Here is a 55,126-nt window from a genome sequence, read left to right on the forward strand (position 1 = left end):
TCAATTGGTCCATTCTCCGAGGATACACACACAGCTAAAGGCCATGGTGATTTTCCAAGTAACCTATACTTATGCGGCATTATGATAGGTAATTTACTAGCTACAAGAGATAAGGCGTTACAAAGACTTACACTAGAAGGATTATCAATGAACTGACAAGATGCAATTAGTTCCGTCCAATAAGGATGAAATTGTTTTAATTTTCCTATTGAAGCAGGAGGGGATTTTCGGTTCTCATTAAAAAAAATAATTGGAAAAAGAAGCTTGTTTCTAGAGGAAATCGAAAATGAGACACATCTCTTTGGCCTGAAAACAGATAGTTCTCTGTCAAGAGCATATCGAATGCTTTCTTTCTTTATTGAACCCAATCTTTCCTTTGCATCATTGAAAGAATGTCCAAAATCACGGGGAAGTAGATATGGCATATTAAAAAATGATTCTAAGTATTTTTTAATAAGCCAGTGATGGAATATATCCATATTATCAAAAATAATTTGTTGCGATTTAGTTTCAGAAGGCCAATGCTTTTCAGCAAGGTCATATGCCCAAGTTGTTGATCTCTTACTAGTAAGGCGTAGCAATAGCCGCCAAACTCCTAAATTTTCAATAATGTTATGATGGTTGAGAAAATGCTCAACTTCTTCACGGAATACATCTTCATTTTCGGGTTCATATACATCGGCTAAACGATCGTGCACATGTGATGGTGGCAATGTTAACAATGACAATGCCTTTCTTGTAAGTGCGAGAAAACAACGAGGTTGTTTGCGTAGTGAACCATCTTCTAAAAGAGATAAAGCAATTCGTGAACCTGCATGTACAATATGAGAAAGTGTATCATTGGGATTGTCATTCATTGTCGCACATATTCCTGTGAGACTATCACGCAGCCATTGCCTCTCGGCATAGCATTTCCCTGCAGCGAATAATAAAACATTCTGCCAGAAGGGAATTCCTGCAATAGCATTAACTCTTTCGACAACAATATCATCTTTACCTTCCAGCAGTGCCTCTGCGGCCATAAACTCTTGTAATGATCTAATTTCAAATCCAACACGGCCGCTTTGTGATGGAACAAGAAAAACAAGTCGATCTGTTGCACAATTAGTGATTTCATCTGCGAGTTTATTTCTTTCTTCAACAGAATGCCCTTCAATGCTAAGCCTTCCTCGGACAATGTTTTTAAAATCCTCAATAGTCAAAGTTGCATCTGTGTGTTGAGTCTTTTCGCTTTCAATTTGTAAGAGCAGTCCTGTATAGAAATGTATAGTATCGATATCTGCTTCATAATCTTGAAGTAGTTGCGATAGAGACTGAACACCTCTTTCCATTTCTCTTCTATAAATAACCTTGTAATATTGGTGGAACAATTTGTATCTCTCTTGAGGAGGTTTAGCAATCTGGGCTAACAAACGCGCCATTATTGTAACTTGGAGAGGGCTACCCATAAGACGGGCTGATGCATCAATTTTAACAGCTTCTTGTAGCCTATCCATTATTTCCTTTTTCCTTTGCGGAAAGTGATGGTATGTTAACTCAACTAAATTTTTTCCATAATGAAGTGCACGAGCAATGGATAATGGGGCTAACCATGAGTGTTCGTACCGAGTGGGTGAAAATTCATCATTGTATCCTTGTGGTCTTGTTGTTGCTAATATCAATACATCTGCTTCACATGTGGACACATCAACTAGAAAATCTCTTATTGAGTCAAGAATTTGTTTTCGATTGCTAGAAGGAGGGACTTCATCTAGTCCATCGAAGATTAGCAACCAAGGATGTTCTTTCAACCAAATCCTGAGAACATTGACTGTAACCTGATATTGTGTTCTTTCTTTGATGGTTGAGGCGATGTAAGAAAGGACAGAAGTTACTTCATTATTATTAGTAGTGGCAAGAGTTTTAGCAAAATTGGCTAGCTCGATACGAAAGGGGAAGCGTTTTGCACAAGTTATATCAATGCATTGAACCTTACATTGTGCGATTATTGAATTGATAGCACTTACAACATCTTTATCTAAGCAGCTTCTATTATTGAGAAGATTCACTCTATGTATCTGGCAAAGAAATTGAGTTAATGTTGATTTTCCTTGACCGGGACCACCGACTAAAACATATCGCCCTTCTTCAAATGACACTAAGGATGTTATTGTGTTAGGAATGTAAAATGAGAAAATTTCTCCAGGTTTAAAGCAAATTGATTCTTTCTGTAAAATGTAGGATAAAAAGCCAGGTGGTAATTGGCTTGTCTGAGCATCTTCAATTGGTGCTTCTGATCTTCTTTCAAAAAAAGTAGGAAGATCTATAAACACTTGTTCCAGAGGTATTCTGTTTTCGGGACTGTGCCCTGCCTGTTCAAGTTTTGAATAATGATCATCTAACAGTTCTTTTTGAAGAAAATTCAGCATTACCTTTATAAAATCTGGTAGCAAACCTTCCGCGACTGCAGCAAGCTTAGATAGCACATCACCAGGAGTCGTCCATAGCGCATAGGCGCATCTTACATCCTTGTTATTATCTAAATAACCACAGAGTTGGTCATAATCCCACACCCTAAAATCTTTCAAACCAAGTCTTTTTTTATACAAATTGATAAGGGCAACTGCTTTATCCTTGCCACCCTTGTCTTGCACAGGAGAAAGTACTAAGTTGGTTACTAGAATGTAATATTCGGGTTTCTTTCTCTTGGATTCAGAGGCAGCGAAAGAATCCAGTTCTTTTTTTAACTCATTAAGTAACCATTTGGTATCAATTGATAGGTTCCCCTTTGGTCGTTGACAAAACTTAGCTTGAACAACAGTATAACCGTTCCAAATTTGTGTACTTGAAGGAAATTTCGAAGTGCACCCATGAAAAGTAGCTTCGCGACCTCCATCAGGGCCATCTCCGAAAACAACCAAGCCAGGCCCTAAAATCTTGTAAGAAAGAGCCTGAATCATTTGTTCAAAAGATCGAGGTGATAGCTCCTTAAAATCATAGTTCCCCATTTTTGAAACTCCTTGAAAAGTTTTTTCCTTCATCAGTTATTGGTTGTATTTTGGAAACGGTATATTATTAAAGTGTGCATTTAATCATAGATTAACTCTCCGGATCTTTGTTGTTACTGGACTTCCAACATCTTATATTCAGTATCCAATGAGGATCATTCTTTTCTCCACCGTTTAACAACATCCTGAAAAGTAACATCCTTCCATGCTTTTTTCCACTCCTCTAACACTTTTGTGCTTTGCGAGTGTGGTTCGGGATTAGGTAAGGACATCTGAACAACAGAAGGGAGTAAAACAGCATCACCTACAACAACACATTCGCCAGGTGCCAAATTAGGTAGAATATCTACAATAGAATTCGAGTTGTCTGGAAAAAGTCTTCTGACATAGTTCTGATCAGCATTGTTGGTAAGCCGCAATGCAATGAAATTATTACATTGCGCGAATATTGTTTCAGAAACTTCCGAAGGTCGCTGACTGACAATCATGAGACTCATTCCATACTTTCTGCCTTCTTTAGCGATTCGCTCAATAGACTTGCGAGATGCCCTGTATGCAACGTCATTGTTTTGTGGAACATAGTTATGTGCTTCTTCACATACAATCATTACAGGTATATCGTTGAGAGCGTTATTTTCATGGCGCAACTTGGAATAATGAAAACAGAAATCGAAAATCAAGCGAGAAACTAAACTGACTGTAATGCTGAGCACTTCAAAAGGTATTCCGCTCAAGTCCACAATCGTAACATTGGCTTTTGTAAGATAACCCATGAATTGTTGTATTATCTCATGAAAATCACCAGTTTTATATGGTTCTTTTTCATTTTTCTCAGGATGAAGCAGAAAACGAAGCCTTTTGTCAGAGAGCTTTGTTTCCAAACGGGAAACAAACCGGTTGAATTCACCATTGAAGGTCCCGTTTGTAGCTTTATCGTCCTTTGATGTTGAAGGTTGGACGAATTCACAAACTTTGTCAAAATAAAGCGTTCTGTCTTTGACAAGGGATTTATCTGCAAGTTTAGGGCAGTTCTCATTTGTACAACGTCCATTAACTTCACGATTCATGTTATCGATAAATCGATAAACTTCTTCAATTGAAAAATAGACAGGTGTATCATAAGTAATATCCTTGATTGTCGGATTGTGTTTTTCTTTGTTCAGAATGACCGCAAGCTTAAACTGACTTACCTGATTATGAGAATTCGCCTCATTGCTTTCTATGAACATACTCTCCAATTCTTCTGAATTCATGAGCCAATAAGGTAAAGCAAGAGAATCAATATCCAGTCTGTTCAGTGTGAAAGACTGCTCTTTTTCCAGATTAAAAGCTGCTGAATATTCATCATGAATATCGAAAATCACGATATGCGAGTTGTTTTGTTTTCCTTTGTTGGTGTTTTTCTGATCGGCGATACCAACAACATCGTGGATTATCTTTGTCACAGCACATGATTTGCCGGAACCAGTAGAACCAACAATTGCAATATGTTTGCTAAAAAATCTGTCTCCGTTTATTTTGTATTCAATACTTTTGTTCAACGAAAGGTTTCCTAGCGGAAAATCATAGCTTACATCTGAAGAAAACAAAATGTCGAGCGTTTTCTGATCTGGTAGGTATACGTATTCGGTCGGTACAGGAAGGAGCATGCTTCCTCTTTCGAATCCATTATTATCTCCGATGATTGTGCCTATAGCTTGGCACGTTATCTGGAATTGCCATTTTGGATTATCCTCTTTGTCTAGAGAGTTAGTCCCTTTAATGTTGTTGATTACGGCAATAGTGAAGTCCCTGTTACCCTGGGCAATTTTCAGATAACGACCAACTTGGAGACTGTTTTTGTTTTGCTCGAATATAGCAAGACTATCCACTGTAATATCGATTGACTCAGATGAGCATGATAGAACCTGTCCAATTTTAATCATATCCATCACAGACTCCTAACATGTATTTGATTTCTTTTATTGAGTATGTATCTAACACTTCTACATTTACATCTTTAGTGTTTAGCTCTATGGAATCGCTGTGCCCCAGAATGAATAAATCATCTGATTTATGCCTATCGAGGATTGACACATTGGTCCCCCACTGCAAAATGCGGAGATCGAACTCCCGTTGTATTACACCGGCTGATTTTTTAATCTTCAGAGGTTCTCTAAAAAACCTGTTCTCGTCAAAATCAATTTTAATATCACCATCATTGGTAATTATCTTTTTTTGGTGAAGCCTTTTTTGAATTTCCCAGAAAACCTTATCAGCTGCCCTTAGGCAAAAAAGGGGAGTTTGTGTATGTGCTTGTTTAAAATGGTATTTCCCTAAATAGTCACTGATGAGTAAAACAAATTCAGTGTCAAAATCATCAAATGATTCGCAGTTTACAAGAAAATAGCGCAATCGCGTATTAATGTTAAGATTCTGCTTCATTTGCTTTCTACGTTCTTTAAGAAGTTTTTCTCGAGAATCAAGCGCTAAGGTCCATCTGGATATTGCTGTTTTCTTAACTGCTATCAAACGATCAACTAGTTGTTTTTTGCTTACTTTGCGTTCCTTTGGATTGTGTTTACAGCTGATATTGGCAATCAATTCAAGTGCGTTCGGATATGCAAGAGTATCGATATCATCCTTCGGAATACCTGCACTGATAATAGCAGCGTGTACATCGCTTACAAGCTTGTCATAAGTCTGTCCAGCATGTAAAGTAAACACTTTTCTAAACTTAGTAACATTTACTTTGCCTTTAAGTTTCTTTATCAGTGGAGCAAGTTTAGCATCTTTAGACATGAGAGCAGCATTTAGTTCATTAACACCACATTTACTTGGTGCATTTGTTTCTGACAGATCGGGGAAATGAGCAAAGAGAATGTATTTTACATCTGCATTTGGATTTTGAGTGAAAGAGTCCATCATTTGAAGCAACGGCTTAAATATGGCACTCGGTGTGAATTTTTCGACGGCTTCATGATACTTGCATTGAATGGCCTTTATACCAGTCGGTGTTGATACATCAATATCTTCGATGATACCTTCGACGGTAACAATTGTGCTATCCGACGAGTTAAGGATCTCAAGAATGGTTTTGTTGAACTGATAAAGAAAACCCTTGATCGTATAATCTGCTGATCTCCTGTTTACGGTCAAATGCTGCTCCTTTAAATGAAACTAGAGGCAAAATTAATAATCATAAGTTATGCCTCATTTAATACAATCGATAAACAATATATTCACATAGAATTCAGACATCATCCCACCTTTTTTAGATCACGACTTAATTTTATTCGGATTCGGGAACTCGTCAATCACCTTTTCGGGTGAGACCGGAATACTGAGCAATAGGAAAATAAGCGGCGATACGCTCCCTGACTTCAACAGGAAATTGATGCCTGAAATGCTCATTTTTTGCCTGTTTTCAGACAGCACCTTGATAGCACCTGAATGAGACCTAACTTAGACCTAACTGTTACCTAAAAGTTTTTAGGTAGAATTTACGGTATTTTCCGCGCAAAACCGCTGATTTTGAAATTCAGCCCGAATGCATAGGCACGCGGAATGCGAAAATATCAAAGAAGTATTGAAAACAACAGGTGCAGATGGAGAGAATGGTACAGATTTCGGTCAGATCCTTTTGATTAATCCTGTACCGCAGACTATCATTAAAGCATGAAGACACACGCGCGGTCTGATCAGAGTTCAGCCTGGAATTCACATCATTGATAAAACAATGAAAGATTACACAAAAGAGGATCTTGAGGAAGCTGCCCGGGCCATCACATCGCTGCTGGAGCAGAAAAGGGGTCGCGTCTCGCCAATTGTCATTCCACTACTCCTTTAGGTTGAACAGGCTTTTTGGAGATGGGTTCTATCATCATTTACGCCTTCATGCCGAAATTGATCGCCTTCCGATGGGGACAAGTCGTGGCTTAGGCAGGAAGGTATTTGGGGACGACATGTCCCCATCTTCTGCTAAGTATAATGTCTAACACTGTTACTACCCTGCCATGACCACCTGTTCCACGAACTTCTAAACGATCTGGAATGAATTCCCTATCAGCTTGAAATCCTTGGTGTCTTCCTTTTCCAGCTTTGATCGGATCAGCTCAAAATTCCGGATTGTTTCCTCGGGAAACAGCTTTTCGCCACAGTGCAGGCATACTTCAGCCTTTACTCTTACTATGGCAGTGTTCTTTCCACCGCGAAGCAGTTTTTCCACTTCCTTTTCCATCACTTCACCCTTGCAGACAGGGCATTTCTTAAAGGGGATCATTTTTTCCTCTTGGATATGGAGTATCATCCGGGTAATTTTCAATGATTTCCCCGTTCATGACTGAACAGAAAATTTCATCATATGACAATCCGTCGTTCTGAGCTTCCTCATCAGAATGGTCCGTAATCCGGATCTTTTTATCCTTGAGAGCGCTGATAACCGTATTAATGTCAAACATGATTCATATTATCAACAAAATCAGTGGGAATTTCAAGGTGCCTCCTGGATTTATTGGATTATATACTTTGCAAAAACCGGTTTAATGCTGTCCATCAAATTCCGCAGATTAGACCAGGGGATTTTATTTTCGTGTTGGAGGCGGCCGACAACGATGGAAGGATGAACACCTATTTTCTTTGCAAAAACCATGACCTTGTTTCTGGTAAAAAGAGGTGAAGCTGTACCCAGAAATTCCTGATAGCGTTCTTCAGGTATCAAGTGGCTTGAGGCAAAGGCATTGGCTTTTGCCTCAATTTCATCAGGGGTTTGATGATAAATATCAACATCAGTTCTAGTTTCTTTTTTCAAAATATGGGCGATTTCATGCAATAGTGTGAACCAGAAATTATCTCTGCGATCCAGTCTCAAAGTCATGGCAATAGGAAGCTGCCCGGCGACTTGCCTGCCATGCTGTCTCCTGTCACTGTTGATACGGCAGCATCGGAGGGAACAGCTCCTCAGCCCCTGAAAAGAACTGCAAACCGCGGAGGACAACGTATCCGCTTTCACCGGCTCGGAGATCAAGCTTCCACACCCTGCCGCCTGTCGGGGGGAAAACAATCACTGCATCAGCTGAGTCAAGGTCAGTCTCAATGATCCGGGAGAACCCGGCAGCCTTTTTCACGGCTAAAAGTGCCGCTTTTGCGATATGGTACTCTCCGCTGTGCTGGGAATGAATCACGATCCGGCTCAGATCCACGCCTTTGGGAAAGGAAATCTGCAAAGATACCCAGCCAGTTCCGGTTTTTGCCGAGTGCCACATGGCAGATGAATCGTAAGTCACAGTACCGTCCTTCCTGTTCGGACAGATCAAACCTATCTGGAGATTTGAAACCTTGCTCTCGTATTCTTCTCCTGAGTCGGTGGAAATCGTCCACCAGCCATCAGGCTGGCCCGGTATTTTCATGGGCCAGATAGGTACGATCCGTTCTGCCAGTTTGTAGTCCTTTGGCAGATCCGTTTTCCGGTCGAAACTGAGCCTGGGGAATATCCTCCTGCAGAGCGCCAGTGCGCGGACATCTTCAGGGATCAGTTCCCCTGGTGTCAGGCTTGCGGCAAACTGATTCGTATGGTGCTTGAGGTTGTATGACATGATCGAGTTGTTCGAATTCATGTCATATCCGTATTCATCCACATGGGGCAGGCCGAATGAGTGGCCAAGCTCGTGCTGCAGTGTGGACTGGAAATTGGGCGCTCTGTCCAGGGAGAAGGAAGAGAGGACCAGGACGCCGCCGCCCCTGTTGAGTCCGCCGTTGAGCGGGCAGCCACAGCCTACGGGGAAATCTTCGGTCTGATTCATCACCACGACAAGCAGGATATAGGGGCAGTTGTAGCGGGTAAAATTCAGCTCTGCCAGCAGTTCGCTGACAGCCAGGGCGACTAAGCCTTCAGGCCGCTCCCGGTAAAATGACAGTTTCCGCATGGCCCGGTAAACAAGGGGTTTGCGTTCGGCGATGGCGAAAGTGTCCTGATTCCTGAGCATCTCGCAGTATCTCTTTTGCGACCAGATGAGATGCCGCATGAGCCGGTCGGCCTGTTCGTCAGTGGGCGCAGGCTCATCCTTTGGGACAAAGAAAACAGGGAGAATCTTGACTGTTTCCGGAAGCACAGCCTCCCGTGCCTGCCCGGACGCGGCGATCAGGCAGACCGCCAGAACGAAACAGATAACCAGTCTGCTCAACATGATGGCATCCGCCTCCTGCAGACATTCTATCCCTATTTTTGAGCTTGAGCAATCGGATTGGATCGAAGGGTATCCAGGGCCCGATTCTTTTGATTATTCCTTCACTGCAGTCTATCATTAAAACATGAAGACATACTCTCTGTCCGGGCAGAGCGCTACCTGGAATTTCAGATCATTGATAAAGCCATGAAAGATTACACGATAAATGCTTAGAGAATCCCGGAAAGGAATTCAGGATCTGATATGACAGAAGGCAAACGGAAGTTTACCGGGTTCGTGGCCCTGTTCCGGGGAATCAATGTCGGGAAGACGAAGCGCGTGGAAATGGCCAGGCTCAAGTCCATGTTCGAGTCCATCGGCTGTGCGGACGTCTCGACCTACATCAATTCCGGCAATGTGATTTTCGCATCAGACGGGAAAGCGGAAAACATCGGAAATGTTATCGCAGCTGCACTTGAAAAGGAATTTGGATTCTACGCAGAGATCCTGATCAAAACAAGAATAGAGATGAAAAAGATAGCTGACGCCATTCCGGCTGGCTGGCGGAACGATTCCGCTCAGAGGACTGATGTGGCCTATCTGTTTCCGGAAATCGACTCAGAGGAAATCCTCTCTGAACTGCCGGTGAACATGGAATTCATCGACATGCGCTACGTGAAAGGCGCGCTGTTCTGGAACGTCAGGCGGGAGAATTACAACAAAAGCCGGCTGAACAGGCTGATCGGCCACAGATCGTATCAGCTGATGACAGTGCGGAACGTGAATACCGCACGGTTTCTGGCAGGTTGCAGCCCTGACAAACAGTAGACAACCTCAATTCATTTCAATGTCTTAAAAGTTTTTGTCAAATGTATAGACCCGGTACGGATTTCGGGTTTCGGATTTTAGCTCAGCTCCTTGTGGGATTCAGACAGAGCCTCGATGATGCCGATGTGCTGCGGGCATTTGCTCTCGCACTGGCCGCAGGATACGCATTTGTCAGCCCTCTGCTCCGGAGTAAGCAGCATTGTATAGGAGATAGTGCCGCCCCTTTTGTCGTCAAAGATATGGCGATTGTTGAAAAATTCCAGGATGCGCGGGATCTGCACTCCTGCAGGGCAGGGCATGCAGTATCCGCACTTTGTACAGTTCACCCTGATCCGGGCTTTGTATGTTTTTCTGGCGAGCTCGATTATCGCCAGGTCTTCCTTGCTTAACTCTTCCTGCCCGGCAGAGCCCGCAACCCTCAGGTTTTCTTCCACCTGCTCCATGGCATTCATGCCGCTCAAAAGGCCTGATATTTCCGGATGATTCCAGACCCAGCGCAGCGCCCATTCCACAGGGCTCCAGCTTTTACCTGATCTCGTGAAAGCTTCCAGCACCTCCTTAGGTGCCCTGGCCAGGCTGCCGCCCCGCACGGGTTCCATGGCCACCACTCCCATGCCGGCCCCTGCAGCCAGCTTCAGGCCCTCTGTCCCTGCCTGGTAGGTGGAATCCATGTAATTATACTGGAGGTAGCAGAAGCTCCAGTTATACTGATCAACTATGGTTTTAAAGGCAGACAGCTCGTCGTGAAAGGAAAAGCCTGCTGCCCTGATCTTGCCGTCACTGATGGCTTTGTCCAGAAAATCCCCTACTCCGAGATCCCGCACCTTTGCCCATCTCAAGTCGCTCAAGGCATGCAGCAGGTAGAGATCTATATGGTCTGTCTGCAGCTTATCCAGCTGCTCATGCAGCAGCCTGCCGAAATCCTTTTTATCGCGCACTTCCCAGACCGGGAGCTTGGTGGCCAGCAGAATTTTGTCGCGCAGCCCGTTCTTTTTCACTACGCGCCCCATGAAAGGCTCGCTTTTACCCATGTGATAGGAATATCCTGAATCGAGCCAGTTGATTCCATTGTCTATTCCGTGAAGGATCAGCTTCTCAGCCAGAATCTCGTCGATTTTTCCGTAATCATTATCAATCATCGGCAGGCGCATCATTCCAAAGCCGAGATTGGATAGTTCCAGGCCTGTCTTTCCTAAACTGCGGTATTGCATTTTGGCTCCTTTTAGATGGCTCAATCAGGTAATATTATAGCAGGCACTCGCCCTTATTTCTCGACTTTGGCAAATTTTCCAAAATGATCTGCTGAATCCCTTGTGGGGTGGCCATCCATGGCTGTAACAAAATCCGACGGATTTTTCAACAGCCATGGAAGGACAGAATCCGCCACAAATCAAGTTCACCGCAGAGTTTTTGGCTGCACACCATAAAAATTTGCCAACTCAAGTTGTTTGTTAAAACGCTGTGAAATTTGTATAATGCAGAGACCGCAACGAGTATGGAGGATGTGTGAAAATAAAGCTGACAGTGGTTGCACTCCTGTTCATCAGCAGCCTGGCCTTCGGCTGGGGACATCAATCGCATGTCAGGATCACTGACTTAGCGCTAAAAAATCTGGCAGCAGAATCTCCAGGTCTCTGGAAGAATCATGAGAAAATATCCTTGATGGCCGCCCGTGTGGACGGAGTCAAGGATTACAGGTCTGATGAGGCAGCCAGGCATTTCCTGGACTTTGAGAATTATCCTGAACTGGCTGTCGGACTGCCGTCTGAATCGGATTTTGAACGTCTCCATGACCTCAACTTCATCGACAGGAACGGAAATCTGCCCTATGCAATTGAAGAAGAATATTCCCTGCTTGTTAAATCCATCAGGAGCAAGGATTTCCGGTCTGCAGTCGATAATCTGGCATTTCTCTCGCATTATTGCGAAGATCTTTACCAGCCGCTGCACCTGACCAGGGAATATGACGGCAGGGGAAGGCAGCATGGCCTGCATTCGAAGTTCGAGTCAGCTTTCGCGGATGAACTCTGGCCTGACGTGGAGAAAATGAAGCCTGAACCCCAGATTCTAATTTCAAATCTGCACCAGACTCTTTATGAAATCATCAAAAAGAACAGAACTTATCTTGAAGACATCTTCCAAAGCGAAGGCAAGCCGAGACGGGTGAATGATTTCGGGCGGCAGGACCGTAAGCTGCGCGAGATTTCCGAAGGACTGCTCCAAGATGCGATCGGATTCGTCTCTTCCATGATCATGACTGCCTGCAGGGAAGCCGGAGCAGGATTCCCTGATACGCTGGAATGTTCATCTGGATTGTAGACTGTTTTCCATGTAATCGCTTGGGCACAGCAAGAGGTTGGTAAGTTTGTAAGTTGGTAAGTTGGTAAGTTTGTAAGTTTTAGTACAGTGTAAAAGTCTGCTAGTAAATCCCCCTGGTATGCTCAACTGTGGCCACAAGTAAGATCTGCAAGGCCACAAAAACAAGCTGGGACCTGCTGTCTATTTTCTGGAACGCCTTCTGCGCCATCATGACAAACGGCCTGGAATAGAAAATGAAAAACAGGGGACCTGCAGCCATCAGGATCATCACTGTCTGCAGCACAGAAATTCTCACAGGCAGGGCACAGAGAAAAAGGATCACACCTGATGCAAAGGCAAGATTGTCTCCAGATCCGTTCAGGCGATTGAATTCATCCTGAGAAGCGCAGCTTGAAAGCCGCCTCAAAAAGAGAAAACCTGTCAGCGTGGCTGAGAGCAGGTAGGCGAGATTGTAATACAGTTCAGTCATGTCAGTCCTCCTTGGTTGTTGAAAAACAGCCATCTGCATCGTTGTGTAGAAGCTCTTGCAAATTTATTTGTTAGAGCCTCTCATGCCTAGCATCCGGCTATTTTTGAACAGCCAGACAGAAAATCGATTGGTGAATTACTTGCTGCTAGGGCTCTCGTTCAGCATTCGCATTCTTCCAATGGGCCAATAAATCAGAAGACCCTTACCGCGCACGTTCCGCTCAGGCAGGAAGCCCCAGTAACGGCTGTCATTGCTGTTGTTGCGGTTGTCGCCAAGCACGAAAAGCTTGCCGCTCGGGACTGTAATCTTAGGGTAGTCTGCTTTCATTTCAGCTTTCAGATAAGGTTCTTTAACTGAAATACCGTTCCTGATCAGGGTGTGGTTCCTGATTTCGATCTCATCTCCAGGCAGGCCGATCACGCGCTTGACCCAGGGCTTTCCGTCCACAGGAGATTTGAAGATCACAATATCGCCCCGCTTGACCGGTCCTGTGTGGTAAGCAAGCTTGTTGCCGAACAGGCGGTCGCCGATCTGAAGAGTGTTTTCCATCGAGCCGCTTGGAATTACATACCCCTGGACGCAGGTGGACCATAGAATCAGCGTGAAAACCAAAGGAGCAATCACGAAATTAAGTGAAGTGCCGATTGCGGTTGCAATCCGATCCTTTTTTGAAAACGAGTTTTTGCTCTCTACAGGAGAACTCATCAAAAAAAGGAGCATCTTTCTGATCGACCGGCCTGGCAGATCAGAAATCCTGCCCCAGGCTGCCTGGATTGATTTAAATAGAGAGTTCATAAACTGCCTCCAAAATATTGTGAACAAGGTAAAGCAATCTATATACCAAGAGTTAATATCAGAAGTAACACTGCAGTTGAGCTGTTTTGATGATTAAAGAAAAGCTGCACCTGGAAAATAGTTTCCAGTCCAGTTCATTATTTATTGAACCATGGAAGATTAGCTTTTTTTGCAGGAAACTGATAGAAATATTTTATAGAATGTTGGAGGATTTATGAAAATTCAGTTGATTTTTCCACTGTGCTGTCTGCTGCTCACAGGTTGCGGAGAAGTAAAGACCGATGTTCCGGCACCTGAGGTTATCACTGAGAAAGCCCTGCCTGCACCCGGCACAACTGCTGATCAAGCCTTGGCGACCGGTGAGGTGGAATGGCTGCAGGATTTAGAAGCTGTCAAAGCAAAGGCCGGCCAGCAAGGCAAAGTCATTCTCGCCGATTTTTCCGGCTCAGACTGGTGCCACTGGTGCATGAAGCTGGACGAGGAAGTGTTTTCCAAGCCTGAATTCAAGCAATTTGCAGGGCAGAATCTGGTGCTTTTCCTGGTGGATTTTCCCAACAGGAAACAGCTTCCCCCTGAAACCGCTGCCCAGAACAGAAAACTTGCCGACAAATATGGAGTCCAGGGATACCCTACAGTGCTGCTGCTGGACGCAGGCGGGAATTTACTGGCCACCACCGGTTACAAGGAAGGAGGTGCTGCGGCCTATGTCGAGCACCTCAAGGGTCTATTGAAAAAATGACTATTCCCCACGCAGCAGACTGTCAGCCTCGTCGACTGTGATTTCACCGGCTCTGAGGCGTTCGAGCACTAATTTGGGGTCTGCCTGGTCAGGCTTGCCTTCCAGCTTGCGGAACATCATTTCCATCCTCTGCCTGACTGTGGGGTAAGAGAGTTTCAGTTCCCGCTGCACCTGTTTCAGGTTTCCCCTGGATTTCAGAAAAATGTCGAACAGTCCTCTGAGTTCCTCGTCCAGCCTGCAGACCGGACAAGGAATAAACTGGCCTGAAACCTCTGTGCCGCACTCAGGACACTTGAGCCTGACGATCTGCAGGTCTGATTCACAGGCCGGGCAGGCATGCGGAAGGATCTTGTCGTTCATACCGCTGCTCCGTCTGAGGTTTTCCCTGCTGATTCCGCGGTTTTTTTCAGGCACACATTTCCTGACATCGTTTTCAGGCGGATTTTGGCGGTCGGATTTTCTCCGATTATTCCGTTGAGCTTGCGGAACGGAAAATCAGCTGAACTGATGTTTACTTTCGCGAAATGATCCACCTCGATTTTTCCTGCCATTGTGGATAAATTCAGATCAGCAGAAGTCTTATCAGAGAGCATGCAAGAAACGTCCCCGTTCATTGTGACTCCTGAAAGCTCGCTGTTCCAGTTATCTGTCAGATTCAACCTGATATTTCCGTTCATTGTTTTAGCAGTCAATTTGCCGGAAATGGAAGAAACCTCGATGTTTCCGTTCATGGTTTTCAGGTTGGCTTCGAAGGGAGAGGATTTGACTGTGATGTTCCCCAGCACAATTTTAATTCCAAGCTGAGATATGTTTTCCGGTACTTTGAGGGAAACTGATCCGTCCCTGCATTTAACAACATTGGCATTTCCCTTCTGGAAAATCCTGGGCCTGGCATCACTTGAAGAGATGCAGCACTTACTGCCTGCATATGCTTCAATCCGCACTTCCTCTGTGTCATGTCTGTCACTGATTACGAGCAGTTTGGATCCAGGCTGGAGTTCAAATTCTGCAGTGGAATCGATTTCCGTGAATTCATCCGGATTAAAAGCGAATTCCTGGTCCTGGAAGGCGTTGCTGATTGCAGGCCCGATCTCTGCAAGGCTGTCCCTGATCATGGGACCGATTCCAGAGAGATTTTCCCTGATCGAGGTGAAGACTGAGCTCAGTCCATTGCCAGCAGGGTCGCTGGACTCGCTCCGTTTTTTAGCCCCTTCCCTGAGTGCATTCAGAAGCCGTTCAGCTTCATCCACATTAATTACCCCGTCTTTTACCAGCTGCAGTACTTCTTTTTGCTCATCATTCATGAATTTCCTCCGGAATTATCAAAATATAAAAAGAAAATACCAAAATAGAAAAATAAAATCAACAAATGACAATCAAAACTTACCAGTGACCGATCTGAAAAAGGGGTTTTCAGAGACCAGATCCCCAACTTTGGTCAGAGGTGAGGTGGAGAAATCACCTTTTTATTTTGTATAACCTTGAAAAAAAATTATAATGTTTTAGGATTGAAAATGACATGCTTATCAACGGGCGGTATCAAATCCAGGAACCTCTTGGAGAGAGAGGATTAGGCGAGGTATACCATGTGCAAACCCGCAAATAGTGAGCTTGTAAAATGCAGAAAAGCTTTGAATCCACTCTGGATTCTGCTGATTCTCTTCATGGTGACCGGTGGGGAAAAACTGCTCGGCAATGCTTCTCAGCCGAAGCAGACCATAGCAGGGCTGGCATCACCGGCAACCCGAAATATTACCTGGAATGCAGGCAGCAGATCCCTGGAATTCAGTAATGGCGTAAAAATGGAATTCGTGTGGATTCCTGCCGGAAGCTTTACGATGGGAAGCCAGTATAATACTGAAAAGCCTCCTCACACCGTAATCATCACAAAAGGTTTTTATCTCGATAAATATGAAGTAACCCAGGCCCAGTGGCAGTCAGTGATGGGCAATAATCCCAGTTGTTTCAGGGGCGATCAGAGACCGGTTGATATGGTATCCTGGGATGACAGCCAGGTATTCATCAGGAAACTGAGCCAGTTAACCGGAAAGAAATTCCGGTTACCCACAGAAGCCGAATGGGAGTACGCCTGCAGAGCCGGAACAGAGACCAAGTATTACTGGGGGGATCAGGCTGACGGGAATTGCATGTGGTATGATGATGCCGGCGGCATGACGACACAGGATGTGGGTGGAAAGCAGCCTAATGCCTGGGGATTGTATGACATGTGCGGGAATCTCTGGGAATGGTGCAATGACTGGTATGGTGGAAATTTTTACCTGAACTCTCCAGCGGAAGACCCACAGGGACCGACGAGTGGCACCTGGCGGGTTTTGAGGGGAGGCTCGTGGCACAGTGAAGACTATATGTGCCGCTCAGCGAATCGTATCCCCCACAATCCTGTCGGCAGAAGCCACGGTGTCGGTATTAGATTGGTTTACAGCCCGTAAGACTTCGAGTTACACTCATGCACTGCGCTTCTTTGAATTAAAGAAAAAAGCCTCTCCCTGTTTTGACGGAAAGGCTGATTTTAATATCTGGCGGGCTGTCCGGCAAAATGGACAGCCCTTTCTTCTTATAGAGTATGGGAGCTTTTAAAAAACGAGATGATTTTCCGCTTTGACCTTGTAAGAAATTTCCACATTCAGGCTGATCATGCCTTCGGAAAGCTGCCATTCGTCCATGCCCAGGATCTTCGGGACATTGGCCTGCATATTGGCCTCGATCTGAGCCGAATGTGCCTTGATGTTAGCCTGAGCCTGGGCAGTTGCTTCGGATTCAGTGTTATACCAGGCGTAATCACGGTTGTTTTCATTCCTGATATCGATTTCTTTTTTGAGGTAATATTTTCCGGGATATGCCATTGCATTAGCCAGGCTGCCGGCTTCGGAGCTCCAGCATTCCACCACCAGGATCGGCCTGTACTGCACCTTCCAGTCTGCGCGATCTTTGGATGTGGTGGATTTCATGCTCTTCAGAGAGGTGGCATAACTGACTGAATACTGCAGATCAGTATCATTGGCATTCAAGAGAATCATGGCTTCTGTAACTGCTGCTTCGACCGCTGCGTCTGTATTGGCTTTGGCTGCTTCCAGGGCTTTTTCTTCGGAGGGGTAAAGGCCCTGCAGGTAAACATAATTGGTGGTTTTATCAGGATTGGACTTCAGCCAGACAGTCACTTTCACGATGCTGTTGATGGTGCCGAGTGAGTTTACTTTTTCCCTGGCGCCGGTTGGCTGGAAGCTGGTGGAATAATCGACTTTGTAGTCCATGGCGGTTTTGTCGATTTTCAGGATCATTTCAGCCTCGTTGAGTGCGAGTTCCACTGCGATGTCAGTATTCTTCTTGGCATTTTCCAGGGCTGCATCCAGATTGTCGAAAGTACCCTGCAGATAAGTATAATGGGTTTTATGCAGAGGATTCACTTTTTCCCACACATTCACCCCTACGACACTTGTAAGAGTGGCTGCGTAAGCAGATCCAGCCATCAAAATCACCCCCAGAAGCACTGCCATCATCCTGTTTGTCCTGTACATCTTTCCTCCTCGATTTGTTTTATTGAAGCTGTTAAGGAACCGAGTGCAGCGAGGTTTCTGTTACAGCTTCATATCTTGAAGTTATTATTACCAGGGAGGGTTTGTAATTCCAGTTACAAAATCCTGCAATAAAACAAATGCCGGTCATTCCTCTTGAAAAATCACCAGATATCCGCAGTTTTGATCGAAAAAATATCCCTGCTCTTCCAAGGCTGACTTGATGAAACGATCCTGTCTCTTATCCAGAATTCTGCGCAGCCTGGAAATGTTCATCCGCAGATTTGCAGCGTCGCTTGCATTCTCGTAATTCCGGCCCCAGACGCTCTGAAAGATTTCCCTGGGTGATATTATTTTGCCTGGTTTCTGTGCCAGGTTGAAGAGCAAGGATACCAGGATGTTTTTTTTGAAGAACGGGATTTTATTTCCATCGACCCGCAGTATTTTGGCAGCGAAATCGATAAAGATCTCAGACTCTGCGGTTTCAACTTGATTCGCAAAATCTTCTGCAGCTGAAACGATTCTTTTTCCCTGCGGAGAAAGCACGGTTAATTTAGAACCGGCTTTCAGGAAAGCGCTTTTATACCACTGGAATTCAGGCGAGAGCCTTGCACTGATCTGTTCCGGCAGCCTGGCAAATTCCAGTTCGAACAATTTGGCAGATTCCTCTGATTCTCCGGTTCTGCCAAGCTGGACCAGAGTGCGGGATTGAAAGAAAAGCGCTTTGGAATACAGTTCCGGATCATTGCCTCTGGCGAAATCACTGATTTTAGTGAAAATGTCCAAAGCCCTGCTCAATTTTCCACAGGACACTAAATGCTGACCATATTCCTGCTCGGCGTAAGCTCTGGAAAGTGGATGATTGATTTGCTCGAAGAGTTCCAGCGACTTCTTAAAGCCTGATTCCGCTTTGGGAAAGTTCCTGAGACGTGAATAGATTCTGCCCAGGTCGCAGTAAATCAAAGCTACAGTACGGCTGATCCCGTATTTCTCGGCCAGTTCCAGGGCTTTCAGTTTGAGAGTCAGGGCTTTGTGAAAGTCACCTTCCAGAAAAGAGATTTCAGCTTCCAGATAAAAAGAGTAGGTGTACAGATATTTGTCCGTCATTTTTTCAGTGAGAGTCTTCAATTCAGTCAGGCAGAGCAGGCAATTTTTGAAGTCGCGTCTGTCCAGGTACAGTTCGCTTAGAAGGCACAGGGCTGTAGCAAGTTGAGGAGTTGACAAGCATTTCCGGTAAATATCCACGGACGACAGGCAACAGGAAAATGCCTGGTCCGGCTTTCCGAAGATCACAAGTTGCGTGGAAAAGTTTAACAGGATTCTCGCTTTCAACAGATGAAATGAGTTTCTGGCTGCGATTTCCACGGCTTTTTGAAAACAGGCTTCCGCTTTTTCTGGATTATTCATCAAAACAGCACAAGTGGCTAAATTGGCATGGATTTCGGCTGAAAGCCATTCCCCCGGATTATGTTTCCCGGCTTTGGAATAACTTGCAAAGGCATCCAGAGGTTTACCTTTTTTCAGGGCGATCTTCCCGGCCAGAAACAGTTCTGTCGCCTGATCCGTGATTTCTGAAATCAGTTTATCTGCTTCGTCAAGCTTGTTCCAGTAAATGAGGAGCGAGATTTTTTCTTTCAGAAGATCCTGCCGCCTGTGCTGACCGCATTTACTCAGCAGATCCTCGAGCAGTGTGAAATAACTGTCCGCTTCTTCAGCCAGGAACAGAAAGTTCCTGCTGAAATCCAGCAAAACTTCCACTGCTCTGACAATTTTCCTGGCTTTCAGATAGTGATAGCAGGATTCCCTTACATCCGAGAGTTCAATTGACTTTTTCTGGCTCAGCCTGTCTGCGATTTCAAGCTGAAGCTTGAGTTCCAGTCCGGGTTTTAGTCGTGCTGCGACATAGTCCTTGATCAGACCATGGATGAAATACGCACCGCTGGCGTCTGTTTCAATAATGTAATGCTTACGCAGAAACCGCAATTGTTCCGCTTCAGGTTTGCCCGGGTAATTCATTTTAAGGGGAAGCCTTGCCAGCGAGAGGATGTAGACCAGATGCAGCTGCTCCTGATTCAAGTCCTGGAAAATCTGATTTAAAAGGAATTCACCGATTTTATCATAAAATTCGGAAGCAGGATTAAGGAGGTTTTCGAGAGAATGGCCGCCCGTCAAAAGAATCCCCATGAACAGTTTGATGGATAAAGGATGGCCGTCCAAATTCGAGCTGACAGCCGAAATTGTTTCAGGGGGGAGAGAGAGGTCGTGCACTTTGAGTATCTGCTGGATGAAAATGTCTGACTGGGCTGTTTTCAGACCTGAAAGCTGCATTTCAAAGACATCCACCAGTTCCAGGGGAGAGAGTGAAATTTTTTTCCTGGTTACCAGGACCAGTCTGCCTTGAGATAAAGTACTGAGGGCTTTGCGGACGATCCAGGCAGATGGTTCTTCGAGCAGATGAAAATCATCCAGAAACAGGCAGAGACGCTGTGCTTCGATGAGATCGAACAGATAGTCCGACTGTGCTGTGATATTTTGGGATTTGCCTGCCAGTTTGCGTATTTCTTCCTGAATTTCAGTGAAGAATTCCAATCTGGAGCATTCGCTTTTGCAGGTGTAGAAAAGGACCCGGTCCTTGAAATCAGTCTGATTGAGCTGGAATGCGAGATGCATGGCCAGGGCGGATTTGCCGATCCCCCCGATCCCGCCGATGACAATGATTTTCTGGGTTGCGGCAATGCCTGTCAATCTGTTCAGTTCAGTTTCGCGCCCCAGAAAAATTACCTGAGCAGGAGTAATTTGACGCAGCATGGAATCATTATATAGAAGATCTGTTTCTGAGTCGAGGGACAAGAATGGTCAATCGTCGGTCTCAGGATACATTGGTTTCTTGTGTCTCACGATATGGCCTTCGATCAGATAGATCACGTCTTCCGCAATATTGGTGGCTGAATCCGCGATGCGTTCAAGCTGTCTGCTGACTGAGAGATAGCTCAGCATCAGTTCCACCTGCTCAGGATTAATCCTGATTGCTTCGCTGATTTTAGCATACATTTCACGGTTGATGTCGTCCACTTCATTGTCGGAACCTCTGACTTCTCTAGCGGAATGGGCATCGTGCCTCATCAGGGCGTCCAGGCTCTCGCTCAGCATTCCCAGAGCCTTGGTTCGCATCTGCGAGTAATTGAAGGGTACCAGCACTGGCGGAAATTTAGAGAGATACAGGGTACGTTCCGCAATGTTCACGGCCAGGTCCCCGATGCGCTCGATGTCATGATTGATTTTGAGCACTGCCACGATGAAGCGCAAGTCCGTAGCTACAGGCTGGTAAAGAGCCAGAAGCTTAAGACACTCTTCTTCTATCTCCACTTCAGTGCGATCAATTTTTTTGTCTCCCTCGATGACTTTTTGAGCGAGTTCCGGATCAAGCTCCTCCACCGAACGTACAGCTTTCTGCACCGCGTCTTTGACGACTCCGGTGAGAGCCAAGATTTTGTCCTTCAGTTTTTCCACTTCGTGATGCAGATGGTTAGACATGTGCCTCCCTTTTCTATTCTATCCGTATCGTCCGGATACATATTCCTCAGTCCTTCTGTCATGCGGGTTTTCAAAGATCGCTGTAGTATCACCGAATTCGACCAGATCTCCCAGCAGCATGAAGGCTGTCTCGCTCGATACCCGCGCAGCCTGCTGCATGTTGTGCGTAACTATGATGATCGTGTACTTTTTCGCCAGCTCCCTCATCAGGTCTTCGATATGGCCTGTAGAGATAGGGTCGAGCGCCGAGCACGGTTCATCCATCAGAAGAACTGCAGGTTCCACAGCCAGAAGTCTCGAGATGCAGAGCCTCTGCTGCTGTTCAGGCGAGAGCGAAAGGGCAGGGGAGTCCAGTTTGTCCTTCAATTCTTTCCAGAGCATGGTGGCTGACAGGCTCTTTTCCACTGTTTCCAGGAGTTTTCCCCGCTCGAATTCTCCGTGTACCCTGGGGCCGTATGCCACATTTTCAAAAACCGACATAGGGAAAGGATTCGGCCGTTGGAAGACCATTCCCACCTGGCGGCGCAGCATGGTCATGCTCATTTCAGGTGAATAGATGTCTTTGCCGTCCAGCAGAATCCTCCCGCTGACTGTCACATGTTTAATCAATTCATTCAGCCTGTTGAAACAGCGCAGCAGCGTAGATTTCCCGCAGCCGGAAGGTCCGATGATAGCCGTGATTGTCTTTGGACGGATGAAAATTTCCACATTTCTCAAGGCCTGGAATTTTCCATAATAAAGATTCAGATCCAGAGCCTGTATTTTATAGTCCATCATCATCACCCGAACTGCCCGATCAGATATTCGTTAGTCCGCTGTTTTTCCGGTCTGGTGAAAAGCTTGTGTGTCTCACTGATTTCCACCAGTTCCCCCATTAAAAAGAAGGCTGTGCGGTCGGAAGCCCGGGCCGCCTGCTTAGTATTGTTCGTCACCAGGATGATCGTATGCTTTTCCCTGAGTGTTTCTAGGGCATCCTCGATCCTGGCGGTGGCGATCGGATCCAGCGCAGAGCAGGGTTCGTCAAAGAGCAGCACATCCGGCTGCAGAGCCAGCATTCTGGCCATGGACATGCGCTGTTGCTGGCCGCCTGAGAGGTTGAAGGCCGGCTGGTCCAGCCTGTCCTTCACTTCTTCCCAGAGAAAGGCTTCGCGGAGGGCATTTTCGATTCTTTGATTCTGACTGTCACCTGTTATACCCGAAAGCTTCAATCCGAAAGCCAGGTTTTCGCGGATCGTCCAGGGCAGGGCCACAGGCACTGCATAGACCATTCCCACCCTGCGGCGCAGTTCTGCCACATCTGTGTCTGAGTCGTAAATATCTTTGCCATCCAGCAGGATTTTTCCCGAATACGTAAAGCCGGGATTCAAGTCGTTCAGCCTGTTCAGCGCTCGCAGAAAGGATGTCTTGCCGCTCCCGGCAGGTCCGATGATTGCCAGGCGCTCATTTTCGTAAATATCAAGATTAAGATTTGAAAGAGCTGTTTTGCCGTTGAAGCTGACTGAAAAGTTCCGCACCTGGATTTTGATTTTATTCATCGCTCTTTTACTCCGAATCTTCGCATCAGCATGTATGCAGCCAGATTCAACCCGAGAATCGTCAGAATCAGCACAGACGCAGTGGCATAGGCGTTAGGCATCGAAATGCCTTCCCTGGAGAGGATATAGAAATGCAGGGCCAGAGTCCGAGAAGAATCCATCACAGACTGGGGCATCTTGAGCGCCGAACCTGCGGTCAGCATCACGGCAGCGGTTTCGCTGATGCTGCGGCCGAGCGAAAGTACTATGCCTGTGCAGATCCCGGGCAGAGCAGAACGCAGCACCACATTGGTCACCATCTGCCAGCGGGTACTCCCAAGGCCGTAACTTACCTCGCGATAGGAGTATGGAACAGACCTGATGGCTTCCTCGCTGGTACGGATGATGGTCGGCAGCACCATGATTGCAAGAGTGAGGGCTCCGGACAGCACCGAGAGGCCCATCCCCAGGGTAATTACGAAAAAAACGAAACCGAAGAGCCCGAAGATGATGGAAGGAATGCCGGCCAGACAGTCTGCCCCGAAACGGATCAGATAGGTCAGACGGCTTGCTTTGGTATATTCTGTCAGATAAATAGCTGTAGAGACTCCGATTGGAGCTGCGATCGAAACAGCAAGGCCCGCTACCATCAGCGTGCCGATGATCATGGGAAAAATTCCGCCCTTGCGTCCCATGCTGAGCGGGGCAGAGGTTAAAAACTCGAGGTTCAGGTAAGGCAACCCATGCGCCAGGATGTAACCAATCACAAAGATCAGCATCCCGATCGTGATCCCTGCCACAGACCACATCAGAGAGACTGCCAGGCATTGTGAACGGGCAGGAGTGAGTTTCATGGCTCCCCTGCCTTTCCGCGCTTTCCTGAGACATACAATGCGATCGAGTTCAGGATCATGATGATCACAAACAGTGTGACACCAGTAGCAAAGAGAGCCTGCCTGTGCTCGCCAGAGGCGTAACCCATTTCCAGGGCAATATTACTGGTGAGAGTCCTGACAGGAGAAAGAATCCCGTGGGGGATTTCCAGAGTATTGCCGGCTACCATGATCACTGCCATGGTTTCTCCGATAGCCCGGCCCATGCCTAAGATGACGGCAGCAAGGATGCCGGATCTGGCCGCTCTCAGCATCAGCATCCGGGTGGTCTGCCATTGAGTGGCCCCCAGTGCGATAGACCCTTCCCAATAGGAACGCGGTACTGCCCGCAGGGCATCGATGGAAATACTGGTGACAGTGGGCAGGACCATGATGCCCAGTACGATGGAAGCGGCAAGTACCGACAGTCCTGGTCCGCCCAGGTAATTCCTGATCAGCGGGACTATCGTGACTACGCCCATGAAACCATATACTACAGAAGGGATGCCTGCGAGAAGTTCAACTGTCTGTTTCAGGATTATGGACAGTCCGCTCGGGCAGAACTGGGTCAGCACTATAGCGAGCGAGAGTCCGAAAACCACACCGATCGCCATTGCACCCAGCGTGACCAGCAGGGAACCGATGATCATGGACAGGATTCCGAAATGCCCGTCCAGAGGCTCCCAGTCGCCGGAGAGAAAAAAATTCCCTGGCCCGATCCTGAGAATCACGGGCAACCCTTCCCAGAAAATGAAGACTGTGATCAAAAGCAGACTGGAAAATGCGGTCAGGGCTATCAATAACAGGATTGTGCTGACCATCTTCTCCTGTTTCATTTCGCGCTCACCAGTCCTTCGCTGGTCAGAATCTTCTGACCAGCATCAGACAGCACAAAATCGATGAATTTTCTGGTTTCAGGGTTTGGATCCCCTTTAACTACGAAAAGGAATGGACGATTCAGCTGGTAACTGCCGGTCTGAATATTCAAAACCGTGGCTTCCACACTGTCGATGAGCAGAGATTTCAGCTCTTTGTTCACCAATCCCAGAGACATGTATCCAATCGCGCCCCTGTCGCCTTTGACCAGTTCCTTGACTGCACCGTTTGATTCCTGAGTCAGGGCTGAGAAGGAAATGTGTTCGTGTCCCATCACCAGTTTGGCAAAAGCGTCGCGTGTGCCTGAGCCTTCCTCACGGGTGATCGGCCATACCTGGCAGTTCATTCCTCCAACCTGATTCCAGTTTCTGATCCTGCCGCTGAAAAGTCCGCGCAGTTGATCTACAGATAAATTTGAGATCGGATTTTCCGGATTGACCACAATGGCTAAGCCGTCCCTGGCAATCACTGTGGCAGTGAATTGCAGAGTCTCCTCTGAACTCAACAAGCGTGAGCACATGCCGATATCTGCGAGCTTGTTCCCTGCAGCTTGAATCCCCGCAGTGGAGCCACCTCCCTGCACTTCTACCAGCCGGGCATCCTGATGTGTTCTTGAATATTCGTCAGCCAGCAGTTCTGCAAAAGGCTGGATCGAAGTTGAGCCTACCACCTTCACATAGTTGGATCTCGAGCTTCCACATCCGAAGCAGAGGATTGAGGCGAAAATTCCTGCGATCAGAAAAATCAAAACTTTCCGGTTCGCCATCTGCTCCCCATGGGGGCTCTGATAAAATTAGTCTGATTATATCACAGGACTTCAGAAAAAAAGCAAGCAGTTTTTGTGGCAGAAAGATGTTCCCAGCAGACCGCTAAATCTTTCTTTGATTCTGGAAAACATCGGGTATAATTAAAGATAGAATCAGGGAGGGAATCAGATGAGAAAAATCGAAACTTCGTTGATCGTTTTAACGATTTTACTTTGCTGTTCAGCCAGTCTGTACAGTGAAGAAAAGCCTAAGACTTCACCCTGGCTTTCTGTGAATGATTTTCTCTACCAGCTGCAGAAATTCGACTTGAATGCAGCCGGAAAATCCAAATTCGACCTGGTTGTGACTGATTATTCCAGGGATGGTTCTGAAGAGCAGAAATACACAAAAGAGGAAATTGCTGCTCTTAAAAACAGTCCTGGGGGATCCAAGCTGGTTCTCAGCTACCTGAGCATCGGGGAAGCGGAAAGCTACCGTTATTACTGGGAAAAAAGCTGGGACGCGGACGGGGACGGGAAACCGGATGCAGGCGCTCCATCCTGGCTGGGGCCGATGAACCCGGAATGGGAAGGCAATTACAAGGTCAAATACTGGGATCCTGGCTGGCAGAAGATCATCTTCGGAGCAAAAGACAGCTACCTGGACAAGATTATTGACGCAGGATTCGACGGTGTTTACCTGGACATCATCGATGCCTATGAATACTGGGGTCCTGACGGGAAGAGCTGGATGACCCGTCCCACTGCAGAACAGCAGATGGTGGATTTTGTGATGGCTATGGCCAAATATGCAAGAGTGACAAAGGGAAAGCCTGATTTCGGAATTTTCCCCCAGAACGGGGAAGGTCTTTCCTCGCACAAAGATTATCTTGAAACCGTATCAGGGATCGGCAAGGAAGATACCTGGTATGACGGAAACACAGCCAATCCCTCAGGAGACATTGCGGGAATCCTCTCCAATCTGGATGTTTTCAAGAAGGGCGGCAAGCTGGTGCTGGTAATTGATTACGTGACCAAACAGGAGAAGATCGACGATTTTTACAATAAAGCCAAGGCTAAAGGTTATGTCCCTTATGCCACAGTGCGGCCGCTGGACAAGCTTACTGTCAATCAGGGGCATGAACCGGATTAGCACCGGTCATTCAGGAAGAATCAGCATGTAATCTGACTCAGAATCAAAGTAATATCCGCTTTCCTCGGCTGACGAGCGGATGAAGCGTTCGGAATCGCTGCCCAGGGCTTTCCGCAATCTGGATATATTCATTCTGAGATTTGCCCCGTCCGAGTCGCTTTCGTACTTCCGTCCCCAGACTGCCCTGAAAATCTCCTCAGGTGATATCAGCTTCCCGGGATTTCTTACCAGGATGGTCAGCAGAGTAACCAGCACCTTTTTTTTAAAGAAAGGAACTTTTTTCCCGTCCACAAAGAGTTCCCGATTCAGAAAATCCGCGAAAAAGGCGCAGGTTTTTCCCTGCTTCCTGAAATCTTCCAGCTCTTCCTGATTGCAGGCAAGGCTTCCCTGACGTCTGGACAGCACTATCCCTGAGCCTGATTTGAGAACATTCTCGATGAACCACTGGAATTCCACATCCAGCCTTTTGCGGAATTGTTCGGGTAGTTTTTCCCTGGTTTTATTATACTCTTCATTATAAACGCTGCAGTGTTCGTCAGCCTTGAGTTTTTCCGCCGCATAAAGAAAGAAAAGCACTCTGCTCAAAAGTTCCTGCTGGCTGCAGCTTTCTGCGAATGTCTTGACCTGCATAAGGTATGTGAGAGCTTCATCGATCCGCCTCTCACATAATAAAAACTGGGCATAATTCAGGTGAGCCCATTCCTTCTGCACCGGGTAGTCGATTTTATCGAAATATGAAAGAGCTGCCTTGTGGTGCTGCTCTGCAGCCTGCGGATTGCCGAGCCTCGTCTCTACCAGGCCCAGAGCGCTGTTCACGAACGCCATCGGGAAAATCCAGCTTTTACGCTCTGCAAGGGACAGGGCTTTTCTGTTCTCAGCCTTGGACTGCCTGTAATCGCCTTCCAGGAAATAAAGCTCTGCCCGCATGGAATAGTTGTAGACCAGGCCATACTTGTCCTTGATATTTTCCCGCACATCAGTGGACTCATCCAGGTATTTTCTGATCTTTCCCAGCTCCATGATGTCGAAATAGAAGACAGCTTTGTTGTATAACACATTGGCCAGCCTGCCGAGAGCGTTGTATTCGCGGAAGATCTTCTCTGCCCGTTCCAGGCTTTCGATGGCTTTGTAAACTTCCCCCCTGTGAGCGAGAAAAATGCCCAGATTCAGGAAATTCTTGGCCTGGAAAAACGGGTGGCAGTCCTCCCGAACCTCGCTGAGTGCCTTGCGGAAATATTCTTCCGCGCCTGCCAGATTGCCGAGATAGTTATAGCAGAGAGCCAGAGTGCTGTAAGCATCGGCCTGCTCATCCCTGGTGGGGTTTTTCGCGAGCCCGGATTCGAACAGGCGGACTGCTTCCGAAAACTGGCCTCTCCTGAAATTGAGCTTGGCTGAAAGAAAATCGCGGTTGATTTTTTTCTCCAGCCTGCCGAGCATTGCTTCTGCTTCCGCAAACTGCCGCCAGTAGATAAGGAGTTCGATCCTGTTTTTGAGCAGAATTTCACGCTTGTCGCCGCATTCGCCTTCCAGGGCCTGGTCCAGAAGGTGATAGATGTTCTCGCTCTCCTCGCCTCTGATCAGGATCTCATAAGCCAGCTTGCTGAGCACATCTACAGCCAGTTCATTGCGGCCTGCTTCGCGGTAATGGAAGTACGCCTCTTTCAGCTCCCCGAGCACAGGCTTCCTTTTGGCGGCAAAGATATCTGCAACTTCAGTATGAAATCGGATCCGATCAGTCTCAGCGAGATTTTCCGTAGCGCGGTTTCGCATCAGGTCGTGCAGGTAGACCCTGCCTTCACTGGTTGATTCCACCAGGTAATTATCCAGAAGTTTTCTGAGGGCAGTCCTGGAATGGCGGTCGAAGAGAGAAGGGAATTCCTCAAGTTTTATTGGAATCCGTAATACGGACAGGAATTTCAGGATGACCTGTTCAGCGGTTTCAAAAGTGTTCCAGACCTGTTCGAGCAGGTGCCGCTCCCGCTCTTCATCGAATTCCGAGGCTGATTCAAGCAGCGAGTCCAGTGAATATCCGCCTGTGACGAGCAGGCTGATGAAAAGTTTGAGGGAATAAGGATGGCCCTTGACTTTGTGGAAAATCCTATCCTTCTGCACTGCGTCAAGTTTTTCGATGCCGTGCAGCTCAAGGAGTTGGTCCATCAGAAGCTCAGCATCTTCCTGCTTCAGACCTTCCAGGCGTTTTTCGTGGATTTCGATCAATTCAAGAGGCGGCAGGGAAATCCTTTTTCTGGTGGCAATCACCAGATGCCCTTTTTTCAAGAAGCGTCCCTCACGCACCAGTTCAATTGTGGCTGGATTTTCGATCCACTGGAAGTCGTCGAGGAACAGCAGCAGTTCGTTCTCTTCCAGCATGGAAATAATGTCTGAAGCCGAAACCTTGACCTGGAAAAATTTCGTTTCACCTGTCAGTTCGACAGTTTTCTGGGTAATCTCAGCGAACAGATCCTGCTCGTTCCATCCTTTGCGGCATGAGATCCAGAGAATTCGGCCGGAAAAATCCTGCCGGTTGTTCAGCAGACCGGCAAAAGCCTGAAGAAACGAGGTCTTGCCGATGCCCGGAAGGCCTGCGATCACCAGTACTTTCTGGCTGGACAGCAGGTTTTCCAGTTCTTCCAGTTCCTGACTGCGCCCGCAGCTTTTTCGAGTGATTGCATCCGGCATCGGAATTCTCCTGAAAATGATTCATGATTCAGCAGGAATATGATAACAAAAAAATCTAATATTTTCAGGATCGTGCGTACCGGTTCAGAATCAGCCTAGTGGTTCACCACACTTAAATTTGTGATTTCAGCCGGAGTGCCGGGGATTCGGATGCAAGGCGCGGTGAGGAAGAAAATGTGGTGCATTTTCGACGAACCGCAACGCAGCAGACGGATCTCCGCCACCCGGCAATCAACGAGGGATGAAACATGATATCGGTCAGCTTCTTTGTCGCGGCTGTCGCGGCAACCAGCCCAGGTTGCCTTGTCGCCGCTTCGCGAATCTGTCTCGATCTCATGTTTCTGAAAACACAAATTTAAGTGTGGCGGACCACTAGTGGCGAATCATTAGAACTGTTCATTGGATGCAGATTAAAGCCAATAAAAATTGTAACAAAAGTTTTGCGGGCATATTGCTTGATAAAGGCCGAATCCACGGTATTGTTAATATTATGAAGCGGCTGCGGGTTACAGGGGGAAAAAGGACCAGAGTATAAGTGACCGGGCCTGTCAGCCGCTTTTGAATGAGGAAGAGTACTCCAGAAGAATCATACGGTATCATAAGGGGGTTATCATGAGTAAAGAAAATGTAATGGAAATGCTGTTTCTGGTCACCCTGATTGTCGGGGTGGGAGTATTGTTTGCAGATGAGGGAGTGCCTCAGGATCTGCAGGCACAGCTGACGCTTCAGGGCCAGAGCCTGAGCGATGAGGATGCGGTCTATTTCCCGCACGTGGAAATGAGGAATCTCGATCCTGTAAGTATTTTCCGCTATGCGAACGGGGAGAAAGTCAAACTGGACGGCACTGACGGCATCCTGCAATATACCAGAATCTGGGTGATCGGGGATCCGGCGAATATTACATCCGTTTATTTTTTGATCCACGGTGACGGCAATACAGATTATTCGGATTCGACTTCAAGTGACAGGAAAGCAATGGAAAAACACCTGAACGGGGAAGGGGCTGTCATCGCCTACCCGATCAGTTCAAGCGATCACTGGCCAGGCTTTGACGGGGGAAAGAACGGGGACCTGCTGCTTAAGATGTTCAGGCAGATCGAAAATGCGACAGGCAAGAAAAACCTGAAATTTGAACAGTTCAGCCTGTCAGGCGGCGGCAGGGTCAATCATGCCCTGCTTCGCCTGATCAATGAAAAATACGATTCAGATCAGGATGTGAAAAATTTCGTTGATAACAGCGTGAAAGGCATCCATGACGGGGACTCTCTCTGCTATTCCATTGATTCCATGCGTGAAAATTACATCAAGGCTGTCAAGAAATTCACCCAGGTCAGATTCTGCTTCATCCACAACACTTCAGGTTACATGCAGTATGTGCACAGCCATCACAACAAAATCGCTCAGACAGTTGGCGATAAGAGCTATCCTTACGGCGGGTCCCTGGAACTGGATAACGGCAGGCTGCGCTTCTGGGCAGCAGACATTCACTGGCATGCCTGGTGCACACAGTTCGAGAAGGTCTTTTTCGGCGGCCCCAATTCTCCGAACCCGAATCCGTCGCCTAACCCTTCACCGAATCCCGCACCAAACCCATACCCGGATCCGACTCCTAACCCTGAGCCCAATCCGTCTCCTACACCAAGTCCGGAGCCGACCCCGAGTCCCAGCCCCAGCCCGCATCCCGGACCGTTCGTGCCGTCCGTGAATCCGAACATTCATCACTGATGAGAAAGTAGGGGAGGACGGCCGTCCTCCCTTACGAAGATAGATTACCAGAAAAGCCGCCTGAGAGCGGCTTTTTTGATTGGATCGGAAGTGCGGGGTGTGGTATAATTTTTCTGGAATTTATTCTGAGCTAAAATCTGCATTATTACCAGAAATTCCAGAGAGGATCGGATGCACTGCTTCTGCCTGTATTTTTTTTCGTTCATTATTTTCATGATTTTCATATCCGGCTGCGGAGCTCCTCCAGAGCCTGTTGTGCAGGAAAACGCGAATTCTACCCAGACAGGGGAAGTAATCTACCCGGTAGTCTATGGTGGTACTTTAGTGGATTCCGCAGGGGCCAATCCGGTTTCACTCAACCCGCTTCTGACTAACGACACTGCTTCCGGAGCCGTCACTGGCATGGTGTTTGACGGACTTCTGTCCTATGACGATAACTATGCCCTGCGGGGAGACCTGGCCGAGTCCTGGGAAGTGTCGGCAGACGGGATGAACATTTCCTTCAGGCTCAGAAAGGGAGTCAAATGGCACGACGGGGTGGAATTCACTGCCGAAGACGTGAAATTCACTTATCAGAAAATGATCGATCCTAAAGTGGACGCTCCATTCCGCAGCAGATTTGTGATTATAGATTCAATCGAAATCATTGACCCTTACGATCTTCGCGTGCATTACGGGAAGCCTTTTTCGCCCGGGCTGGAACGCTGGGTTTTTCCGATCATCCCGAAGCACATCCTGGAAAATGAGGATTTCAACAGTTCCAGCTTCAACCAGAAACCGATCGGCACTGGCCCATACCGTTTCGTGGAATGGATACCTGACGACAGGGTAATCCTGAAGGTCAATCAAGATTACTTCGCAGGCAAGCCTTTCATCTCCCAGTGGATTATCCGGATCATGCCCGACAATTCAATGGCTTTCCTTTCTCTCAAGCGCGATGAACTGGACCTGATGGGCCTGACCTTAGACCAGTATGTGAAACAGGTGGATTCGGAAGAATTCAGGAAGATGTTCAATGTTTACCATTATCCCAGGGGCGATGTGTTCCATTATGTGGGATACAACTTTCTGAAGCCGATCTTCCAGGACAGGAGGGTGCGCAGGGCACTGACCATGGCGATCGACAGGCAGAAGCTCATTGACGAAATTTTTTACGGATATGGGCAGATCACAACTGGCCCCTTTTCCATGAAGGCCTGGGCTTATGACAAGAATATCAAGCCCTGGCCATATTCACCTGAGCAGGCTAGGGTCTTGCTGTCCGAGGCAGGCTGGAAACCGGGGCCAGACGGCATACTCGAGCGGGATGGTAAGAAGTTCGAGTTCGAAGTAATACTTTCCGGACCGGACAAGACCAGGGAAATGATCGCCAACGCGATTGCAAGCTACTGGGAAAGCGTGGGAGTCAAAGCTCATCTGAAGACAATGGAATGGAGCGTATTTTTGAAAGCGCTGAAAGAAAAGAATTTCGACGCCACTCTGGGTGCATGGAGCGTAGGCCCGGAACCGGACCACTACCACATCTGGCATTCGTCGCAGATCCCGGATGTTGCAAAGGAAAAAGCGGGCAGCAACTACATTTCCTATTCCAATCCTGAAGCAGACAGGCTCTGGGACGAGGGCAGGGCGACTTTCGACATGCAGAAGCGGAGGGAAATTTACGGGAAAATCCATGCTCTGCTCCATGAAGATCAACCCTATACATTTCTCTTTGTCAAGGAATCGATTGTAGCTGTCAATAAAAGGGTCAAAGGAGTGACCATCACGCCCAGCGGACTAAACGAATCTAAATTCTGGTACATCCCCGAAGAACTCAGAAAATACTAGCAACAATCTTATTTTTTCACTGATCCGACCGATCAAAGTAATGGCTGAGTCACTTCAGCCGGCATTCATTGCGTTGAGCCGGTTAATTGCGGTTTACCCAGGAATGGCTGCCAAAACAAGCGATTGGAGACTAGAATGAACATACCCGAAATTGCCGTAAAGCGCCCTGTGGGCATCACAATGATCGTAATGGTTTTCCTGCTGCTGGGCGGAGTCGCCATGTTTTCCCTGAACGTGGACCTCTATCCGAACATCGACTATCCTACCGCATATATCAGGATTCCATATCCAGGAGTGTCCCCGGCGGATATGGAAAGCATAGTCACCAAGAAGATCGAGAACGAGGTGAATGCCCTGGAAAACGTGAAAGACATCAATTCCCGCTCCCAGGACGGGGAAGCCGGGATCGGGGTGGAGTTTGTCTGGGGTACTGACCTCAATCTGGCCTTGATCGATCTGAGAGACAAGGTGGAAGCAGCCAAGCGAAGACTTCCCCGCGATATCGATCAGATCAGGGTGATGAAGCAGGACATGAATGCCAGGCCGATCATGGACATCGCTCTGGCTGGTGATTTTGACCCTAAAACCATGCGCACGCTCGCCGAAATTGAGATCGCCCCCGTGATTCAGCGCATACCAGGAGTGGCTGCAGTCGATGTGTCAGGAGGACTGCAGCGCGAGATCAAAATTCAGGTCAATCCCACCACTCTCAATTCCCTCGGCCTGACCATCAATGACGTGATCAAGGCTGTGAACGTGGACAATCAGAACACGCCTGTCGGAGATATCAATGAAGGATCGTATCAATACATGGTGCGTTCTGTCGGTGAGATCCAGAGACCTGAAGATTTCGGTAAAATAGTGGTCAAAAAACTGGCTGACAGGCCAGTTTACTTAAGCGAACTGGCTGTGATCGAAGACTCCAACAAGGAAATTTCAACTCTCTCGCGGATGAATGGAAGGCCTTCGGTTACGCTGGGAGTCAGAAAAACCCAGGGCGCGAATCCTGTGCTGATTTCTGATGCAGTCAATCAGCTTCTTCCGCAGCTGGAACACAAATATCAGAATAAAATCAAGTTCGTGATCGGGAATGACAGTTCTACATTCATCAATGAATCCATGCAGATGGTCAGGGAAAGCTGTCTGGTCGGCGGATTTCTTTCCATTTTTGTCATCTATTTCTTCCTCCGGAATTTCCGGGCCACCTTCATCATCGGCACCAGCATCCCTCTCGCAATCATCATCACCTTCCTGATGATGTATCTGAAAAAGGGCATGACCATGAATCTGATCACTTTAGGCGGCCTGGCGCTGGGCATAGGAATCATGGTGGATAATGCGATCGTTTCTCTGGAGAACATTTATCGTTACATCCGCCTGCACGGAAATGAAGACCGCGAGAAATGCGCGATCGAAGCTACCAATGAAGTGATGATGGTGATCCTGGCATCCACACTTACCCATATCGTGGTTTTTGTGCCGATCGGCCTGGTTCCCGGGGCTACCGGGGAAATGTTCTTCAATCTGGCGCTCACGATCATTTTCGCTGAAATCGCCACCTACTTTGTGGCGATCAGCTTTGTGCCGATGCTGGCTTCAAAGATACTTAAAGTCGAGGCAGAGCGGAAAGAACCTCTGATGGACAAACTGCGGGCCATTTACAAGCGCAATCTGCGCTGGGTGCTGTCCAGTCCGCTCAGGCGCTGGGGATACATTTTCCTGGTGGCAGTAATCTTCGGGCTTACTTTTGTCTTCCTGCCTGCCATGGAATTTTTCCCGTACATGGACAGAGGCGCATTCAGCATCAGATATGCAACTCCTGAAGGGACCACGATCGAAAAGACCGACGAAATCGCCAGACAGATTGAAATTGTTCTTAAGAAATACAAGGATGCAGAAAAAGTAATTACCCGTGTCGAACTGGGACGGGGCGACTTTTCTGTGATTGTACCTCCGATGGGTAAACGTGCCATGAGCCTCAAGCAGCTGATTAAAAAGGTCAGAGAGGATGTCAGTAAGATCAGCGGCTATACCCGTATCACTTATGCTGAGCAGAAGCTCGGCCAGTTTCACGGGCATGGAACCGGTAAACCCATCGAGATCGAGATATACGGCGATGAGTTTCCTGTAATCGAAGCTCTCTGCCGGAAAGTGGCGATTGCGATCAAGAGGGTCGAAGGATTGAAGGATGTTGACGACGGCGTGGAAAAGGGCAGGCCTGAAGTCAGGATCGTGTACGACAGGGAAAAGCTCAGGGATCTGAAACTTGATCTGGCCACAGTGTCGGATATGACCAGAAGTTATGTTTTCGGCAATGTGGCAGGCAAGTACAAGGAAGCCAACGACGAATTCGACATCCGCGTGAAAGCTTCGGATGAATACACCGATAAAATTGATAAACTCAAGGATCTCAAGCTTGTAGTCGACGACAAGACAACAGTGCTTCTTTCACAGGTAGCCAGGATTGAATACGGCAGCAGTTACACCACGATCAGGCGCAGAAATCTCAAACGCCTCCAGATGGTGGAGGCCGATATCCAGGGCCGGCCCCTGCAGGCGGTTTCCAGTGACATCCAGAAAGTGCTCTCTGGCATGCAATTCCCTGACGGCTATTACTACCAGTTCGGCGGGGAAGAGGAAGACCGGAAAGAAGCTTTCCGCAATCTGATGATGGCCATGCTGACCGCATTTCTGCTGGTATATCTTGTGATGGCTGTGCAGTATGACTCTTTCACAGATCCCTTTGTGATCATGTTCACCATTCCTCTTTCGATTATCGGAGTGGTGCTTTCCTTGAAGATAATGGGGATGGCGCTTTCCACCACTGCTTTGATCGGAGTGATCATGCTGGGAGGAATTGTCGTTAACAACGGTATTATTCTGGTCGATTTCATCAATCACCGCCGGATCAAGGAAAAGGAAGACAAGATCACGGCTGTCCTTGAGTCAGGCGCGATCCGGCTGCGGCCGATCCTGATGACTGTGCTGACTACCATCCTGGGCATGCTGCCGCTGTCTCTGGGAATAGGAGCTGGAGCCGACTTTTTCCAGCCGCTTGCAGTTACTGTAATCGGTGGACTGACTATCTCGACTCTTTTTACCCTGACTTTCATCCCTGTGCTCTATGTCATAATGGACAATGCCAGAGAAAGAGTGATGAAATGGGCTCAAGCGAAAATGTGATATAATTCTTACAAATTGTCCGAAACCGGATATTTTGTAAGAGGCTCTTGAATGTTCAAGGAATGCTACCTGACCCGGGAAGGAATCGCTGAAACTGCAGAGAAATGGCTGAAGGAATTCCGCAGAAACAAGTCGTTTGATTCCGCAGGTTCTGCTTTGCTGATCATGGACATGCAGGATTATTTTCTTGATCCTGATTCTCCCGCTTTTATTCCTGCTGCCCCTGCAATTCTACCAGGAATTTCGGCTCTGGCCGGACTTTTCCGCTCCCTTGAACTTCCTGTTTTTTTCACCAGACACTTGAACACCCCTGAAAATGCGGAGATGATGGGAAAATGGTGGAAAAGGCTGATCGAAGCGCAGGACCCATTTTCAGAAATCTGCCGGGAGTTCCGGAAATACAAGCGCGGCAGCATCATCAAGACTCAATATGACGCATTTTACAGGACAAACCTGGAGCAGCGCCTGAAAAAAAAGGGCATCAGAAAGTTGGTGATCTGTGGAGTGATGACGCATCTCTGCTGCGAAACTACAGCCAGGTCGGCTTTCTGCCGCGGATACGAAGTCTGGTTCCCTGTAGACTGCACTGCCACATACAACAGGAAATTTCATGAATCGACCCTCTGCAACCTGTCCCACGGGTTTGCCAATCTGACTTCCAGCGGGGAATTGGCCGCTGATCTATCTGAGCGGGATGCCCATGAAACACCATGAGTGCCAAGTTGCCGTGGTTGGAGCAGGACCTGCCGGCTGTGCGGCAGCGATCCAGTTGACAAGGGCTGGAATTGACACTCTTCTGGTAGAAAAAGCTGAAGTCGGCGGGCTTCTCTGCAATGCCGGCCTGATTGAGAATTATCCCGGATTTCCAGAGGGGATCAGAGGTCTGGAAATGGCCGGATTTCTGAAGTTGCAGCTACGCAGACTCGGTGTTCGGCTGCTCAGGGATGAGATTATCTCAGTCAGGACATCAGGAGGATTTATGCTGCAGGGTAACTTGCATGAAATCGAGTCAAAGTATCTGATCCTGGCCACAGGCACCCGGCCCGCTGACCCTGGGATCAATGTCCCTGCAATAATCCGGCGTTTTGTTGACTCTGAAATCCGGCCTGCCCTGAAATGTTCAGACAGGACGATTGCCATTGTGGGAGCTGGAGACGCTGCTTTTGACTATGCACTGAATTTTTCCCGAAAAAACAGGGTTATCCTCATCTCCCGCTCCGGCACTGACAGATGCCTCCCGATTCTTAAAAAACGCGTCACTGCAAATGACAGGATCGAGCTTCTCAGAGAAACATCGATTCTCAGGATTGACAAGGGCAGATTGAAAAAAATCAGCCTGGGATTAAAATCGCAATCCGGATCGAGTATAATGGAAGTTGATCTGCTGATCTTCGCGATCGGCAGAATCCCGGAAGACAGATTGCTCCAAGGCTGGAACTGGAAGAAAAAATTGGAGGAAGGAAAGCTTTTCCAGGCAGGAGACTTGATAAATGGTTTGCATCGACAAGCTGTAATTGCGGCAGGGGATGGGATGAAGGCAGCGCTTTCCATCACAGGTGAATTGAATGAAAATAATCGGTAAAACGGAAAAAAAGGGACTGGCCAGCGTCTATCTGGCAGATTTCGGTGAAGGCAGGCAGGCTGAATTCGTGGAATCATTACAACCGCCACACCCGAGATCCGATAAATGGGTACTGATAGTTTCGACGCTCTTCGGATGTCCGGTGAAATGCCGGATCTGCGATGCAGGAAATGATTTCAAGGGAAAACTCACCAGAGAGCAGATGTTTCGGCAGATCGACTATCTTGTGAGCAGGTATTATCCTTCCGGCAGGATTCCTTCCAAAAAATTCAAGATCCAGTTCGCCAGGATGGGAGAGCCGGCCTTCAACCAGGCTGTGCTTGATGTACTTGAAGAGCTTCCAGTTCGATATGATGCCCCTGGTCTGATTCCTTCGATTTCCTCGATCGCTCCAGCCTGCTGCGAAAACTTTTTCGACAGACTGCTGTCCATTAAAGAAAAGCTGTATGAAAAGGGACGATTTCAACTGCAGTTTTCCCTGCATTCAACAAACGAACTGGAACGGAACGCTTTGATACCTGCAAGAACCTGGAGTTTTTCTGAAATCGCCGGGTACGGGGAGCGTTTTTACAGGACCGGAGACAGGAAAATAACCTTGAATTTTGCACTGGCCAAAGGATCCTCCTTTGATCCTGTAGAGCTTCTTCCGTATTTTTCCCCTGAGAAGTTTCTGCTCAAGCTTACTCCGCTCAATCCAACATACAAAGCACGTGAAAATCAGCTTTCATCCAGGATTTCCGCCTCTGACACCACTGAACTGACTGATCTTGCATCCAGTGCGGGCTACGAGTCAATTCTGAGCTTCGGGGAATTTGAGGAAAACCTGATCGGCAGCAATTGCGGGCAGTATCTCAGGACACATCTTGAAAAAAATGGCGATTACAGCGACAGTTACACATACGAGCTGGAAGAAGGGGTCGATTCTTTAAAGGACGACCCTTACCTGAAATAATCCGGATAAAAAAAACGGGCCACCCTTCAGGATGACCCGTTCTGCTTTCAGTTGAAACGAATTTACTTATAAGTGTATCCCTGACCCCAGCACCAGTTGCATTTTATCTTACCTGTGCCGTTGCAGATCGTGCATTGCACGTAGGCAGCGGGATGGGCATTGTAATCGTAATAATGACCGCTGCCGTTGCACTTGTCGCAGCGGATCTGGCCTGTGGCGCCGCAGTAGTTGCAGAGCCTGAATCTGAAGACGACCTTGAAAGTGCTGGCTGCAGGAACGCTCCAGCGCATGGTGTTGTCAGTCTGCTGTACTACGGCTTCGTATGTGCATCCGTCTTCGAAACAGTCGTACTTGAGGTCTCTGGAGCCAGCCTTGTAGAGAATGCGGTGCATAACTTCGTCGCCGTTGTGACCGTCTATGGAAACTCTATAGGCTGAGCCTTCTCCTGTATAGTTGATCACTGTATAGTAGTAGTTGGGGTTATAGAATTCAAGGAGGCCGTTGCTGGGAGGGTAAAGAATCCGGGGAGGTGCCAGTTTTTCCGGCAGCTCTGGACTGGTTCCGGCATAAAAAGCGTAGGTGATCTTGATCGGATTTCCGCCCATCGACTGGGGCAGGGTCTGCACCAGGCTGCAGGAATAGCCAAGACCTTCCATGTCTTCATCCAGCATCCAGAAGTAGGTACCTTCCATCTTGACGAATTCTCGTTTGTATAATTTAAATCCCTTGGCTGCAAGGTCTTGTGGAAGTGCAATTTCATCAGTCCAGGGCTTGACGCTGTATGAATTTCCCTGGAAATGCTCCATGTAGGCGTTGAGCTTGACTGTCTGGTCATCGATCTGCTCGATACCGGTGATGGAAAGCGGTTTATTGACCGGAACTGCCTTAAGGTCTGTGTTTACTGATGCCGTCAAGAGGCAGGCACACAGAATCAATGCGAAGCACAGGATCCTTTTCATTTCTTCCCCCTTTTTTTTCATCTGCTTGATTTTAACAATGAACTGACTTTTTTTACCAAATCATGAGTATCAAAAGGTTTTGCCAGTAAATCTTCCGCTCCGCAGGCCATCATCTTTTTCCTGATTTCTTCAGTATAATGACCCGTGATCCCGAGCACCAATGTTTTCTTATGCTTTTCTTTAATCATTTTGCAGACATCGAAGCCGTTGATCCCTGGCAGCATGATGTCCAGAATTACCAGATGCGGTTCATAATCGCCGATAGCTTTGCCAGCCTGGAATCCGTCTTTTGCAAGGTTCAAATTGTATGAGCATTGTTCCAGAGTATTTTTTATGACCTTTAAAACCGCTTCATCATCATCTACAACCAGTATTTTGATTTCTTTTTCATTGCTCAAGGAATCCGGAGTGGAATTTTCATTGTTTAATAATGATTCGATTTTGTTAATCAGATCTTCTGAACTGAAAGGTTTTTCCAGCAGATCATCTGCACCTGAGGCAGTCATTTCTTTCTTAATCTCTTCAGTATAACAACCTGTGATCCCGAGAATTTTTATTTTTTTACATTTTTCTTTGATTTCTTTGCAGACGGCAAAACCGTCGATCCCTGGCAGCATGATGTCCAAAATTACCAGCTGCGGTTCGAAATCATTGATCGCTGCGCCGGCCTGGAATCCGTCTTTTGCAAGATAAATAGAGTAACCGCTGGTCTCCAAAACCCTTTTAATCACCTTTAAAACGGTTTCATCATCATCCACTACCAGGATTTTAATTTCTTTTTCTAATTGCAGGGATTCTGGAATCGGCATGTTGAATTCTTTCAGGAAAGCCAGAAAGTCCTTGATCAGGACCCTGTTGTGCCCGCCTGGAGTATTGAAAGCCTTTAATTTTCCTTCATTAATCCATCTGGAGACTGTACTCGGATAAACCTCCAGCAGCTTTGAGATATCGAAGGTAGTAAAAGTTTTATTCCTCATTTATGTCCTCAGCCACAAAACTCGTGATGTAAAGTTTACCAAAGCAGTAAAAAAAGTCAAGAATTGATTCTTCTAAATTTGATCGGTTGCTGTTTGCCAGTTCGCGGAAAAATTGTTAATCTGTAAAGATCATGGCGGAAAATAATCATCCTGATACCCAGAAAAGTAAGTTCCAGGTGACCAGTATGTCACTCAAAAAGAAAACTTTTCTGATCATCAGCACGATTGTTGTTACTTTGAATCTGCTGCTTTTTTTTACAGCCCATAAGATCCTCTGGAATCGTTTCCTGCTGATTGAAAAGGAAAATACCGACACAAACCTGAAACGGGTTTTATCAGCGATCCAGGAAGACATCAACAAACTGACCGGCACCAGTTACGACTGGGGACTCTGGGAGGACACTTACAATTTTGCATCCAGCCTCAGGAGCTCCGAGACTTATGCCAATTACGCCAAGGTCAACATGTCGAGCGAGACTTTCAAGACCCTGAACATCAATATTTTCATTTTTTTCGACAACAACCAGAACCTCTTCTTCAGCAAGTTCTTTGATCTGAAGGCGCAGAAAGAGATCGACCGGCCGCCGGGTCTGGTGGAAATGCTTGCAACTTCAGAACTGACCAGGGTCGGAGATTATCAGAAGGCAGCCGCCGGTTTTTTCCAGAGCGGATCCGACCAGATGCTGATTGCAGTAACCCCGGTCCGCAACATCAGGATACCAGGTCCCAAAGCAGGCACAATGGTGATCGGCTGCTTTTTCAACCAGGAATGGGTCAAGCGGCTGGCCCGGCGCACCAGCATGGACCTGTCGATCTGGAACTATCAAGCTGGAAATCTTCCGGTTGAGTTTCTTGATGTCAAGCGGAACTTCGACCTGGGAAATGAATTCCATACCATTCCTCAATCTGAGGATTGGATTACCGGTTACACCCTGATCAGGGATATCTACGGCCGGCCGGATCTGATTTTGAAAGTGAAGATGCCCCGTGATTCTTACAAACTCGGGCAGTTTATCATCAATTTCATCATGCTTGGCCTGGGGATGCTGCTTGTTTTCACCATCGTACTGAGCAACTTCCTTTTGAAGATTTTCGTGCTCGACAGAATGGAGATTCTGGAGGAAGAGTTGAAAGGGATCAGCCAGAGCAGAGATCCCAAACTGCGGATCTCAGTCACGGGCAGAGATGAGATTTCCATTCTTGCCGGCAATATTAACAGTACTCTTTCAGCTCTGGAATCAGTCGGCGAATCGCTGCGCGAGTCAGAACTCAAATTCAGGCTGATGTCCAACGCCAATCATGCCATCTTTCTGCTCACATCCCTCGACCGTCAGACGATTCATTATGTCAGCCCTGCCTTTGAGAAGATCTTCGGATCAACCTGCGAAGAACTGCGGAAAGACTACCGGATCTGGGATAATGCCGTATCCCAGAACGACCTTGAGAAATACAGACTTTTTCTGGAGACAGCTGCACCTGAGCGGACTGAAGTCGAATACAGGATCAAAGCCTCCAGCGGCAAGATTTTATGGCTCAGGCATAATCTTTATCCGATCAAAGATGAGTCTGAAAAACCATTTCTGCTGGCGAGCCAGGTGGAGAATATTACGGTGCGCAAAAGGATCGAGGATGAATTGAGATACAAAAACCTCCTGCTTTCAACCCAGCAGGAAGCTACTCTCGACGGAATTCTCGTAGTCGATGAAAAAGGTCAGGTCATCTCTTTCAACAAACGCTTTGTCGTGATGTGGAGAATCTCCTCAGAGATTATAGGGAACAGGCCCAATGAACGCGTGATGCACTGTCTGCTCAACAAGCTCGTTGATCCAAGCAAATTCCTACAGATAGAAAAATATGTATCTCAGCACAATCAGGAAATAAGCCGCGATGAACTGGAGCTGACGGACGGCAGGTATTTTGAGCTCAATTCAGCTCCGCTGACTGGAAATAATGAGGAATATTATGGTCGCGTCTGGTATTTCCGGGATGTCACAGAATACAAGCAGATGAATGAATCCCTGCATCAGAGCGAGGAGCAGTTTCGTACTCTTTACGAAAACTCACAGGACGCATTAATGACTCTTGCGCCTCCCAAGTGGAAATTCACTTCCTGCAACCAGGCGACCCTGAAAATGTTCGGGGTGAATAACGTGGCAGAGTTCATTTCGATCGGTCCCAGGGATGTTTCTCCTGAACGCCAGCCGGATGGGCAGCTCTCAACTGATAAAATCCTGAAGATGATCGAGACGGCAGTCAGGAAGGGTTATTATCTGTTCGAGTGGACTCATCAACGGCTCAACGGAGCAGAGTTCCCGGCTACAGTGCTGCTCACCCGCATGGAGATTAAAAACAAGATAGTGATCCAGGCCACTGTGCGCGATATTTCAGATCAGAAGCGGACGGAAATAGCACTGCAAACAGAGAGAGACAATTTAAAGGCTGTTTTCGCCTCAGCGCCGATGGGAATGCTCCTGCTTGATGAAGAAATGATGATCGAGGATGCCAATACAGTGATCGCGGCCATGATATCGAGGGAGCCGGCTGGAATCATTCATCAGCGGACCGGAAACGGGTTGAACTGCATACACAGCAGTGAGAGCCCGAAAGGATGCGGCTTTGCAGATGCCTGTTCCGAGTGTCCGCTGAGAAAAGCGATTCTTCAAGTTTTATCCTCTGAGATCCCGATTCACAATGCCGAAATTCAACCCACTCTTATGATCAACGGCAGTGAACATCATCCCTGGCTTAGCGTAAGTGCGGAACCGGTCCTTCTCAAAGGCCGCAGGTATGCTGTTGTTGCCGTTGACGACATCACTGAGCGCAAACGGATGGAGACCGACCTCATCGAGACCAACCATCGGCTGGAACAAGCCACGAACCGGGCCAATGAAATGGCGGCCCAGGCGGAGAAAGCCAATGAGGCTAAAAGTGAGTTTCTGGCGCATATGAGCCACGAGATCCGCACTCCGATCAATGGAGTGATCGGCATGACAGACCTGCTGCTCGATTCCAAGCTTTCTGTCGAACAGAGGGAACACGCGGAGATCATTAAAACCAGCACTGAAAACCTGCTGGCGATCATCAACGACATTCTGGATTTCAGCAAGATCGAGGCCGGCAGGATGGAACTGGAAAACTTTGCTTTTGAACTGAGAAAATGTGTGAAAGACTCTCTTCAGATAATTGCATTCAAAGCTGAAGAAAAAGGTCTCGAACTGGTTACCATGATCGATCCGCAGATCCCTCTCTGCCTGATCGGTGATCAGAGAAGACTCCGGCAGGTCCTGATCAACCTGCTCGGCAATGCCGTCAAATTCACAGCCAAGGGTAAAATAGATCTGCTGATCAGCCTTGTCGGGCAGACTGAAAAATCGATCGAACTCAGATTCGAAATCAATGATACCGGAATCGGGATTCCGGCAGCTAAACTTGATCGGTTGTTCAGACCTTTCCAGCAGATAAACGCTTCTCTTAACTATGATTCTGGTGGGACTGGCCTGGGACTTTCAATCTCCAAGGGTCTGGTCGAGCTGCTGGGAGGAACCATAGGGGCGAAAAGTGCTGAAGGTGTAGGATCTTCTTTCTGGTTCAGGCTCTGTTTTTCGTTGATACCTGTGGAAAGGGATGCAGAAGGAATTGAGATTGAACGACTGGAAGAAAAAAAGATTCCTAAGCACAAATTACGGATTCTCCTGGCTGAGGATAATCCGATCAACCAGAAAGTAGCGCTCTGGGTTTTATCGAAACTGGGTTATCAGGTCGATGTTGTAGCCAATGGTCTGGAAGCTTTGAAAGCCTTGGAGACGATCAGTTATGACCTGGTATTGATGGATTGCAGAATGCCGAAAATGGACGGTTACGAAACCACCGTAGCGATCAGAAATCCTGCCTCAAAAGTAAGGAATCACGATATCCCTGTGATCGCCATGACTGCAGACGCGGCTAAAAGCGATGAAGATAAATGTCTGGTTGCGGGCATGAACGGATATCTTGCCAAGCCGGTCAGCCAGGCCAAACTGGCGGAAACCATCGAAAAAATAATGGATGAAAACGTGAGCAAGATTCATGCGCAGGATGCAACCAAAATCATTGAGGACCTTTTTGACAAAGGGGTTCTGAACAACCTTCTGGATGATAATCAAGACCAGATCCGGAAGATCCTGCAGGGATTTCTGGAAGATACACCAATACTGATCGATAGCATTGCAGCAGCGCTTGAAGCCAATGATTTCAAGGTTGCCGCAAGGCACGCCCACTCTCTCAAGGGTTCTTCGGCCAATGTGGGAGCTAAAAGTTTAAGCAGCCTGGCGCAGGCATTGAAATTTTCGCTGGACAAGCATGAAACCCTGAAAACGGCGGAAACCATGAAAAATCTGCGGGAAAATTTCGAGGGGATTGAGAAAGCCATCCGTAAATATTTAGAAGAAAATAAAAATACTTGAAATTACCACTGTTTATTACAATAATTAGAATAGGAAGTATGCTGTGATTGTACTCATGTTTCCTGATTGAAAAAATGCTAAATGAAATAAAAATACTTCTGATCGAAGACAATCAGAATGACACCAGACTGATCAGAGTCATGCTGGAAGAGCATTGTCCTTCCTACCGGCTTGACTGCAGCCCTGACCTGGCAACAGGGTTGAAAGATCTATCCCAGGGTGGATATGACGTAATTCTTCTGGATTTGAATCTTCCGGACTGCGTCGGGATCGAAACACTGTATAAAGTGCAGGCTGAATTCCGGGAAATTCCGATCATTGTGCTTACCTGCATGGATACCCAAGAACTGGCGATTGAAGCCTTGAAGAATTATGCCCAGGACTATCTGATCAAAGGAAAAATCGAATACCTGGACCGGGCGATTTCCAATGCCATAGAGCGCAAAAGGATCGAAAGGAAGTTATCGGACAGCGAAAAAAAATACCGCGAACTGGTGGAAAACCTGAATGAAGGGATCTGGTCGGTGGATGGAGGTCTGAGAACTTTCTTCGTTAACCGGCGGATTCTGGAATTATTGGATTATTCGCAGCAGGAAATGTGCAGCCAGCATTTCTGTGATTTTTTAGCTGATGAAGACCGTGATTTTTTCAGGAACAGGGAATTCTTGAAAACAGATTGCCCAAAGATCCTGAAATTGACGCTGATCAAGAAAGATCTGAGCGAAATCCCTGTCAAGGCCGGAATTTCTCCACTCAAAAACGAGAAAGGCGAATTTGAAGGATTCATTGCCTGCGTCACTGATGAATCACAGATTACAACTCTTGAGGAAGAAAAGAAGTCTCTCCGCAACCAGCTGTTTCAATCCCAGAAACTTGAAGCTATTGGAACCCTTGCAGGCGGAGTGGCGCATGATTTCAACAACAGCCTGATGGTGATCCAGTGCAACGCGTCTCTGCTCAAACATTCGAAAAACCCTGCCCGGGATTTACCTGAATATCTCGGTGAAATCGAGTCTGCCTGCTTCAAAGCAGCCGAACTCACCAGACAGCTCCTGATTTTTTCGCGTAATCATCCGATGCGTGAGGAAGCAGTTGATCTGAATTCCATGCTCCGCAATCTGCTGAAAATGCTTTCCAGACTGATTGGAGAGAACATTAAGCTGAAAATGCTGCTTTGCCAGCATGCAGTCGCTTTCAAAGGCGACCGCTTTCAAATCGAGCAGGCGATCCTGAATCTGATCGTCAATGCCAGAGATGCCATGCCCGATGGAGGAAACCTCCTGATCCAGACTGAAAAAGTGCAGTTTTCAATTGCAGACAGCCTTAGAAACGGCCTGCCGGTTCCAGGTGAATATGGCATACTCACTGTCTCTGATACCGGAGCCGGGATTCCGGAAGAAATCATCGACAGAATTTTCGATCCTTTTTTTTCAACCAAGACTGAAGGCAAGGGCACAGGGCTTGGTTTGTCGGTGGTTTACGGTATTGTTGTCAAGCACAAGGGCTACATCAGAGTCAAGAGTCAGATGGGCAGCGGCACCACCTTCAAAATGTTCCTGCCCCTTGTCAAGCCGGATTCCATCAAAACCCGGAAAAAGATCCAGGGCAAGATCAAACCGGGCAATGGCGAGCGGATTCTCCTGATCGAGGATGATCAGAACATTTTGAAGGTTTTTTCCAAACTGCTCAATCTCAATGGATATCAGGTAAAAACAGCATCTTCTCTGACTGAGGCTGAAGCTCTTTTCCAAAATGAGTTCAGTGATTTCAAGCTGCTCATTTCGGATATGATTCTGGGAGATGGTAACGGACTGGAAATGGCAAAACGATTCACAGAACAAAACCATGATTTGAAGGTAATCTTCATCAGCGGATACTTTGACCAGAAAAAGATCAAGCTTAAAGAGATCAAAGACAGAGGCTTCTGGTTCATTCAAAAGCCTTGCGACACTGAAATACTGCTGAAAACGGTCAAAGAAGCGCTGGAGCCTTCTTCTTGATTTTTCTTTGAAGCACTTTCGATGAAACTCTGATTATTGCATTTTTTCCAGAATTCACATAGTATTTTTTTAATTATTACAAGGCAGGTGCTGAAATGAAAACACTTCTCTTGACTCATAATTATTTATTGTTATTCCTTATTTTTACCTTCAACCTCCACCCCCTCTCAGCGCTGACTTCGCAGATCCCGCTTAAACAGGGCTGGAACCTGATCAGCCTGGGTTTGACTCCACCCAGCGGATCGATCGAAGTGCTTTTTTCAAACTTGCCTGACCTGAAATATGTGATGGGCTTTTTCCGCTCACCTGCCGACGAGGGAACCGAAGGGTTCCGCACATACATGAACAGCGACGATCTGAAGGAATTTTCCACCCTCAAAACCATGGACGGGCTCCATGGTTACTGGATCTATATGAACGGAGCAGCCACCCTGGAAGTGAATGGGACTGAGATCGCAGACACCAGGGAATGGTCCCTTTCAGCCGGCTGGAATCTGGCTGGATACTGGCTGCCATCCGGCAATAATCTTCCCACCCTGGAAACACAGACCGGCACAGTGATCGATTCTGTCTTCAACCTGACCTCCATCGATGGGGTGGCGAAATACATCATGGGTTTTTACAGGGATACAAATGGCGGCATGGAAGGCTTCCGTTCCTTCATGAACAATTCAGCCATCAGTTTTTCCAATCTCAAGAGCCTGGATCCCGTTCACGGCTACTGGTACTATATGGACGGCCCGGGAGTGCTTGAATATCTGGCCGGGCTGCCTGCAAGATCATTAACGGGAATCACTGTCAGTCCATCTTCGATTACTCTCAACCCTGGCACGAATTACGATCTCTCGAAGATCACAGTAAAAGCCGTCTATTCAAACGACAGCCAGGAAACCGCCGCCAATGTCACCTGGAGCAGGAAATCAGGTGGAGGCACGCTTAGCGGCAGCACTTACACAGCACCTGGCAGCGAAGGTACTGCTGAATTGATTGCCAGTTTCACCAGCAGGAACATTACAGCCACCAGGGAATTGACAGTTACAGTTACAGCAGCTCCACTTCCGGTGCATGTATTGACAGTGACGCTCGCTCCGGTGGATGCGGTCAGCGCGGGAGCGCAATGGAGCATTGATCATGGCACAACCTGGAGGATCAGCGGTGACACGGTCGGGATCGAGGAAAACGCTGCTTACACGATCGAGTGCAAGGCCGTCAGCGGCTGGACCAGCCCGGACACAGTCGAATCCGTGATGGAAACTGTGACTCCGCAGCAGTTAGTACTGACGTATGTGAAGATAGTGGAGCCGCTCTGGCAGCAGGTTGCATCTGCTGCCCCGTTTTGCGCCAGATTATGGCACACTGGTGTGACTTTCAACGGTAAAATGTGGGTGCTCGGCGGTTACAATACAAGCTGGCTGAATGATGTCTGGCATTCCAGTGATGGAGCTGCCTGGACACAGGAAACTGCAAATGCCAGCTGGAGCGCGAGACTCGGGCACACCAGCCTGGTTTTTAACGGGAAACTGTGGGTGATCGCCGGAGCTGACAGTGAATATAAGAATGATGTCTGGAGTTCGACTGATGGCACCGATTGGACCAGGGTCACTGAGCATGCCGGTTTTTCTGCGAGATACCTTCATACCAGCTTAGCCTATCACAATAGGATGTGGGTGATAGGAGGCTGCGACGGCAGCAGGAAAAACGATGTCTGGTATTCAACTGATGGTGCATTCTGGCTGCGCTCGACTGCTAATGCCCCGTGGACAGCCAGACAGAGTCTTGCCGGAGTTGTCTATGACAACAGGATGTGGATTTTCGGCGGTGATGACGGAATTGCTAAAAACGACGTCTGGTATTCTGTAGACGGCGCTGACTGGATCAGGGCTTCTGCAGGTGCGGCCTGGAGTACCAGGTACGGGCAGACCTGTGTGGCTCACAACCGGAGGATTTGCCTGACCGGAGGGTATGACGGGTATGGATACAGAGGCGACCTCTGGTTTACTGAGGACGGCACGAGTTGGATTCAGGCCAATTCAGACGCAGATTTCCCGGGCAGGCAATATTATGCCAGTCTGATCTTCGACAACAGGATCTGGGTAATCGGCGGCATTGACTCTTCCCACAATTTTCATGATGTCTGGAAATCAATTGACTCAGCTGCAAACATGCCGGTAGACCTGCAGCTTGCTGAAAACAGAAAAATCGCGGCAGTGAATCAGACGCTCAACCTGCCTGGAACTTCCGAAATCAGATACAATGACGGTTCCTGCGAAGTCCGGAGCATTGTCTGGAGCAAGTGTTCAGGCGGGGGAAGCCTGTCAGGGAACAGCTTTACAGCCCCGACTTCAGCTGGAACAGTCGAACTGCAGGCGAGTTACACTGAAAACGGCAGCACAATTCATCAGCTGTATCTTGTCTTTGTGCAGCCGCAATTCCCTCCAGCCTGGGATCAGGCCACCACTTCTGCCGGCTGGTGCAAAAGAGCCAATCTCACTGGTCTGGTTTATGGCGGCCGGATGTGGGTGTTCGGCGGTTATGATGGAAATAACTGTAAAAACGATGTCTGGTATTCCACAGATGGAGTAAGCTGGACTCTGGCTACAGCCGCTGCAGGCTGGAGCGCGAGGCTCGGACACACAAGCCTGATTTTCAACGGCAAAATGTGGGTGATCGCCGGAGTTGCCGGCGGAGACTATAAGAATGATGTCTGGAACTCGACTGATGGAGTTTCCTGGACCAGAGTCACTGAGAATGCCGGTTTTTCAGCGAGATACCTTCATGCCAGCCTTGTTTACGATAATCGGATGTGGGTGATCGGAGGCTGCGACGGCAGCAGGAGAAACGATGTCTGGTGTTCGACCGACGGGGCGACCTGGCAGAGGGCAACTCAATCTGCCCCCTGGACTGCCAGGCAGTATCATGCCTGCGCGGTTTTTGACGATCAGATGTGGTTGTTCGGTGGAGACGACATGAACCTGAAAAACGATGTCTGGCATTCCACAGACGGGGTAATCTGGGTTCAGGCTGCAGATGCTCCCTGGAGTGGAAGATACGGGCAGAGCTGTGTAGTTTACGGCCAGGGCATCGGCCTGACCGGAGGTTTTGACGGTTCAGGATTCAGAAATGATGTCTGGTTTACTGCAAACGGCACAAGCTGGATTCAGGAAACCTCTGTCGCGGATTTCCCGGGCAGGCATAATCATGTGTGTCTGGTATACGGAAACAGGGTCTGGATACTTGGAGGCAGTGACGCCACAGGATACAGAAACGATGTCTGGGCTTCCCTCACTGAAACTTCTGAAGCAATTGCGCTTTACCTGACAACTTCGCCATTGAAAATTGAACTGCCTGTTAGCGGCACTTATGAACTTTCCTCAATTAGAAAGACAGTTTTCTACAATGACAACACTACCCGGGAAGTGAGCACTGTCACATATACTCCGGTCCTCGGGCTTCTCAATGGTACTGTTTATACTGCACCCGCCTCTACTGGAACCGACACGCTCGAAATTTCGTATCTGGAAAGCGGGAAGACGATCACAACGCATCTGATCATTACAGTTGAGCCGATCCATGCTGCTTCCTGGACAAGAGCCACCGCGAATCTGGGAGGTTATCCGAGAAGCGGCTGCAGAAGCATGGTGTTCAACAATAAGCTCTGGATGACGGGTGGATTTGATAATGGTACATATTACAACGATGTCTGGTCTTCGGATAATGGCATCAGCTGGACCCAAGTCACTCCAAATGCCGGATGGGCCGGACGGTATGGCCACTCCAGCGTGGTGTTCGACAACAAGATGTGGGTGTTTGGAGGATATGTGGCGGCTTCTCCTAATTACACGAATGATGTCTGGTATTCAGTTGACGGTACGAACTGGATTCAGGCCACTGCGAATGCCGGCTGGGCTATCAGGTATTATCAAACCAGCGTGGTATTCGACAACAAGATGTGGGTGATGGGCGGCTGGGGCTATGGCCCTACCTATTACAATGATGTCTGGTATTCTACAGACGGAATCAGCTGGACCCAGGCTTCTGCAAATGCCGGCTGGTGCGCCAGGAGCAATCAAACCAGCGTGGTGTTCGATAATAAGATGTGGGTAATGGGCGGAGTGGACAGCAGTAACAGTAACAGAATGAATGATGTCTGGTATTCTACAGACGGAATCAGCTGGATCCAGGCTTCTGCAAATGCCGGCTGGTGCGCCAGGAGCAGCCAGACCAGCGTGGTGTTCGACGACAGGATGTGGGTAATGGGCGGAGTGGATAGCAATAACAGGATGAATGATATCTGGTCTTCCTCTGACGGGGCAAACTGGGTTCAGGTCACTGCCGACGCCGGCTGGGCCGACAGAAATGGCCACGCCAGCATGGTGTTCGCCAGCAAAGTGTGGGTGATCTGCGGATATGATGGAACAACCAGGTATGATGATGTCTGGTACAGCGAGATCAGTTCTTCAGAATCTACTCCCCTTTATCTGATTACCAGTCCCCTTACCATGAGCGTGGCTGCCGGCGGGGCCTATGACTGCACCAACCTGCATAAATATGTTTTCTATTCCGACAATACTTCACAGGAAGTCAGCAATGTAAGTTACAGCGCGAACCTCGGCAGCTTTTCAGCAGGAACTTATTCTGCTCCCAGCGACTTTACGAGTGACCTGATCGAAATCACATACACGGAAAACAGCAAGACTATTACATCACACGTAAAAGTAAACAAACTTCAGTAAATTGCATGTGTGCCATCCGGAATGGGATTCAAGCTTGCAAAATTTTCACATATTTCATAGTATTTCTCAAATTATCCAAGGCAGGTTTCAGCATGAGTAAACATATCGCGTTGTTAAATTTTCTGCTTCTCTTTATTTTTCTTTCCGCAAATCTCCACCCCCTCTCAGCGCTGACTTCGCAGATCCCGCTTAGACAGGGCTGGAACCTGATCAGCCTGGGTTTGACTCCACCCAGCGGATCGATCGAAGTGCTTTTTTCAAACTTGCCTGACCTGAAATATGTGATGGGCTTTTTCCGCTCACCTGCCGACGAGGGAACCGAAGGGTTCCGCACATACATGAACAGCGACGATCTGAAGGAATTTTCCACCCTCAAAACCATGGACGGGCTCCATGGTTACTGGATCTATATGAACGGAGCAGCCACCCTGGAAGTGAATGGGACTGAGATCGCAGACACCAGGGAATGGTCCCTTTCAGCCGGCTGGAATCTGGCTGGATACTGGCTGCCATCCGGCAATAATCTTCCCACCCTGGAAACACAGACCGGCACAGTGATCGATTCTGTCTTCAACCTGACCTCCATCGATGGGGTGGCGAAATACATCATGGGTTTTTACAGGGATACAAATGGCGGCATGGAAGGCTTCCGTTCCTTCATGAACAATTCAGCCATCAGTTTTTCCAATCTCAAGAGCCTGGATCCCGTTCACGGCTACTGGTACTATATGGACGGCCCGGGAGTGCTTGAATATCTGGCCGGGCTGCCTGCAAGATCATTAACGGGAATCACTGTCAGTCCATCTTCGATTACTCTCAACCCTGGCACGAATTACGATCTCTCGAAGATCACAGTAAAAGCCGTCTATTCAAACGACAGCCAGGAAACCGCCGCCAATGTCACCTGGAGCAGGAAATCAGGTGGAGGCACGCTTAGCGGCAGCACTTACACAGCACCTGGCAGCGAAGGTACTGCTGAATTGATTGCCAGTTTCACCAGCAGGAACATTACAGCCACCAGGGAATTGACAGTTACAGTTACAGCAGCTCCACTTCCGGTGCATGTATTGACAGTGACGCTCGCTCCGGTGGATGCGGTCAGCGCGGGAGCGCAATGGAGCATTGATCATGGCACAACCTGGAGATTCAGCGGAGACACGGTCGGGATCGAGGAAAACGCTGCTTACACGATCGAGTGCAAGGCTGTCAGCGGCTGGACCAGCCCGGACACAGTCGAAGCAGTGATGGGGAGTTCGGATTTGATGCAGACTTTATTTTATGTGCAGACTCAGGGAGCAACATGGCAGCAGGCTGCGGCATCCGCAATGTTTTCTGCTAGATACAGGCATTCAGGAGTGGTATTCAACAACAGGATGTGGGTGATCTGCGGCAGTACAGGTTCCGTTACTAACGATGTCTGGTATTCCACTGACGGTGTAATCTGGACTTGCGCCACAGCAAACGCGGCTTTTGAAGCCAGAGATAGGAATACCATACTTGTCTTTGACGATAAGATGTGGCTGATCAGCGGTTATGGCGGGAGCTATAGAAAAGATGTCTGGTATTCCACTGACGGTGTAATCTGGACTTGCGCCACAGCAAATGCGGCTTTCCCTGGTAGAGGGTATCATTCCAGCCTGGTCTTTGATAATAGGATGTGGGTGATTGGCGGCTACACTGGTTCTACTTTCAAAAATGACGTCTGGTATTCCAGGGATGGAATTACCTGGGTTCAAGCTACAGCCAGCGCAGCTTTTTCAGGGAGAGATTGCCAGACCACCTTTGTTTACGACAATAAAATGTGGCTGATCGGAGGATTCAACGGAAGCTATTTAAACGATGTCTGGTATTCAACAGATGGCATTAACTGGATACAGGCCATTTCTTCGGCTGCCTTTTCCACCAGATATTCCCACACCAGTGTTGTGTATGACGGTAAAATGTGGGTGATTGACGGTTATAACGGAAGCTGCAGGGGCGATATCTGGTGTTCAACAGACGGCATCACCTGGACCCGGACAGCTGACAGTCAGGCTTTTTCCGCCCGGTATTACCATACCAGTCTGGTCTATAACGATAAGATCTGGGTGATCGGCGGAGAAGATGCAGGAGGATATAAAAACGATGTCTGGTATACAAGTATCGCTTCCCCTGTCAGATCCCCGCTTTATTTGACTACAAAGCCCCTCACGCTGGAAGTGGCAGCAGGCACCACTTTTGAAATTTCCACTGTTAAAATGGCTGTTTTTTACTCCAACAACACCACAGAGGAAGTGAGCAGTGTAAATTATTCTGCGACCAGAGGAACATCCAATGGTACAGTGTATACGGCACCTGCCTCAGCCGGAACCGATACTATCGAAGTAACCTATATTGAGAGCGGCAAGTCAATCACCACCCATCTGGTTGTCATCATCACTCAGCCAAGCCATACCATCACCCTCGCTCCGGGAGTGGTCATGGATTTCGTCTGGATACCTGCAGGGAACTTCACCATGGGCAGCCCAACCAGCGAAGTCGGGCGGAATGCGGATGAAGGACCGCAGCACATTGTGACCATCACCCAAGGTTTTTATCTTGGTAAATACGAAGTCACACAGGCTCAATGGCAGGCGGTGATGGGGAACAATCCCAGTTACTTTCAAGGTGCAAGTTATCCTAATTCCGGTAACCTGCCCGTAGAACAGGTATCCTGGGATGACTGTCAAAGCTTTATCAGCAGCCTGGAAGTAAACGGTTTCGGCAACTTCAGACTACCTACTGAAGCTGAATGGGAATACTCCTGCAGGGCCGGGACATCTACAGCTTATTATTGGGGAGACAATGTTGATGAAAATTGTATGTGGTATTACAGCAACAGCGGACAAGAGTCCCATGATGTGGGCACAAAACAATCAAATGGATGGGGTTTGTACGACATGCTAGGGAATGTCTGGGAATGGTGCAATGATTGGTATGGAGCTTATTCCAGTATAGCTACGGCTGACCCGGCTGGATCATCCACTGGTTCTAACCGCGTGTGTCGCAGCGGCAGCTGGGCTGATGCCGCCAGCAATTGCCGGACTGCTGCTCGTTATTGCAGCACACCTGAGGCCAGACACTATTACTTCGGCCTGCGTGTCGTCGCAGATCAGATCGGGCAGTAAAACGGAAAACAAAAAGACCCCTGTTCGGGGTCTAGAACTGTCTGTGTATACTAGTTATTAAATTGCTATTTAACCTTTGTGGCAGCCAGCGGGCGACGCACAGTAGGCGGATAAACTCCGGCCTGCATGCACATGATCACTCCTGCCGCCTCAAGATAATTTTCGACATAGGTGAACTTTTTGTTCTCCGGGACTTTCAGAGCGCTCTTATTTTCTCTAACCACGATCACAGGGATGCCGGCATCAAGACATGCTTTGTGCGGCGGGCCGAAGCAGCCGTAAGGTGATACCATGCAGCTGATGTCGCTGACACTCAGCCCACGCTGGTAGTTCAAGCGGGGAGCCCGGTGCAGGCCCTTCAATATACAATGGATAAAGTTCTCGGTAATGATCTCGACAGCCTGGCGCGGATCA

General features: G+C 47.8%; 40 protein-coding genes. 15 read left to right on the forward strand and 25 right to left on the reverse strand.

The features are described from left to right. From PHW04_12090 to PHW04_12120, 7 genes are all read right to left on the reverse strand, one after another. On the reverse strand, window positions 1-3,020 hold a 3,020-nt coding region (locus tag PHW04_12090), incomplete at its 3' end, for a hypothetical protein (GenBank protein MDD2716622.1). A gap of 122 nt (window positions 3,021-3,142) precedes the next feature. Continuing rightward, window positions 3,143-4,918 carry an ATP-binding protein gene (locus tag PHW04_12095; protein MDD2716623.1) on the reverse strand — a complete coding sequence of 592 codons (1,776 nt, stop codon included), beginning with the start codon at window positions 4,916-4,918 and terminating at the stop codon, window positions 3,143-3,145. Continuing rightward, window positions 4,905-6,125: a hypothetical protein gene (locus tag PHW04_12100; GenBank protein ID MDD2716624.1), complete on the reverse strand. Its 1,221-nt coding sequence runs from the start codon at window positions 6,123-6,125 to the stop codon at window positions 4,905-4,907. The genes PHW04_12095 and PHW04_12100 overlap by 14 nt, the downstream gene beginning before the upstream one ends. An 880-nt stretch (window positions 6,126-7,005) precedes the next feature. Further along, window positions 7,006-7,248 carry a YgiT-type zinc finger protein gene (locus PHW04_12105; GenBank protein MDD2716625.1) on the reverse strand — a complete coding sequence of 81 codons (243 nt, stop codon included), beginning with the start codon at window positions 7,246-7,248 and terminating at the stop codon, window positions 7,006-7,008. Next, window positions 7,235-7,426 carry a DUF4258 domain-containing protein gene (locus tag PHW04_12110; GenBank protein ID MDD2716626.1) on the reverse strand — a complete coding sequence of 64 codons (192 nt, stop codon included), beginning with the start codon at window positions 7,424-7,426 and terminating at the stop codon, window positions 7,235-7,237. Before PHW04_12110 ends, PHW04_12105 begins: the two co-directional genes overlap by 14 nt. A gap of 50 nt (window positions 7,427-7,476) precedes the next feature. Beyond that, entirely contained in the window at window positions 7,477-7,842 is a 366-nt protein-coding gene (locus PHW04_12115; GenBank protein ID MDD2716627.1) for an ImmA/IrrE family metallo-endopeptidase, read from the reverse strand. A gap of 46 nt (window positions 7,843-7,888) precedes the next feature. Beyond that, window positions 7,889-9,151 carry a hypothetical protein gene (locus PHW04_12120; GenBank protein ID MDD2716628.1) on the reverse strand — a complete coding sequence of 421 codons (1,263 nt, stop codon included), beginning with the start codon at window positions 9,149-9,151 and terminating at the stop codon, window positions 7,889-7,891. A 243-nt stretch (window positions 9,152-9,394) separates the two neighbouring features. Here PHW04_12120 and PHW04_12125 point away from each other — a divergent pair, with 243 nt between their 5' ends. Then, window positions 9,395-9,958, forward strand: a complete 564-nt coding sequence (locus PHW04_12125; GenBank protein ID MDD2716629.1) for a DUF1697 domain-containing protein — start codon at window positions 9,395-9,397, stop codon at window positions 9,956-9,958. 77 nt (window positions 9,959-10,035) lie between these two features. On the opposite strand, the gene PHW04_12130 is transcribed toward PHW04_12125, so the two are convergent. Further along, window positions 10,036-11,169 carry an aldo/keto reductase gene (locus tag PHW04_12130; GenBank protein MDD2716630.1) on the reverse strand — a complete coding sequence of 378 codons (1,134 nt, stop codon included), beginning with the start codon at window positions 11,167-11,169 and terminating at the stop codon, window positions 10,036-10,038. Between the two features lie 295 nt (window positions 11,170-11,464). On the opposite strand from PHW04_12130, the gene PHW04_12135 reads away from it, so the two are divergent. Further along, window positions 11,465-12,277 (forward strand): hypothetical protein, encoded by an 813-nt coding sequence (locus PHW04_12135; GenBank protein MDD2716631.1) that lies wholly within the window; start codon window positions 11,465-11,467, stop codon window positions 12,275-12,277. Between the two features lie 100 nt (window positions 12,278-12,377). Here PHW04_12135 and PHW04_12140 read toward each other — a convergent pair whose 3' ends face one another. Both PHW04_12140 and lepB read right to left on the reverse strand, forming a co-directional pair. After that, entirely contained in the window at window positions 12,378-12,746 is a 369-nt protein-coding gene (locus PHW04_12140; GenBank protein MDD2716632.1) for a hypothetical protein, read from the reverse strand. A 135-nt stretch (window positions 12,747-12,881) separates the two neighbouring features. Next, a complete protein-coding gene (gene lepB, locus PHW04_12145) occupies window positions 12,882-13,541 on the reverse strand; it encodes a signal peptidase I (GenBank protein ID MDD2716633.1) in 660 nt (219 codons plus the stop codon). Window positions 13,542-13,755: 214 nt separating this feature from the next. Here lepB and PHW04_12150 point away from each other — a divergent pair, with 214 nt between their 5' ends. Beyond that, window positions 13,756-14,280, forward strand: coding sequence for a thioredoxin family protein (locus PHW04_12150; protein MDD2716634.1), 525 nt, complete (start codon window positions 13,756-13,758; stop codon window positions 14,278-14,280). Here the strand turns inward: PHW04_12150 and PHW04_12155 are convergent, their stop codons facing one another. After that, window positions 14,281-14,640, reverse strand: a complete 360-nt coding sequence (locus PHW04_12155) for a DUF2089 domain-containing protein (protein MDD2716635.1) — start codon at window positions 14,638-14,640, stop codon at window positions 14,281-14,283. Next, window positions 14,637-15,584: a DUF4097 family beta strand repeat-containing protein gene (locus tag PHW04_12160; GenBank protein MDD2716636.1), complete on the reverse strand. Its 948-nt coding sequence runs from the start codon at window positions 15,582-15,584 to the stop codon at window positions 14,637-14,639. The genes PHW04_12155 and PHW04_12160 overlap by 4 nt, the downstream gene beginning before the upstream one ends. A 282-nt stretch (window positions 15,585-15,866) precedes the next feature. On the opposite strand from PHW04_12160, the gene PHW04_12165 reads away from it, so the two are divergent. Then, window positions 15,867-16,730 (forward strand): formylglycine-generating enzyme family protein, encoded by an 864-nt coding sequence (locus tag PHW04_12165; GenBank protein ID MDD2716637.1) that lies wholly within the window; start codon window positions 15,867-15,869, stop codon window positions 16,728-16,730. A 144-nt stretch (window positions 16,731-16,874) separates the two neighbouring features. On the opposite strand, the gene PHW04_12170 is transcribed toward PHW04_12165, so the two are convergent. From PHW04_12170 to PHW04_12205, 8 genes are all read right to left on the reverse strand, one after another. Then, window positions 16,875-17,816 (reverse strand): hypothetical protein, encoded by a 942-nt coding sequence (locus PHW04_12170; GenBank protein ID MDD2716638.1) that lies wholly within the window; start codon window positions 17,814-17,816, stop codon window positions 16,875-16,877. A gap of 144 nt (window positions 17,817-17,960) precedes the next feature. Continuing rightward, on the reverse strand, window positions 17,961-20,621 hold the full coding sequence (locus PHW04_12175; protein ID MDD2716639.1) for a tetratricopeptide repeat protein: 2,661 nt from the start codon (window positions 20,619-20,621) through the stop codon (window positions 17,961-17,963). Between the two features lie 48 nt (window positions 20,622-20,669). Continuing rightward, window positions 20,670-21,347, reverse strand: coding sequence for a phosphate signaling complex protein PhoU (gene phoU / locus PHW04_12180; GenBank protein MDD2716640.1), 678 nt, complete (start codon window positions 21,345-21,347; stop codon window positions 20,670-20,672). A gap of 18 nt (window positions 21,348-21,365) precedes the next feature. After that, on the reverse strand, window positions 21,366-22,121 hold the full coding sequence (gene pstB, locus PHW04_12185; protein ID MDD2716641.1) for a phosphate ABC transporter ATP-binding protein PstB: 756 nt from the start codon (window positions 22,119-22,121) through the stop codon (window positions 21,366-21,368). Between the two features lie 5 nt (window positions 22,122-22,126). Further along, a complete protein-coding gene (locus PHW04_12190) occupies window positions 22,127-22,882 on the reverse strand; it encodes a phosphate ABC transporter ATP-binding protein (GenBank protein MDD2716642.1) in 756 nt (251 codons plus the stop codon). After that, the gene (gene pstA, locus PHW04_12195) at window positions 22,879-23,715 is read right to left on the reverse strand and encodes a phosphate ABC transporter permease PstA (protein ID MDD2716643.1); all 837 of its coding nucleotides are present in this window, start codon (window positions 23,713-23,715) and stop codon (window positions 22,879-22,881) included. Before pstA ends, PHW04_12190 begins: the two co-directional genes overlap by 4 nt. Continuing rightward, window positions 23,712-24,569, reverse strand: coding sequence for a phosphate ABC transporter permease subunit PstC (gene pstC / locus PHW04_12200; protein MDD2716644.1), 858 nt, complete (start codon window positions 24,567-24,569; stop codon window positions 23,712-23,714). The genes pstA and pstC overlap by 4 nt, the downstream gene beginning before the upstream one ends. Then, window positions 24,566-25,375: a phosphate ABC transporter substrate-binding protein gene (locus PHW04_12205; GenBank protein ID MDD2716645.1), complete on the reverse strand. Its 810-nt coding sequence runs from the start codon at window positions 25,373-25,375 to the stop codon at window positions 24,566-24,568. Before PHW04_12205 ends, pstC begins: the two co-directional genes overlap by 4 nt. A 169-nt stretch (window positions 25,376-25,544) precedes the next feature. Between PHW04_12205 and PHW04_12210 the strand changes: the two genes are divergently transcribed. Then, entirely contained in the window at window positions 25,545-26,507 is a 963-nt protein-coding gene (locus PHW04_12210) for an endo alpha-1,4 polygalactosaminidase (GenBank protein ID MDD2716646.1), read from the forward strand. Between the two features lie 6 nt (window positions 26,508-26,513). Here the strand turns inward: PHW04_12210 and PHW04_12215 are convergent, their stop codons facing one another. After that, on the reverse strand, window positions 26,514-29,186 hold the full coding sequence (locus tag PHW04_12215) for a winged helix-turn-helix domain-containing protein (GenBank protein ID MDD2716647.1): 2,673 nt from the start codon (window positions 29,184-29,186) through the stop codon (window positions 26,514-26,516). Window positions 29,187-29,798: 612 nt separating this feature from the next. On the opposite strand from PHW04_12215, the gene PHW04_12220 reads away from it, so the two are divergent. Further along, a complete protein-coding gene (locus tag PHW04_12220) occupies window positions 29,799-30,911 on the forward strand; it encodes a hypothetical protein (protein ID MDD2716648.1) in 1,113 nt (370 codons plus the stop codon). Window positions 30,912-30,955: 44 nt separating this feature from the next. Here the strand turns inward: PHW04_12220 and PHW04_12225 are convergent, their stop codons facing one another. Next, a complete protein-coding gene (locus PHW04_12225) occupies window positions 30,956-31,117 on the reverse strand; it encodes a hypothetical protein (protein MDD2716649.1) in 162 nt (53 codons plus the stop codon). A 7-nt stretch (window positions 31,118-31,124) separates the two neighbouring features. On the opposite strand from PHW04_12225, the gene PHW04_12230 reads away from it, so the two are divergent. From PHW04_12230 to PHW04_12250, 5 genes are all read left to right on the forward strand, one after another. After that, a complete protein-coding gene (locus tag PHW04_12230; GenBank protein ID MDD2716650.1) occupies window positions 31,125-32,738 on the forward strand; it encodes a peptide-binding protein in 1,614 nt (537 codons plus the stop codon). 135 nt (window positions 32,739-32,873) lie between these two features. Next, window positions 32,874-35,921: an efflux RND transporter permease subunit gene (locus PHW04_12235; GenBank protein ID MDD2716651.1), complete on the forward strand. Its 3,048-nt coding sequence runs from the start codon at window positions 32,874-32,876 to the stop codon at window positions 35,919-35,921. A gap of 51 nt (window positions 35,922-35,972) precedes the next feature. Further along, window positions 35,973-36,635, forward strand: a complete 663-nt coding sequence (locus tag PHW04_12240; protein MDD2716652.1) for an isochorismatase family protein — start codon at window positions 35,973-35,975, stop codon at window positions 36,633-36,635. Beyond that, the gene (locus tag PHW04_12245; protein ID MDD2716653.1) at window positions 36,622-37,503 is read left to right on the forward strand and encodes an FAD-dependent oxidoreductase; all 882 of its coding nucleotides are present in this window, start codon (window positions 36,622-36,624) and stop codon (window positions 37,501-37,503) included. The genes PHW04_12240 and PHW04_12245 overlap by 14 nt, the downstream gene beginning before the upstream one ends. Next, complete coding sequence (locus PHW04_12250; GenBank protein MDD2716654.1) at window positions 37,487-38,455, forward strand: radical SAM protein; 969 nt, start codon at window positions 37,487-37,489, stop codon at window positions 38,453-38,455. The genes PHW04_12245 and PHW04_12250 overlap by 17 nt, the downstream gene beginning before the upstream one ends. A 62-nt stretch (window positions 38,456-38,517) precedes the next feature. Here the strand turns inward: PHW04_12250 and PHW04_12255 are convergent, their stop codons facing one another. Then, on the reverse strand, window positions 38,518-39,414 hold the full coding sequence (locus PHW04_12255; protein MDD2716655.1) for a hypothetical protein: 897 nt from the start codon (window positions 39,412-39,414) through the stop codon (window positions 38,518-38,520). Between the two features lie 17 nt (window positions 39,415-39,431). Continuing rightward, on the reverse strand, window positions 39,432-40,391 hold the full coding sequence (locus PHW04_12260; GenBank protein ID MDD2716656.1) for a response regulator: 960 nt from the start codon (window positions 40,389-40,391) through the stop codon (window positions 39,432-39,434). 131 nt (window positions 40,392-40,522) lie between these two features. Between PHW04_12260 and PHW04_12265 the strand changes: the two genes are divergently transcribed. From PHW04_12265 to PHW04_12280, 4 genes are all read left to right on the forward strand, one after another. Next, the gene (locus PHW04_12265; GenBank protein MDD2716657.1) at window positions 40,523-44,833 is read left to right on the forward strand and encodes a PAS domain S-box protein; all 4,311 of its coding nucleotides are present in this window, start codon (window positions 40,523-40,525) and stop codon (window positions 44,831-44,833) included. A gap of 74 nt (window positions 44,834-44,907) precedes the next feature. Then, window positions 44,908-46,833, forward strand: coding sequence for a response regulator (locus tag PHW04_12270; GenBank protein ID MDD2716658.1), 1,926 nt, complete (start codon window positions 44,908-44,910; stop codon window positions 46,831-46,833). A gap of 95 nt (window positions 46,834-46,928) precedes the next feature. Then, the gene (locus tag PHW04_12275) at window positions 46,929-51,566 is read left to right on the forward strand and encodes a hypothetical protein (protein MDD2716659.1); all 4,638 of its coding nucleotides are present in this window, start codon (window positions 46,929-46,931) and stop codon (window positions 51,564-51,566) included. A 92-nt stretch (window positions 51,567-51,658) separates the two neighbouring features. Further along, window positions 51,659-54,712 (forward strand): SUMF1/EgtB/PvdO family nonheme iron enzyme, encoded by a 3,054-nt coding sequence (locus tag PHW04_12280; GenBank protein MDD2716660.1) that lies wholly within the window; start codon window positions 51,659-51,661, stop codon window positions 54,710-54,712. 65 nt (window positions 54,713-54,777) lie between these two features. On the opposite strand, the gene PHW04_12285 is transcribed toward PHW04_12280, so the two are convergent. After that, on the reverse strand, window positions 54,778-55,126 hold a 349-nt coding region (locus PHW04_12285; GenBank protein MDD2716661.1), incomplete at its 5' end, for a DUF3326 domain-containing protein.

The organism is Candidatus Wallbacteria bacterium, from assembly GCA_028687545.1.
GTDB lineage: Bacteria > Muiribacteriota > JAQTZZ01 > JAQTZZ01 > JAQTZZ01 > JAQTZZ01.

Coding starts and splice junctions, on each gene's coding strand:
- PHW04_12130 (MDD2716630.1), bottom strand. CDS start 11,169: ATGCAATACCGCAGTTTAGGAAAGACAGGCCTGGAACTATCCAATCTC.
- phoU (MDD2716640.1), bottom strand. CDS start 21,347: ATGTCTAACCATCTGCATCACGAAGTGGAAAAACTGAAGGACAAAATC.
- PHW04_12110 (MDD2716626.1), bottom strand. CDS start 7,426: ATGTTTGACATTAATACGGTTATCAGCGCTCTCAAGGATAAAAAGATC.
- PHW04_12155 (MDD2716635.1), bottom strand. CDS start 14,640: ATGAACGACAAGATCCTTCCGCATGCCTGCCCGGCCTGTGAATCAGAC.
- PHW04_12260 (MDD2716656.1), bottom strand. CDS start 40,391: ATGAGGAATAAAACTTTTACTACCTTCGATATCTCAAAGCTGCTGGAG.
- PHW04_12235 (MDD2716651.1), top strand. CDS start 32,874: ATGAACATACCCGAAATTGCCGTAAAGCGCCCTGTGGGCATCACAATG.
- PHW04_12205 (MDD2716645.1), bottom strand. CDS start 25,375: ATGGCGAACCGGAAAGTTTTGATTTTTCTGATCGCAGGAATTTTCGCC.
- PHW04_12125 (MDD2716629.1), top strand. CDS start 9,395: ATGACAGAAGGCAAACGGAAGTTTACCGGGTTCGTGGCCCTGTTCCGG.
- PHW04_12265 (MDD2716657.1), top strand. CDS start 40,523: ATGGCGGAAAATAATCATCCTGATACCCAGAAAAGTAAGTTCCAGGTG.
- lepB (MDD2716633.1), bottom strand. CDS start 13,541: ATGAACTCTCTATTTAAATCAATCCAGGCAGCCTGGGGCAGGATTTCT.
- PHW04_12250 (MDD2716654.1), top strand. CDS start 37,487: ATGAAAATAATCGGTAAAACGGAAAAAAAGGGACTGGCCAGCGTCTAT.
- PHW04_12230 (MDD2716650.1), top strand. CDS start 31,125: ATGATTTTCATATCCGGCTGCGGAGCTCCTCCAGAGCCTGTTGTGCAG.
- PHW04_12215 (MDD2716647.1), bottom strand. CDS start 29,186: ATGCCGGATGCAATCACTCGAAAAAGCTGCGGGCGCAGTCAGGAACTG.
- pstA (MDD2716643.1), bottom strand. CDS start 23,715: ATGAAACTCACTCCTGCCCGTTCACAATGCCTGGCAGTCTCTCTGATG.
- PHW04_12170 (MDD2716638.1), bottom strand. CDS start 17,816: ATGTACAGGACAAACAGGATGATGGCAGTGCTTCTGGGGGTGATTTTG.
- PHW04_12220 (MDD2716648.1), top strand. CDS start 29,799: ATGAGTAAAGAAAATGTAATGGAAATGCTGTTTCTGGTCACCCTGATT.
- pstB (MDD2716641.1), bottom strand. CDS start 22,121: ATGGACTATAAAATACAGGCTCTGGATCTGAATCTTTATTATGGAAAA.
- PHW04_12240 (MDD2716652.1), top strand. CDS start 35,973: ATGTTCAAGGAATGCTACCTGACCCGGGAAGGAATCGCTGAAACTGCA.
- PHW04_12275 (MDD2716659.1), top strand. CDS start 46,929: ATGAAAACACTTCTCTTGACTCATAATTATTTATTGTTATTCCTTATT.
- PHW04_12115 (MDD2716627.1), bottom strand. CDS start 7,842: ATGACTTTGAGACTGGATCGCAGAGATAATTTCTGGTTCACACTATTG.
- PHW04_12280 (MDD2716660.1), top strand. CDS start 51,659: ATGAGTAAACATATCGCGTTGTTAAATTTTCTGCTTCTCTTTATTTTT.
- PHW04_12105 (MDD2716625.1), bottom strand. CDS start 7,248: ATGATCCCCTTTAAGAAATGCCCTGTCTGCAAGGGTGAAGTGATGGAA.
- PHW04_12150 (MDD2716634.1), top strand. CDS start 13,756: ATGAAAATTCAGTTGATTTTTCCACTGTGCTGTCTGCTGCTCACAGGT.
- PHW04_12160 (MDD2716636.1), bottom strand. CDS start 15,584: ATGAATGATGAGCAAAAAGAAGTACTGCAGCTGGTAAAAGACGGGGTA.
- PHW04_12255 (MDD2716655.1), bottom strand. CDS start 39,414: ATGAAAAGGATCCTGTGCTTCGCATTGATTCTGTGTGCCTGCCTCTTG.
- PHW04_12190 (MDD2716642.1), bottom strand. CDS start 22,882: ATGAATAAAATCAAAATCCAGGTGCGGAACTTTTCAGTCAGCTTCAAC.
- PHW04_12165 (MDD2716637.1), top strand. CDS start 15,867: ATGTGCAAACCCGCAAATAGTGAGCTTGTAAAATGCAGAAAAGCTTTG.
- PHW04_12270 (MDD2716658.1), top strand. CDS start 44,908: ATGCTAAATGAAATAAAAATACTTCTGATCGAAGACAATCAGAATGAC.
- PHW04_12120 (MDD2716628.1), bottom strand. CDS start 9,151: ATGTTGAGCAGACTGGTTATCTGTTTCGTTCTGGCGGTCTGCCTGATC.
- PHW04_12175 (MDD2716639.1), bottom strand. CDS start 20,621: ATGCTGCGTCAAATTACTCCTGCTCAGGTAATTTTTCTGGGGCGCGAA.
- pstC (MDD2716644.1), bottom strand. CDS start 24,569: ATGAAACAGGAGAAGATGGTCAGCACAATCCTGTTATTGATAGCCCTG.
- PHW04_12210 (MDD2716646.1), top strand. CDS start 25,545: ATGAGAAAAATCGAAACTTCGTTGATCGTTTTAACGATTTTACTTTGC.
- PHW04_12225 (MDD2716649.1), bottom strand. CDS start 31,117: ATGAACGAAAAAAAATACAGGCAGAAGCAGTGCATCCGATCCTCTCTG.
- PHW04_12140 (MDD2716632.1), bottom strand. CDS start 12,746: ATGACTGAACTGTATTACAATCTCGCCTACCTGCTCTCAGCCACGCTG.
- PHW04_12245 (MDD2716653.1), top strand. CDS start 36,622: ATGAAACACCATGAGTGCCAAGTTGCCGTGGTTGGAGCAGGACCTGCC.
- PHW04_12095 (MDD2716623.1), bottom strand. CDS start 4,918: ATGGATATGATTAAAATTGGACAGGTTCTATCATGCTCATCTGAGTCA.